Genomic DNA, 55,209 nt, shown 5'->3' on the forward strand with positions numbered 1-55,209 from the left:
CCCGCTCCTACAGGGGGCGCAATCCCCCCCATGCATCTGCATTAGATTTCCAAGGAGGCTCCATGACCCTCACAGGCAACCTGCTGATCGGCCAGAGGCCGGTAACCGGCAGCCGCGAAGCCATCCGTGCCATCGACCCAACCACCGGTCAGGCTCTGGAACCGACCTACCTCGGCGGCACAGGCGAACACGTGGCCCAGGCCTGCGCGCTGGCCTGGGCGGCATTCGATACCTACCGCGAAACTTCGCTCGAACAACGAGCAGAGTTCCTTGAAGCCATCGCCATACAGATCGAAGCCCTAGGCGATGCCCTGATCGACCGCGCCGTGGCCGAAACCGGACTGCCCATGGCGCGCATTCAGGGCGAGCGTGGTCGTACCTGCACCCAGCTACGCACCTTTGCCCGTGTGGTGCGGGCCGGCGAATGGCTGGACGTGCGGGTCGACAGCGCCCTGCCTGAGCGCCAGCCCCTCCCCCGCGCTGATTTGCGCCAGCGCCAGGTGGCCCTGGGGCCAGTCGCCGTGTTCGGCGCCAGCAATTTCCCGCTGGCCTTCTCGGTGGCCGGTGGTGACACCGCGTCGGCACTGGCCGCTGGCTGCCCCGTGGTGGTCAAGGCACACAGTGCCCACCCCGGCACCAGTGAGCTGGTCGGCCAGGCAGTGGCTCAAGCAGTGAAGCAGTGCGGCTTACCGGAGGGTGTGTTCTCGCTGCTTTATGGCTCCGGCCGCGAAGTGGGCATTGCCCTGGTCAGCGACCCACGTATCAAGGCCGTTGGTTTCACCGGCTCGCGCAGCGGTGGCATGGCGTTGTGCCAAGCCGCCCAGGCGCGCCCGGAGCCCATCCCGGTGTATGCCGAAATGAGTTCAATCAACCCGGTGTTCCTGTTCGACGCCGCCCTGCAAGCCCGTGCCGAAGCACTGGCACAAGGTTTCGTCGCCTCGCTGACTCAGGGCGCTGGCCAGTTCTGCACCAACCCCGGTCTGGTAATCGCCCAGCAGGGGCCGGCATTGCAGCGGTTCATCACTGCAGCCGCCGGGTACGTGCAGCAGGCCTCCGCCCAAACCATGCTCACCCCCGGCATTTTCAGTGCCTACCAGGCCGGTATCGCAGCCCTGGCAGACAACCCCTGTGCCCAGGCCATCGCCAGTGGCCAAACCGGTCAGGGCCCCAACCAGTGCCAGGCACAGTTGTTCGTAACCCAGGCCGAAGCGTTTCTCGCCGACCCGGCGTTGCAGGCTGAAGTGTTCGGTGCAGCGTCGCTGGTCGTTGCCTGCACCGACGATGAGCAGGTCCGCCAGGTAGCCGAACAGCTGGAAGGTCAGCTGACCGCCACCCTGCAACTGGACGAGGCCGACATCGACAGCGCTCGCGCCCTGCTCCCCACCCTTGAGCGCAAGGCCGGGCGTATTCTGGTCAATGGCTGGCCGACCGGCGTCGAGGTGTGCGATGCCATGGTCCACGGCGGGCCGTTCCCGGCCACTTCCGATGCACGCACCACCTCGGTGGGTACGGCGGCGATCCTGCGATTCCTGCGCCCGGTTTGCTATCAGGACGTCCCCGATGCGCTGCTGCCGCAGGCATTGAAACACGGCAACCCGCTGCAGCTGCGGCGCCTGCTTGATGGTAAACGGGAAGACTGAGCATGGTCGAAACCGCTGAAACCGATATCGCCGTGGTGGGCGCCGGCATTGTCGGCGTCGCCTGTGCCCTGCAACTGGCCCGCCAGGGCCATCGGGTAACGCTGGTCGACCGCCAGGCGCCCGGCCTCGGCGCGTCCTTCGGCAATGCCGGGCACCTGGCAACCGAGCAAGTGTTCCCGATTGCCGACCTGTCGATCCTCAAGCGCCTGCCGCGCATGCTGCTCGATCCGATGGGCCCGCTGCGCCTGGACTGGAAATACCTGCCCAAGGCCATGCCGTGGTTCACGCGGCTGCTGCTCAACCTGCGCCCGGCGCCGTTCCAGCGCAGCGTGGCTGGCATCCGCACATTGAACGAAGGCAGCCTGGGCGCCTGGCACCGGCTGTTGAGCTCGATCGGACGCAGCGAATTGTTTCAAGAGGATGGTTCGTTGCTGGTGTTCGAGAAGCCTGAGTCACGCCAGGCGCTGGAGGCGTTGCGCACACGCATGCAACAGCAGGCGGTGCCGGTGGACTTCTGGTCCGCCGAAACCGTGCGCGAAGCGGCGCCGCAGCTCAGTCCGTCACTGTTGGGCGGACTGTTCTTTCCACGCACCGGGCACTTCATCGACCCTTATCGGGTGGTGTGCGAATTGTTCGAAGCGGCCAAGGCCAGCGGGGTACGCTTTGTCCAGGCGCAGGTCGATGGCGGGCAGCTACACAGTGCCGGCGTGAGCCTTGCCAGCGACCAAGGCATGCTCAATGCCCGCCAGGTACTTGTCAGCTGTGGTGCGCACTCTGCGAAACTGACCGCCGCGCTGACAGGCAAGCGGGTGCCGCTGGATACAGAACGCGGCTACCACCTGATGTTGCCAGGTGAGCACCAACGCCTGCCGTTTGCCGTCACCTCGCTTGAGCGCAAGTTCATCATGACGCCCATGGCCGAAGGCTTGCGCCTGGCTGGCACTGTGGAGTTTGCCGGGCTTCAGGCACCGCCGAGCATGCAGCGGGCTTGGCAGTTGCACCGGTTGAGCAAGGGGTTGTTCCGTCACGACTTGAGCGTCGAAGGGGCAACGCCGTGGATGGGTTTCAGGCCTTCGTTGCCAGACTCATTGCCAGTAATCGACAGGGTGTGCAATGGGCGGGTGCTGTTGGCGTTTGGGCATCAGCACCTGGGGTTGACCCAGGCGGCGGTGACGGCGGAATGGGTGGGGCGGTTGGCTGAGCAGGCTGGTGGGCCTGAGATGAGTGCATACCGACTGGATCGGTTTTAGCCTTTACCGGCCTCTTCGCGGGCAAGCCCGCTCCCACAGAGAGGGTGCAGCATCTGACACCTGTGGTGTCTCTGTGGGGACGGGCTTGCCCGCGAATGGGCTGCAAAGCAGCCCCTCCAAGCCTCAGCGGTAACGCTCGAGCCAGTGCGCATACGGTGCCGGCAAGGTCCAGGACGCTTTTTCCACCCCCAGTTCCTTGGCCGCAAAGTAAGCCCAGTGCGGGTCGGCCAGGTGCGCGCGCCCTACCGAAACCAGATCCAGCTGGTTGGCCTGCAATGCGGCCTCCGCCAACTGCGGCGTACCAAAGCCCCACGCCGACGTCACGGGCAGCTTCGCTTCGCGGCGCACGCGCTCGGCAATCGGCCCCATGAACGCTGGCCCCCAGGGGATGTTGGTGTCGGGAATGGTGAAGCCGACACTCACGCTCAGCAGGTCGAGCCCACCGGCCTTGAAGCGGCGGGCCAGTTCGATCGACTCTTCCAGGGTCTGCTCATCGCGGCCATCGTACTCCAACACACCAAAGCGCGCGGTCAGCGGCAGATTCTCCGGCCACACTTCGCGCACGGCGGCCAGTGTTTCCAGCAGGAAGCGGCTGCGGTTGTCGAAGCTGCCGCCATAGGCATCGGTGCGCTTGTTGGAGTGCTCGGAGAAGAAGCTCTGGCCCAGGTAGCCATGGGCAAAGTGCAGTTCTATCCACTCGAAGCCGGCATCACGCGCACGGCGGGCGGCATCGACGAAGTCCTGCTTGACCCGGGCGATATCGTCCAGCGTCATTTCCCGTGGCACCTTCGGCAGGTGCGCGCCAAAGGCAATGGCAGACGGGGCAATGGTCTCCCAGCCACGTGCATCGTCGGCGGCAATGTGGTCGTCACCCTCCCACGGGCGGTTGGCGCTGGCCTTGCGCCCGGCGTGGGCGATCTGGATGCCCGGCACGGAACCGGCAGCCTTGATGGCCTGCACCACCGGTACGAACGCCTGAGCGTGGGCATCGCTCCAGATACCAGCACAACCGGGCGTGATACGCCCTTCCGGCGCCACAGCAGTGGCTTCGACCACCAGCAAGCCCGCACCACCACGGGCCAGCCCGGCCAGGTGCACATGGTGCCAGTCGTTGATCATGCCGTCTTCGGCCATGTATTGGCACATTGGCGGAATGGCAATGCGGTTACGCAGGGTGACGTCTTTGAGGGTGTAGGGTTCGAACAGTGCGGACATGGGAAACTCCGGGCTCATTTGATTACTGTTGTTCGATCATAATCGAACTATGGCAATTAATGAAACCCCCGTTATCATGTCAACCATGCGAGCCTATAAACATCCCAACCCCGAAGACCTTATCCTTGAACGCCTGCTCTATGCGCTCAGCGACCCCGTGCGCCTGGAAATCGTCCGTCACCTGGCCGGCGTGGCCGAGGCCAGCTGTGGCGAGCTGGACGGAGGCCGGCCGAAGTCGAGCATGTCCCACCACTTCCGTGTGTTGCGTGATGCAGGGCTGGTGCAAACCCGCAATGTGGGGACTACCCATATGAATTCGCTGCGTAGCGAGATGCTGGATAAGCGGTTCCCGGGGTTGCTGGAGTGCATACTGCGCCAGCAGTGATACCTGTGCAGGCCTCTTCGCGGGTGAACCCGCTCCTACCAGGGATGGCGATAAGCCCGAGGGTTGCGCTGTGCTTGGCAAAAAAAAGCCACGAGGTCTCCCCCGTGGCTAGTTTCACAACAATGGCCGATTACAGCGCCATGTCGTTCTCGGGCTTGCTCTCAACCGGGTCGCTCGCCGCGCCACCGAACTCAACGCTGGCGTCGATCACCGGCGGTTTCCCCAGCTGCAGCACTTCAGCGGTGTAGTTCCACTCTTTCTGGGTGGCCGCTGCCGAATCGTTCAGCTTGGTGCCGTAGCTGGGCACGATTTCCTTGATCTTGGCCTGCCACTCTGGGGTAGCGACCTTCTCCTTGAACACCGTTTCCAGCACGTGCAGCATGATCGGCGCAGCAGTCGAAGCACCCGGCGAGGCACCCAGCAGGCCCGCGATGGTGCGGTCTTCGGACGCCACCACTTCAGTGCCCAGCTTCAGCACGCCGCCCTTCTCGGCATCACGCTTGATGATCTGCACACGCTGACCGGCCTGCCACAGGCGCCATTCTTCTTTCTTGGCGTTCGGGAAGTAGGCGCGCAGGGCTTCGAAGCGATCATCGTCAGACAGCATCAGCTGGCCCGCGAGGTACTCGACCAGTGGGTACTGGTCGATACCGACTTTGGTCATCGGCCACACGTTGTGGGTGGTGGTGCTGCTCAGCAGGTCCAGGTACGAGCCATTCTTCAGGAACTTGGTCGAGAAGGTGGCGAACGGGCCAAACAGGATCACGCGCTTGCCATCCAGCACACGGGTGTCCAGGTGCGGGACCGACATGGGTGGCGCACCGGTCGAGGCGATACCATAGGCCTTGGCCATGTGCTGCATGGCCACGGTCGGGTTCTCGGTCACCAGGAACGAACCGCCCACCGGGAAGCCTGCGTATTCCTTGGCTTCCGGAATACCCGACTTCTGCAGCAGCTTCAGCGCGCCGCCGCCGGCACCGATGAACAGGAACTTGGCGTCGGTGGCCGACTCGGTGCCGTCCTTCAGGTTCTTGTATTCGACGTGCCAGGAGCCGTCCTTGTTGCGGGTGATGTCCTGCACTTCGCTGGACAGCTTCAGGTCGAAGCCTTTCTGGGTCTGCAGGTGGCCAACGAACTGGCGGGTGATCTCACCAAAGTTGACGTCGGTACCGATTGGCGTCCAGGTCACGGCCAGCTTCTGCTTCGGGTCGCGGCCTTCCATCATCAGCGGGACCCACTTGGCGATCTGCGCGTGGTCCTCGGAGTACTGCATCGGGCGGAACAGCGGGCTGGTCTGCAGTGCGTCGTAACGTTTCTTGAGGAACTTGATGTTGTCATCGCCCCACACGAAGCTCATGTGCGGGGTGGTGTTGATGAACGAGTGCGGGTTCTTCAGTACGCCCTGGCGTACCTGCCACGACCAGAACTGGCGGGAAATCTGGAAGGCTTCGTTGATTTCGATGGCCTTGGAGATGTTGACGTTGCCGTCTTTGTCTTCCGGGGTGTAGTTCAGCTCGGCCAACGCGGAGTGGCCGGTACCGGCGTTGTTCCAGCCGTTGGAGCTTTCTTCGGCCACGCCATCCAGGCGCTCGACCATTTCCATCGACCAGCTTGGCTCCAGCTCGTGCAGCCACACGGCCAGGGTCGAACTCATGATGCCGCCGCCGACCAGCAGCACGTCTACTTTCTTGGTTTCTGCAGCGTGCGCTTGCATGACGCTTGCAGCGACCGCCAGACCCAGCAAGGTCTTGCCAGCTTTCTTGAACATTGATCATTTCCAGTCAGGAGAACAGAGTGAGGGCCTGTGGCTGGCCCCGGTAAAGCGTGTTCTTCAGCGCAGGCTTGTTGTTGATCATTGTTCAGCAGCCAGAGAACCAGAAAACGACTCGGCCTTTGGTCGAATTGACCGACAAGGCTGAATCGTTTTTCCGATTGTATCTGAAATGCCAGCACAAACAAATTGCAGGCCGGGGCGTCAAGGCGACCGGTTGCCCCAGCGGCAGAATGTCACGCTAAAAACAAAAACCCCCGACCATGTACATGACCGGGGGCCTTGGATCACGCCGCACGCGTCGCGATCAGGGTACCGCCAAGATTACTGCTGCTGAGGCAGTTTATCGATCGGGCCGCAGCCACCGATGATCTTGGAGATGGAAACCGAAGGGTGGAACAGGTAGTCGTAGGTGCAGTTTTTCGGTTGGTTGTAAACTTGGCCAGTGCAACCCGACAGCAGGGCAACACCCGATACGACAGCAACGGCTACGGTGGCCTTGAACAGCTTTTTCATTACTCAGTCCTTTAAATGAATCATCTTCGACCATCGTCTGATGGCGGCCGAATGATACAGAACCCAGGCAATGGATCCAAGTCACAAAGTGCAATGACTCGTTGCAGGCGAGCAACAAAAAGCCCAGCTGCGTAGGGCCCTTTAGAGTGCGAAACGAAGGCCATGAATATGGCGCCTATCACCAGCCCCCTTCAAAGCGCCGCCCTATGAACAGCCCAATCCCGACACCCAGTGCAATAATTGACAGAGTTACCATTTTCAACCCTGACCCTCCATCTTCGCTGGCAAAGACGCCGAATGCCCCGCCCGCCAATACCAGCGCCAGCCATTTTTTGCCGGTGTACAGGAAAGTTCGTTCGAACTTCATTTCACGCATCCCTTCGTGACAACACCGAGAATTTTTCACGCACCGGGCTTGGATGCCAACCCGCTTTTCTAGCGGCCATTTTTGGCAGCCGACGATTTAGCGCTGTGACAACTTCGCAGTGTTCTATCAACGAATGCTCGGCGTCCTGCTCGTGCGGCGCAGAACCATGTCGAGACAGCCTTCTTGCAATTGCAGATGTAGGCACATTCACCGGCGGATCTGCGCACTTTTTACTTCCGAACCTTCATACCGACTCAAGGTCACCCAGCACACTTCCAGGCGGGCGCACTCCCCGTGCATGAGCGACCTTGAGTCACGATGAGGCTCAACTTGCTTACATATCAAATGCTGACGGCAGAACGATCATGTCCCGAATGGTCACGTTGCGCGGGCGGGTGAGCATATACATCACCGCATCCGCGATGTCGTCGGGCTCGATCAGGCTGCCGCTCTCCTTGGCCTTGCGCAGGTTTTCTTCCGGCCAATCGGCCAGCAGGGCGCTGCTGACCGGGCCAGGCGAAACCGCCCCCACGCGGATACCATGGTGCTTTACCTGCCGCCGCACAGTCTGCACAAAGCCATTGACCGCCCACTTGGAGGCCGAGTACACCGGTTCCCAGGGCACCGGGAAATGGCCCGCCACCGAACCGGTCACCACAATGTCACCCTGGCCGCGATCGATCATGTGCGGCAGCACATCATGCACGTTCCTGACCACGGCATTGATATTGAGATTCAGCATGCGGTCGATGGCTGCCACGTCGTTTTCAACGAACTCCCCGCCCACATAGCATCCAGCATTGGCGTGCAGGATATCGAGCTGGCCGGCAACTGCCAGGATGCCCGGCATCAGGGTCGCGCAGCTGTCAGGGACGAGCAGATCGATCACCAACGGGATGGCAGCCTCACCCAACTGCTCACAGGCCTTGGCAAGCAATTGCTCGTCACGGTCAACCATAACCACCCTGGCCCCTGCTGCCACCATCGCCGTGGCGGTTGCCAGGCCTATTCCGGATGCAGCACCGGTCACGGCCGCCACTTTACCCTGCAGGTGCATTCCCATCAGGCATCTCCCCGCGCCCGCTCAAGGGCGCTGTTGTCATTATTATGTAGACGTTTACATGCAGCATCACATGCGTGCCGCCATATCTGATGCCAGGGTACATAGATATGTCAACGTCTACATTTGCATCGAAATATGTAGGCAGGTCTGGCCTGCGGGGTCAGAGCAGCAACTGGCCTTCGATTATCTGATTCTGTGGTGACAGCGAAGGGTCATCTATCTGGTCCAGCAACATGTTGATTGCTCCAATCCCCAGTTTCACGCTGCTATGGCTGATGCAAGGGATAGGTTGGCCGTAGATTTCGGCATAGCGCACCTGGTCAATGCTGAACAGCGCAATGTCGTCGCGGCTCAGGCCCAATTCGCGCATTGCCTGCAGCGCGCCCAGGGTCATCAGCGCGTTCAGGCCGAAAATGACATCGGGCCACTTGCCGCTCTGCAGGTAGTTGCGCACCGCGTCCCGGGCCGGCGCCTGGACGAAGTCGCCGTGCACAACCTCCAGAACGGTCGGTTCTGGCCACTGTTCCAGTGCCCGACGGATCCCGGCAAGGCGCGACAAGGAGATGTTGGAGCGTTGCGGCCCGGCCACTACCAGCAGCCGGCGCAAGCCCTGTGCAAGCAGCGCCCGAGCGCCCTGGTAACCACTTTGCTCGTTGTCCAGGTACACGCCGGCGAATGGGGCGCCAGTCAGCTGACGGTCGATCTGCACCACCGGGATCGACGACATCAGCAGCTTGGGCAGGTAGCTTGGCTGGTAGGTATCATCATCGCTGATAGCCGACAGGATCAGCCCCGCCACCTGATAGCTGAGCAGCGTATCGATCGCCCGCGCCTCCAGCTCTTCGGAGCCATCGGTATCGAACAACATCAAGGTGTAGTCGCGCTTCTTCGCCTCGCGCGTGATCGCCTTGATGATTTCACCGTAAAACGGGTTCTCCAGGCTCGCCGTCACCAGGCCGACCAACCGGCTTTCACGGTTCTTGAGGTTGCGGGCAAAGGCATTCGGCACGTAGTTGAGCTCGCGAGCCACTTTCAGTATCTGCTCTAACGTCTCCTTCTTGACCTTCTCCGGTTGGTTGAGCGCACGCGAGACCGTGACGGTGGTCATGTTCACACGCTTGGCGATGTCGGTGATGGTGGCTTTGACTGGTCTGGTCATGAACGCTCGGAAGGTGGCGAAGGCGCGGGTACGTTGATGACCGGATTTTCGCCGATTCGGGGCCAACCGACAAATCGCAGCAGATTGTAGGAGAAAAGATGCTGTGTTAGCTTCATGAATGTAAACGTTAACATTGCACTGCCCAACACTTGATCAGCCTGTCATTGCACAAGATCCGGCTGATCTGCTTTTGCAATGCTGACGAGCACCAAAACCCAACAGACCAACAACAAGGGTGTACGTATGGATTACGTGATCGGTGTCGACATCGGCACGCAGAGTACCAAGGCACTGCTGATGTCAACGCAGGGGGAAGTGCAGGCACAGGCATCAGCCAGCTATCAGGTGGAGCAGCCCCGCCCGTTGTGGGCACAGCAATGGCCACACGTGTGGCTGGATGCGGTGTACGACACGGTGGCCGCCAGCGTCCGCCGAAGCCAGGTGCCGGCAGCCCGGGTCAAGGCCATTTGCATCAGCAGCCTCTACGGTGGCTCGGGCATCCCGGTAGACGCTGATATCGAGCCTCTGCACCCCTGCCTGATCTGGATGGACCGGCGGGCTATCGCCGAGGCCGAATGGGTGCGCAGGCACCTGGACGTCGAGCAACTGGCGCGCATCACCGGCAACGGCGTTGACAGCTATTACGGCTACACGAAGATGCTCTGGATCAAGCGCAACCTGCCAGAGGTCTGGAGCAGGACCCGCTACTTGCTGCCTCCCAACAGCTATGTGCAATACCATCTGACCGGAGAACTGGCGGTGGACCACAGTTCTGCAGGCAATATCGGCGGCATTTATGACCTGGCGGCACGCGACTGGTCGCCTGACATGATGGAAGCACTGGGCATCGACCCCGCGCTCATGCCACAACGCCTGGTGGCGCCCGGGCAAATCATCGGCCACCTGCTTCCGGCGGCAGCGCAGCGGTTGGGGCTGCTGCCTGGCACGGCGGTGGTCGCTGGCGGTGTCGATGCGGCGATGGCAACACTGGCAGCCGGGGTGGTTGCCCCGGGCAACCATGTGGCGATGCTGGGCACCAGCATGTGCTGGGGCTTTATCAAACAGCACAGCGATGCAAGCCCTGGCCTGATCAACATGCCTTATGTGCACGAAACCGCCACCACCACCTACAGCTTTGGCGGCGCAATTACTGCAGGCGCTGCAATCAGTTGGTTCCGTGAGCAGTTCTGTACCGAGGAAAAGCAGGCGGCGGCCCTGGCACCCGGCGTCGAGGTGCACCAGTTGATCGAACGGGAGGCTGCCAAGACTCCCGCAGGTGCAGAAGGCCTGCTGTTCTTGCCGTACCTCATGGGCGAGCGCACCCCCATCTGGGACGCCAGGGCTTCGGGTGCCTATGTCGGCCTGTCGCTGTTCCATCACAAGGCCCATCTGTACCGCGCGGTACTCGAAGGCCTGGCCTTTGCATTGCGCCACAACATGCAACAAGGCGGTGATGCAGGGTGCAACCTTGACCCGCAACTGATCGTGGTAGGCGGTGGCACGGCCTCGGACCTGTGGATGCAAATCATCGCCGATGTTACCGGGTATGACGTGTTCACCATCGAAGAGCAAGTGGAAGCACCTTTAGGCGGCGCCGTCCTCGCGGCCATGGCAATAGGCGCGGTCGAAAATGTCGAGGTCATCCGCCAGTGGCGCACCCTGCGCCTGCGGGCCCGACCAGACCCTGCGAACACAGCCTTGTATGACCAGATGTTTGCCCATTACTGCGCTTCCTATGACGCATTGAAACCGATCATGCATCGCCTGGCCGACCTGGCAAGGCAGCAGCCAGCAACTGCGCCTGCCACCCTGTCACGCACCGCCCAGCCACTTGCCGACTGAGATCAATCACAAGAGAGATGCCAACATGTCCACATGGCTTAGCCAGCTGAAGCAACACAGCACAGTGGTCGCCGACACCGGCGATGTCCAGGCGGTACGCCGTTTCGCGCCGCAGGATGCCACCACTAACCCTTCATTGGTGCTCAAGGCCATGAAGTCGGGCCAGTACGACACCTTGCTCGAAGACCTGTGCACCACTGCCGTCGCCTCCGGCTTGCCCACGCCGGAGGCGATCGAATATGTCTGCGACCGCCTGGTGGTAGCCTTGGGCTGCAGCTTGATGCAGTACGTCCCAGGCCGGGTATCGAGTGAGGTAGATGCAAGACTGTCGTTCGACACACAGGCAAGCATGATGAAAGCCCGGCGGTTGACCGCACTGTATGAGGCCGCCGGCGTCTCACGCGACCGCATCCTGATAAAGCTGGCGGCAACCTGGGAAGGTATCCGCGCGGCGGCTGAACTGGAGCGCGAGGGTATTCAGTGCAATCTGACGCTGATCTTCAGCCTGGCCCAGGCCCGCTCGTGTGCGGAAGCCGGGGTGTTCCTGATTTCGCCATTCGTGGGCCGGGTACTGGATTGGCATCGCCAGGCCCTGCCTGAAACAACGTTTGTGCCAGCACAGGAGCCGGGGGTCGGGTTGGTCATGGCCTGTCAGCACTTCATGCGCCGCCACGGTTACGCCACATCGGTGATGGCGGCGAGCTTTCGCAACGTGGGTGAAATCGTTGCGCTGGCAGGATGCGATCGGCTGACGATCAGCCCGGCACTGCTTGAGGAGCTGGCTGCCACCGAGGGTAGTCTACCGGTTGCCCTCGTCGAAAACGCAGAATGCGAGACGCCGCCAGCACCACTGAGCGAGGCTGATTTTCGCTGGCAAATGAATGAGGATGCGATGGCGACCGAAAAGCTGGCTGAAGGGATACGCGGCTTCACCCACGATCAGCGGGCGCTGGAGGCACTTGTTGGGCAACGTTTCGGGGGATGAGGACGGGTGCTCACCCAGTTGCCTGAGCCAACCTGACAGCGGGGCTATGCCCTCGGCAATGTATGGTCGCCGAGGGCTTTGCTCATCAGCCATCAACCGTCAATTGGTTTCCAGCTGATACGCCTTGCTCACGAACAACGCCGCAAACAGGCTCTTGCCTTCCTTGAAGGTGTACTGCTCTTCGAACTTGCCTTCCTCGACCAACTTCTGCCCGATGGCACATTCCGAGTCACTGTGGTTCTTGCCCTTGGAGCCAAAATCACTGCTCCACGATGACAGCCCAACCTCCTGGCAGAAAGCTGCGAACTTCGCCTTGGGGACTTGCTGCTGGTAATCGCTGAAAGCCTCTTTCAGCGGTTTGAAGCCGCTGTAGCTCACCGAGTAGTTCTCGACCTTTGCCTTGCGCGCAAAACCACTCACTGTTTCGGCCAATACCGACTGGCCGGTGTAAGGGCTGTATGCCCCGATCAGCATGGCACTGAGCGCACTCTTGAGCTGGGTTTCGACATCGTCCAGCTCCGGCAGCGACTGGAAGTCGGCCTTGCGCACGATCTCACCTACCTTGGAGCCATCGTTACGGTGGGTCACGACAAACGCCATCGAGCCTTCACCGTCACTGGAGCGCTTGATGGTGAAGTCCAGGTCAACCGTGGTGCCAAAATCGCCCGTACTGCTGACCAGAAACGCGCCAGTCACCGGCTGGCGGACCGCCATGTTGGCCCCCCAGGCGAACCCCGACTCAGTGGCCCGGCCATTGGCGGTCAGCTCTGCACGCGGCTGGATCTCGTCGCTGACATCAGCCACCAGAACCACTTCGGCGCCCTTGCTGGCAACGAAGGGGTTGGCCATCTGCATGCCGAGCAGCTGGATGTGAATGGTACCGTCCTTGCTGTCACCGTCGTGAGACAGCTTCAACGCATCGGCTTTCAGGTATATGCCAGCAACATTGCGGCTGACGTTGAGCTGGTACTTGGCCCAACCCGCCAGGCCTTCTTCCGTCGAACTGCCGCGGACCGACTCCATCAAGCCCGACAGGCCGCGCATGAACTGTTGGGCGCCGTTGGTCTGCGCCGCAGTTACACGAATCTCAGGCTCGGCGACGGTCAGGTTGCCCGAGAACGCCGAGTAGGAAATGTCACCCTCAGAGAGTACATCCTCAAGGAAGTAACGCTCCTTGAAGTCGTCGTAGTAGGCCAGCGCAGCCTTCTTGCCCGAGCTGGAGACCATTGCATAACCACCGCCGAGCACCAGCACCGCCGCGGCCACACCGCCAATCAGCAGCTGCTTCTTGTTCATCTGTTTGATCATGGTGTTTGCCTCACTGGACCATCGCGGAAGCGTTGTTCCAGTCGTTCACGTACTTTTGGGAGACCTCGGGGGTCCAGCTGAAATCGATACCGGCGTTGGGGAATTCCTTGGCCAGTACGGCACCGAACGACACGCGGTCGGCACAGTGGTCCTGCTTGCAAGCCTCGGGCTCACCCACGCTGTAGGCCCGGTAGGTAGGCACGGCACGGCCATCGTCCAGCGGGTAGTACGGCGTGGCGTTGGCCACCTGGGTCACGTACCAGCCTTCGCTGTATTCCTCGTCAGCGACCAGACGGCCCTTGCTCGGGAAGTCGATGGTGTAGAAGTCGCCCTGCGTGCCGGTAACGTGCACCATCATCGGCACCACGCTGGCCGAGGTCGCAGGGTTTTGCTGCTCCAATGGCGAAGCGAAGCGCACCTTGATGCCGGCCATTTGTGCCAGCGCCTCGGTTTCACGCCCCTTGAAGTCGCTCATGCCATCCTGCAACTGCTGGTAACGCTCCAGTACGCGAGTATGCACACGGGCCAGTTCCTGTTGGCGCTGACGCTCTTCACGCACCCGCCGCTGCTCACGCTGAACCGCCCAGTTCGTACCCTCGCGCACATCGAAGAACAGGCCCTGACGGTTGATGCCGATGCGGTTGCGGGTAATTTTCTGCGCGTCATTGCCCCAGATGTTGTTCGAGATCGCCGACAGGTCCTTGACGATGAACAGGGTGGCCACATCCGTGGTGGTCGGCGAGGTGGTCTTGATCAGGTCGAAGATTTCCAGCGCAGCTTCCTTGTACTTGGCCGCGTCCAGGGCAAACGACTCGTCCGGGGTGACCACCACGTAGTACGGGTCGCTGCCGAATGGGCGCAGTACGCCGTAGCTGGAACGGCTGAAGGTCAGGTACACCTTCATCTGCCGGCCGGGGATTTCGCCCACCAGGAACGCGGCTTGGTCAGCTTGCGCGGTGAGGTAGGAAACAGCCTTGTTCTTCACCGCAGGCTCGAGGTTCTTGATGAAGATCAGGCCGCTCGGGTGCGCGTAGACGCGGTTCCAGTTATCACCCCGGTAGGTGCCCACGGCCTTCCAGCTGATTTTTTCGAAGCTGCCTTCGCCAAAGCCGGAGGCCGGGCACGGCATGGCCGGGGTGGTGCCGAACGACAAGGTGTCGCCATCGCCGATGATCGACTTGCTGAGCACCCATTTGCAGCCGGCGCCGTCCGTTACCTGCATCAGGTTGCGGTTTTCCAAGACCACCGAGCGGCCGAAGTCCGAGGTGGGGGCTGCTGCTACTGCTGTGGCAGGTGCCGGAACAGGCGGCACAACAGGGGCTGGTGCCGGGGCTTCGGCGGCCGGCGCAGGGGCCGGTTCTGCAGCTACGGCTGGGGCAGGCGCGGGTGCCGGGGTAGCTTCTGCTTTCGCGGGTGCGGCTTCAACTACCGCCGGGGCTGGCTCAGCAGCAGGGGCTGAAGCCGCTGCAGCAGCAACCGGTGCTTCTGGCTGCACAGGTGCCGGCACTGGCGCAGGTGCTGCAACCGGCGCAGGGGCAACTGCAGCAGGCGCGGCCGCCAGGGTGACCAGCCCCAGGTTGCTGGCATTGCCCGAGCCGCTGGCGTACAGGTTGCCCTTGGCATCGACCGCCTTCCAGCTCACCTTGGCGGTCGAGCAGTCCTTGGCGAACACGAACGGCAGCTTGGTCAGCAGGCCCGACAGCAGTTCCTGGTTATCCCAGGCCGGGCGGGTAATGGTCAGGTCGACCTGGGGCTTGCACCAGGTGGTGGCATCCCCAGGCACTTCGACCTTGATGTTGTCTTTCTTGGAAAAGGCCAGCTCGTGGGCGAACGCCTGCGGTACCAGACCACAAGCGCCGATCACTGCCAGCGCGAGCGCGTGCTTTTTCATGGAGTTCCTCAGATCAGTTCCCAGGTGCCATTGGCTTGTTTGCAGAAGGTGTTCTGCTCTTGCTCAGTCTTGCCGCTTTGCGATTTCAGGCTGACGGTGACCGGGCGGCAGGCCGCTTCGGCGGCAACTGTCTGGGTCGGCAGCGACTGCACCGAGTCCAGGTCGAAGCCTTGGGTTTCCTTGCTGGCAGCAACGTCCAGCTCGTCCAGGTTGACGGCTGGCGTTACGCGCTTGGCGACCGCTTGCGCCTTGGGCTCGACGTAGTTCTTGTGCACGTAGCCCACAGTCACGCCCTTGCGCCCGACCAGGATCCAGTCACCGGTGGAGCCCACGGCAGTGAATTCGGTGTGGTTCTTCAGGCTGCCGACCTTCTCGCCAGTCTGATTGGGCGCGGCGCGCACATTGAGGTTGTCGCTGGTGGTCACATACGGCTCGTTGATCAGCTTCATCGACGGCACCGCCTGGATCTTCGGCGCGCGCTTGACCTCGACCTGCTTGGTCTTGGTGTATTCCTTGCCCGGCACGATCTGCGCGGTGGCGCCCGAATGGTCGGACTTCCAGGTCACCGGCTGGGCGCTGGCGGTGGTCTGCTGCTGGCTCAGCACCTCCTGGGTGCGCAGCGCCAGAGCCTGCTGGTCCTTCTCGTCCAGCATGTGGCCGATACGGTTGCCCATGTAGGCACCGATGCCACCTGCGATCAGGGCTGCGGCGATCTTGCCGTTACCACTGCCCATGGTCGAGCCGATGGCCACACCGGCCAGGCCACCGATCACGGTGCCCGCTTGCTCTTTGCTGATCCCGAGCTGTGCACAGGCCGTGGTAGAGGCGATGGCGACCGCCAGAAGGGACGCGACGAATTTCTTACGCAAGTGGAGCACTCCATTTTCGGTGGGGCGCACAGCCGCGTACCGCAGCCAATGGTTGGCGGCAGCATTCGAGTTTGTGCGGGGTTTTCAGAAAGTGTGCAGCACTGGCCGCAGACGACAATTCAGCCGTCCAGCGAGGGGCGCAGAGGGAGACCAGTACGGCGCAAAGCATCCAACGAATCCATGTCAGGAAGAGTTCATCGCCCAGCGCGCGTAATCATTACGGCGTGTTACCTGGGCGTGAGTGGCGTATCAGAGGGCCGCATTGTAGCCCAAGGTGCCATTGGCAGTTCAAGACAAAATGTTGCAGGAAGCCTGTCTGATTGATTAGTAGAAATCCGTCCTACAACTTGTACTCAGAATTATCCCCTTCCTTGTAGGGCGTTTCCCAAACATACTGCCAACCCGCTCAAACGGTTGCGACGGATTCGGTCGCGCTCTAGTCTCGGCTCGTCGTTGTGAAATCAGCGACCGGCTTTGACAGGCCGACTACTCAAGTCTCCGTTGCAGCGCTTAATGGCAGCTGTGCATGGGGCACATTCGTGTGCGCCGGGTCCTTGGGTACCGGTCTGTCAACCCATGTATAGCTGCCTCCATTCGTTTGACAGCGTTGCCAGGCGGCTCCACTACCCAAGGAGCTTACATGCGCAAGACAGTCCCCGATCCACCCTACTCCCCCCATTCCACCCAGATCCTGCAAGACACCCTGGTCCAGTCTTCAGAGTATGTGCTCTGCGCCCTGTCCGTGGCCCGCCAATCCGTGCAACTCAAACCTACCGCCCACAGCTCGATCGTGATGCAGGCCGTGATCCATGAAATGGAAGCGGTACAGGGGCTGGTCGAGTCGGCGTTGATGCAGTTGCAGATGCGGCCGCATTTACCCACAGAGCCTTACACCTTGCATTAGCAGGTCAGGCCTCTTCGCGGGCACGCCCGCTCCCACAGGGTCATCACAGCCGTCACGCACTGCACAGTACCTGTGGGAGCGGGCGAGCCCGCGAAGAGGCCAGCCCAGGCAACCCAGAATCCAGGGAAACAAAACAATGCCCACCGACAACACACCAGAACCCACCACAGTCGGCAAGACCTGCTTCTACCAAGGCGAAAACAACACCCACCCGCTGTTCCGCATCGAACCCGGCATCCCCTGCCAGGACGCCCGCGAACAGGCTTCCGAACTGATGGGTTACGTGCGCGACCTGATCATCACCGGCCTGATGGACGGCGACCAGAAACTGATCTGGGCCTCGCATTACCTGAGCGCAATGGCCAAGGCGCTGTTGGATGATGCTGAGTTGGGGATGATGAAAAAGTAAGTACGAGGAAGCCCTGGAAACGCAAAATATCCCGGGGCTTTACCGATTGCATCATGTCGCAAGCGCACCTAAGCGAGCCCCCACGCTGACAGCTGGAGTGCGACATTCTCTACCGCCATGTAGTCCATTTCCCAAACGCTCAGCAAACCCGCGCTATCCGTTGCCAGCGCTCCGCTCGCGCCCTAGCCTCATCACGTCGCGGCCAAACCAAGCGCCGACGATGGAGGCGAACATCGCTGCAGGCGTATACACCCGTTGCGTAATGAGCAACCCACTCCGTTTATAGAGCCGCAGGCCCACTCGGCCGCTCACTCATCGACAAGGAGTAGCCAGTAGGCTACATTCAATGCATGCCGAATCAGATAGACACAACGTCTGAATTTGACGATTGGCTAGATGGCCTAAAAGATCCAATTGGCAGAGGTGCTGTTTCCTTGAGGATTGCCCGAGCAGAAAACGATTGCTTCGGTGATATCGAATCCGTTGGCGAGGGTATCAGTGAGATGCGCGTATTTGTAGGCCCCGGATATCGAATCTACTTCGTTCGAACGGGCGCAATCCGCTACCTGATGCTCTACCGTAGCGATAAAACAGATCAACGCAGAGCCATCAAACGAGCAAAGGAAATTTTTGATGCTTTAAGAGGTAAAAAATGATGAGCAAAAAAATTTCGCCGCAAGACATGCCAATCCTTGATCTGGATTTGAGCAAAACAAAACGCTTCGAGGCCTCCCGGTTTCTCGACAGCCCGGAAACCATCGCGGCATTTCTGGCAGAGGCAATGAAGGCTAATGACGCTCAAACCCTGATGCATGCATTGGGTGAAGTGGCAAAAGCCAAGGGCGTGAATCAGTTTGCGCAAGACGCAGGGGTCAATCGAGAGTCTCTTTATAAAACGCTGAAGGGCGGAGAAAAGACCCGTTTCGCTACTATTCAAAAACTGATGGTTGCCTTAGGTGTAGAGCTCACGGTCAGGCCGCTCGAGAAGCTTCCGGGCTCTTGATTTAACCGCTCGGGCAATTAGCATGCTGGCTGTAAATCTTTGCCTTCCATAACGAAAAAGCCCCCGGAAGCTTTCGCTTCCAGGGGCTTGATCTTGTATGGCGGAGAGATAGGGATTTGAACCCTAGGTACTGTTGCCAGTACAACGGATTTCGAATCCGTCCCGTTCGACCACTCCGGCATCTCTCCAATGCCGCGCATCATACCAGCGTTCTTTTAAAACGCAAATCTTTTTTTCAAAAAAACCGCGTGGTATCAGGCGCTTGCGTGAACGCGCCGCTTACAGCGGCACGCCCAGGCGCTTGGCAACTTCTTCGTAGGCTTCGATCACGTCGCCCAGGCCCTGGCGGAAGCGGTCCTTGTCCATCTTCTTGCGGGTTTCTTTGTCCCACAGGCGGCAGCCGTCCGGGCTGAACTCGTCGCCCAGCACGATCTGGCCGTGGAATACGCCGAACTCCAGCTTGAAGTCGACCAGCAGCAGGCCGGCGTCATCGAACAGCTTGCTCAGCACTTCGTTGACCTTCAACGACAGCTTCTTCATTTCCACCAGTTGCTCGGCGGTGCCCCAGCCGAACGCGACAACGTGAGATTCGTTGATGAAGGGGTCGCCCTTCTCGTCGTTCTTCAGGAACAGCTCGAAGGTGGACGGCTCCAGCTTGATGCCCTCCTCCACGCCCAGGCGCTTGACCAGGCTGCCGGCAGCGTAGTTGCGCACCACGCACTCGACCGGAATCATGTCCAGCTTCTTCACCAGGCACTCGTTGTCGCCCAGCAGCTTGTCGAACTGGGTCGGCACGCCGGCTTCTTCCAGTTTCTGCATGATGAAGGCGTTGAACTTGTTGTTCACCATGCCTTTGCGGTCGAGTTGTTCGATACGCTTGCCGTCGAACGCCGACGTGTCGTTACGGAACAGCAGGATCAAGCGGTCGGCGTCGTCGGTCTTGTAAACCGATTTGGCCTTGCCGCGGTAAAGTTCTTCGCGTTTTTCCATGATTGGGCTCCGCTTGCTTGAGGTGTTGGGCTAGGCGATTTCGCGCCAGTCGAGCCCGTGTTCCTGATTCGCCACCTGGAGCCAGTCCGGGTCGCACCCAAGGGTGTCGACGAAGCACTGGCGGGCCAAGTGTGGCAGGTTGTTCTTGCTGCTGAGGTGGGCCAGCACCAGGTGTTGCAGGTTGTTCCAGCCCAACTCTTGCACCAGGCGCGCGGCCTGGTGGTTGTTCAAATGCCCTTGCATGCCACCCACCCGCCGCTTCAAGAAGGCCGGATAGTGACCGCGCGCCAGCAGGTCGCGGCAGTGGTTGGCCTCGATCAGCAGTGCATCCAGGCCCTGGTAACGCTCCAACAGCAGCGCGTCGTACGAGCCCAGGTCAGTAAGCATGCCAAAACGCCGCTGACCATCGCTCACCACGTACTGCAATGGCTCGTAAGCATCGTGCTCGACCCGCGCTGCGGTCACTTCCAGGCTGCCGATGCGCAGGCTTTGGCCACAAGCGAGAAAACCGGCCACCTCGACCGGCTTGCGCATGCCGCGCAAGGTCCCTTGGCTGAGGTAGACCGGTACATTGTAGCGCCGTGACAGCAAGCCGACCCCATGCACGTGGTCGGCATGTTCGTGGGTGACCAATACCGCACTGAGCTGGGCCGCCGACACACCGAGCAGCGCCAGGCGCCGCTCGGTTTCGCGCAGGGAAAAACCGCAATCGACCAGGATGAACGTGTCACCACTGGCGATCAGCGTGCCGTTCCCTTGGCTGCCGCTTCCGAGTACCGCGAAGCGCACTTAGCCCAGGTGGTCCTGAATGGCGCTCAGCACGCGGCGGGCGACATCGGCCGGAGCCACGGTGTTGATGTTCTTCTCGACCGTGACCTGCACGGTCTCACCCACCTTGCTCAGGCGAACCTGGTAACGCTCGGCACGGGCTTCACGCTCTTCCTTGGTCGGCTCGCTGCCGAACAGGCGGCTGAAGAAGCCAGGCTGGTTCTGCTTGTCGTCAGGCTTCTCGGACAGATTGATGTAGTACAGGCCCAGGCTGCGGTTGATGTCTTCAACACGCCATTCGCCACCCTGCTCCAGGGCACGGCCTACGCCAGACCAGGCGCGGTCCAGGTCGGAGCCCAGATACAGTACCGGGTTGCCGCTGCCGTCTTCGCTCAGGCTGACGCGGCTGGGTGCGTCGAAATCGCGCGCGGCCAGCAGCGACACCGAACCACCCTTCTCGGCGCTGCGGTTCATGCTGGCAAGCATTTCATCGACCAGCAGGGCATCGGTGCCGGTATTGCTGGAGGTGGACGGGAACGCAGGATCGGCAGTGCTGCCCGCCGGGCGCTCGACGCTGACCACATACACTTCGGAGGTGTTGCGCTGCACGCCAGGCTCCATGCGCACACGCACACGCACCTCGCTGTCACCGCTGCTGGCAGTGCTGGCCAGACGCTGGCCAAGCGATGCCGACAGCTCATCGAAACGCTGCCAGGTGGTATTGAACTCACCTGTCTGCGGACGCTCTTCAGCAATGCGGAAGCCGTTGTCCTCGAAGAACTGCCGGGCTACCGGCCACACTTCGGCTGGCGAATGCTGGGCCAGTACCCAACGGCTGCTGCCACTGCGCTGCAGGCTGTAGTCGGTGAGCTGGGCGGCACCGCCGGTCAGCGGTTGCGGGCGCGGCACTTCGAACTCACCCGCGACGTTATCGTCAGCGACGTTACGCGGAATCGGCAGCAGCGGGTCAAGGCGCTTGACGTTGCTGGCGTCCGGCGGCAGTTGCATCGGCGCGGTCGGGTGGGCCTGCAGGTAGTCACTGCCGCGGTCGCGGAAATAGCCATCCTCGCCCCACAGCCAGCCACACCCGCTGGTGCTGGAGATAATCAGGGCAAGGGCGGAAAGACCAGCCAGTCGCTTCATGCGGTGTACTTCCTCTTAAACCAGTACGCCGGACTGGCGCAAGGCAGTACGGACTTTTTCGTGGCAGCCTTCGCTCAGCCAGGTCAGGGGCAGGCGAATACCTTTTTGCATCAGGCCCATTTCGACGAGCGCCCATTTCACCGGGATCGGGTTGGACTCGCAGAACAGGTCTTTGTGCAGCGGCATGAGTTTTTCGTTGATTGCGCGGGCCTTCTCGGCATTGCCCTCAAGGGCGGCCTCGCACAGGTCGGCCATTTCGCGCGGAGCGACGTTGGCAGTGACGGAGATGTTGCCCTTGCCCCCCATCAGGATCAGCTCGACGGCAGTCGGATCGTCGCCGGACATGACGATGAAGTCCTTGCTGACGCCATCGAGGATGGCCTTGGCGCGGGCCAGGTCGCCCGTGGCTTCCTTGATGCCGATGATGTTCGGCACGGTCGACAGGCGGATCACGGTCTCGGCCTGCATGTCGCAGGACGTGCGGCCGGGAACGTTGTAGAGGATCTGCGGGATGTCGACGGCTTCGGCAATGTGCTTGAAGTGCTGGTACAGGCCTTCTTGCGTCGGCTTGTTGTAGTACGGCACTACCAGCAGGCAGGCGTCGGCGCCAGCGTTCTTGGCGTTCTGGGTCAGGTGCACGGCTTCGGCGGTGGAGTTGGCACCGGTGCCGGCGATGACCGGAATCGGCTTCTTGCTGTGCTTGACGCGCTCGACCACATGCTTGATGACCAGGATGTGTTCTTCGACATCCAGCGTGGCGGACTCACCGGTGGTGCCGACAGCGACGATCGCATGGGTGCCGTTTTCCAGGTGGAAGTCTACAAGTTTGTCGAGGCTAGCCCAATCAAGACGCCCTTGTGCATCCATGGGTGTGACCAATGCCACCATACTGCCCGCAATCATGTAACTGCTCCTGCCGGAAAAAGAGAGCGGTAATGGTACTGGGGGCATCGACCTTGCACAAGCGAAGCAGGCGGGTGGAGCATTCCCCTCGGCGGCTTATTTCGCTACCCTTGGCCCTTTGATCGGTGCAGCGCGGCCCGCCGGGCCGTCGACCTTGCTCCCCGCCAGCGTCCAAGACCTCGCATGCGAGCCCCGGGCCCTGCCGACAGGAGGCTTTTGCCCGTCCTGTGCCGACCGCTCATCGCTTTAGGAATGCTGCATGTCCACCCCCACCGTCCGCGAACAATTCCTTGTCATCAGTGCCCTGGGCCCGAACCCCATGGAGCTGGCCAACGTCCTCAGCCGCGCTGCCTTCGAAAACCGCTGCGCGGTGGTCACCTCGCGCCTGAGCCGCCACGGCGAGACCAGCGCTCTGGTGCTGCAGGTTGGCGGCAGCTGGGACGCCCTGGCACGTCTCGAATCCACCCTGCCAGGCCTGGGCAAGAAGCACGGCCTGACCCTCGACGTGGTCCGCAGCGCCGACCAGGAAGTGCGCCCGCAGGCCCTTCCGTATGTGGCCTACGTCAGCGCTGCCTACCGCCCCGACATCATCAACGAGCTGTGCCAGTTCTTCCTCGACCACCGCGTCGAGCTGGAAGCCATGACCTGCGACACCTACCTGGCGCCGCAAACCGGTAGCAGCATGCTCAACGCCCAGTTCACCGTGATTCTGCCGGCCGGCACGCAGATCAGCTGGCTACGCGACCAGTTCCTGGACTTTGCCGATGCCCTGAACCTCGACGCACTGATCGAGCCATGGCGTCCACAGAACCCAATGTAAGGAAACCGATCATGGCTGTAGCACTCGACCAACCTGTTGCCGACTTCCAGGCCCAGGCCACCAGCGGGCAAACCGTCAGCCTTGCCGAACTCAAGGGCCAGCAGGTGGTGGTGTACTTCTACCCCAAGGACAGCACACCAGGCTGCACCACCGAGGGCCAGGGCTTCCGCGACCAGCACGATGCCTTCACCGCAGCCAACACCGTGGTATTCGGTGTATCGCGCGATGGCATCAAGTCCCACGAGAACTTCAAGGCCAAGCAAGGCTTCCCGTTCGAACTGATCAGCGACAAGGACGAGGCCCTGTGCCAGCTGTTCGATGTGATCAAGCTGAAGAAGCTGTATGGCAAGGAGTACATGGGCGTTGACCGCAGCACCTTCCTGATCGACAAGGACGGTGTGCTGCGCCAGGAATGGCGCGGGGTGAAGGTGCCCGGGCATGTGGATGCAGTTCTGGCTGCTGCTCAGACCTTGAACAAGGCTTGAAATTGAATGGGGCTGCCTTGCAGCCCTTCGCGGGCACGCACGCTCCCACAGGAATTGTGCAGGGCCCAGTGGGAGCGGGCATGCCCGCGAAGGGCCGCAGAGCGGCCCCAATTACATTCAAAGCATCGGTGAAACGCTAGGCTCCTGCTTGGGCCACGCATCCAGCACGGCCTTGATCAGCGTCGCCAGCGGGATGGCGAAGAAAATCCCCCAGAACCCCCATAGCCCGCCAAACAGCAGCACCGCGCAAATAATCGCCACCGGGTGCAGGCTCACCGCTTCGGAGAACAGCAGCGGCACCAGCACATTGCCATCCAGCGCCTGGATGATCGCGTACACCGTCATCAGGTAGATGAACTGGTCGCCCCAGCCCCACTGGAACAGCGCAATCAAGGTGACCGGCACAGTCACGACCACCGCGCCCACGTAGGGCACCACCACCGACAGCCCCACCAGCAAGGCCAGTAGCGCTGCGTAATTGAGCCCCAGGCTGATGAAGGCAATGTAAGTGGCAATGCCGCAGATCAAGATCTCGATGCCCTTGCCGCGGATGTAGTTGGCGATCTGCCGGTTCATCTCGCTGCCCACCCGGCTCAGCAAGGTGCGCTGGCGCGGCAGGTAGCCGCTGACCCAGCGGCCAATGAGTTCGCGATCCTTCAGGAAGAAGAACACCAGAATCGGCACCAGCACCAGATAGATCATGGCATTGACCAGCAGTGGCAGGCTGGACAGCGAGAAGGTCAGCGCCCATTGACCAAACTTGCCAATTTCACCTCGCACCGACTCGATGGCGTGCAGCACCTGCTCGTCCGACACCAGGTGCGGATACCGCTCCGGCAGCAGCAACAACAACGACTGCCACTTGCCGAGCATCCCCGGCAGCTCGTTGAACAGCGTAATCAGCTGGTGCCACAGCAACGGCACCAGCACCAGCATGAACACCGCCAGCGCGCCCATGAACAGGGCGAACACCAGCATCACTGCCAGCCGTGTCGGTACCCGCACGCGCTCCAGGGCGTTGACCAGCCCCTGCATCAGAAAAGCCAGCACCATGCCCGCCAGCACCGGCGCGAGCATGCCGCCCAGGGTGAGCACTGCGGTAAATGCCAGGAACAACAGGACCGCCAGCACCACCGCTTCCTCATCGGAGAAGTAGCGCTGCACCCAGTCGCGAAAGACTTTGAACATTGACGATCCTTGGAAAAGACTCAGGCCTTGCGCAGCCAGTAAGTGTAGGTACCGGCCTCGGCCGTTTCATGCAGCAGGGTATGACCGGCCAGCTGGGCGAAAGTGCGGAAGTCGCGCTGGGAGCCTGCGTCAGTGGCGATGACCTTGAGCACCGCACCACTGGCCAGGCGATTGAGCTCCATCTTGGCCTTGAGCAGTGGCAAAGGGCAATTCAGCCCGCTGGCGTCCAGTTCGGCGTCGCAGGTCAGGGTGTTACTCATCGCAGGGTCTCCAAAGGCGTCGCCAGGCTGCTTCCTGGCATGGCTGGCTAGGATAGCGCCACTGGTCGTCAACGTGTGAGCCCGCTACAGTAGGTATCTTTGATCCGACGCGAGCTTCATGCATGAATCTACTGCGCCCTACCCTGCTGACGCTGGCCTGCCTGATGGCCCTTCCCGGCCATGCTGACGACCTGCCATCACTGGGTGATGCCAGTTCTGCGATCGTCTCGCCGCAACAGGAGCACCAACTGGGCCGCGCCTGGCTCAGCCTGCTGCGCGGCCAGGTCAATCAGCTCAATGACCCACAGCTCAAGGACTATGTCGAAACCAGCGTTTACAAGCTGGCCGAAACCAGCCAACTGCAGGACCGGCGCCTGGAGTTCATCCTGATCGACAGCCGCGAGCTCAACGCCTTCGCCGCCCCGGGTGGCATTGTCGGGGTCAACGGTGGGCTGTTCCTCAACGCCCAGACCGAGGGCGAATATGCCTCGGTGCTGGCCCACGAACTGGCGCACTTGTCGCAACGCCACTTCGCGCGGGGTGTCGAGGCTCAGCAGCGCATGCAGCTGCCGATGATGGCGGCGCTGCTGGCCGGCATCGTGCTGGCCGCAGGTGGCGCCGGCGATGCGGGCATCGGCATGATTGCCGGCACCCAGGCAGCGGCCATTCAGGAGCAACGGCGCTTCTCGCGCCAGAACGAACAGGAAGCCGACCGCATCGGTATCCAGAACCTGGAAAAGGCCGGCTACGATCCACGCAACATGCCGACCATGTTCGAGCGCCTGGCACGCCAGTACCGGTATGACGCCAAACCGCCGGAATTCCTGCTGACCCACCCGGTGACCGAATCACGTATTGCCGACACCCGTAACCGCGCCGACCAGGCGCCCAAGGGTGGCATTGAAGACAGCATGCGCTACCAACTGATCCGCGCCCGGGTGGCACTGATCTACGAGGGCACACCGGGGCTTGCCGCCAAACGCTTCCGTGCCCAACTGGACGAAGACCCAAAGCTGGACGCTGCACGTTATGGCCTGGCCTTGGCGCAGATCAAGGGTGGGCGATTGAACGAGGCGCGTGAAATGCTCAAGCCGCTGCTGGCCAAGGCGCCCAACGACATCACCTACAACCTGGCACAGATCGACCTGGACATTACCAACAACCGCCTGGCCGACGCCCAGCAGCGCGCTGAGCGGATGCAGGGGCTGTACCCGGGAAACTACCCGCTGAAACAGGTGCGTGCCGACCTGCTGGTGAAACAGAACAAGCCGGCCGAGGCCGAGAAGGTGTTGAACGAGCTGGTCAAGAGCCGCCCGGATGACCCGGATGTGTGGTACGACATGGCCGAGGTGCGTGGCTTGTCGGGCAATACCATTGGCTTGCACCGGGCGCGGGCCGAGTACTTCACGCTGGTCGGCGACTTTGACCAGGCAATCCAGCAGCTGGATTACGCCAAGCGTCGGGCAGGCGGTAACTTCCCGCTGGCCTCACAGATTGACCAGCGCCAGCGCGAGATCATGGAGCAGCGGCGCATGGTTCAGGAAATGATGGGGCGCTGAAGGCGATTCGCGGGCAAGCCCGCTCCCACAGGTACTCCACCGCCTTGGTAAACGGTGCAATATCTGTGGGAGCGGGCGAGCCCGCGAAGAGTATGACGCGGTCTGGCGTCAGGCATTACCAGACAGCTTCAGCCGCGCCGCCTGGGTAAAGTCCAGCATGCGATTAAGCGGCTTGATCGCCTTGGGCACCAGCGCCGGGTCAACGAAAATCTCGTTGGTGCCGTTACGCAGGCAATCCAGCACCCGCTCCAGGGTGTTCATCGCCATCCACGGGCAGTGCGCGCAACTGCGGCATGCCGCGCCGTTGCCGGCGGTGGGGGCTTCGACGAATTCCTTGTCCGGGCACAGCTGCTGCATCTTGTAGAAGATGCCGCGGTCGGTGGCGACGATGAAGGTTTTGTTCGGCAGGGTCTGGGCAGCCTTGATCAGCTGGCTGGTGGAGCCCACCGCGTCGGCCAACTCGATCACCGCTTCCGGCGACTCGGGGTGCACCAGGATCGCAGCATCCGGGTACAGCGCCTTCATGTCGGCCAATTGGCGCGACTTGAACTCCTCGTGAACGATGCAGGCACCGTCCCACAGCAGCATGTCGGCACCGGTTTGCTTCTGGATGTAACGGCCCAGGTGCTGGTCCGGGCCCCAGATGATGGTTTCGCCGTTGTCCATCAGGCTTTCGACAATTTCCAGCGCGCAGCTCGAGGTCACTACCCAGTCGGCGCGTGCCTTCACCGCTGCGGACGTGTTGGCGTAGACCACCACGGTGCGCTCAGGGTGCTGGTCGCAGAAGGCCGAGAACTCTTCTACCGGGCAGCCCAGGTCGAGCGAGCAGGTGGCCTCCAGGGTCGGCATTAGCACGCGCTTTTCCGGGGTGAGGATTTTTGCCGTCTCGCCCATGAAGCGCACACCGGCCACGATGACCGTTTCGGCCGGGTGGTTCTTGCCGAAACGGGCCATTTCCAAAGAGTCGGATACACAGCCGCCGGTTTCTTCAGCCAGTGCCTGGATGACCGGGTCGCAGTAATAGTGGGCAACCAGCACCGCATTCTGGGCTTTGAGCTCGGCAGCGATGGCCGCACGGTATTCGGCCTCCTGCTCGGCTGTCAGCGGGTTGGGCTGCTTGGCGTCGAGGTGGGCCTGAACCAAAAGGCGTTCGGAAATCTGGGTCATGATCGCTGGACCTGCAGGCGCGCTTGCGCGTCAAATCGAGTGTATCACCCGGCCCTGGCAGATCGGCTAAGGGTGCCGGACGGCACACTGACCGCCACGGCCCTCTGCGGGCGCGGATTATTATCGGAGGCCGAAGGCTACAGACAATCCAGCGATTACTAAAGTGGTTTTTGTGTTGCCTGTACTGGCCTCTTCGCGGGTAAACCCGCACCTACACTGTGAAATCCTTGTAGGAGCGGGTTCACCCGCGAAGAGGCCGCAACAGGAGAAACCATCACCCCTGCGGCGACAGGGCCGCCAGATGCGCCGCCATGAACATGGCAAATTCTTCCACGGTCATTTTTCGGCCATTGAAATCGACCATGCCCTCGGCATAGTGCAGGCTGCTGACCACATCATCGCCCTGCAAGGTGGCCATGCCGCTCTGCAGCGCCATCATGCCGACCATCTCCCCCGCCTGGCTCGACTGCATGGCAATGGCTTGGGCATCGGTCTGGCCATCCAGCAAGGCTTGCAAGGTCGCCAGGTCACCGATCATCGGCTTGGACAGCGACAGCTTGCCTTTCACCTCAGTGATGATCTGCTTGCTCAGCTGGTCCGGCGGCAGGTCGAAGCTGGTCGGCGCGGCAAGGTCCATCGACAGGTTGAAGCGGCTCTCGCCATTGGCGGTCTTGAACGACAGGTTTTCCACCGCCAGCTTGGGCTTGGCGGCCAGCAATTTCTGCAAGTCACCCTGGAAGCGGGCCTTTTCGGCATCGTCCATCTGGATCTGCGGCACCGGCTGGCCAGCAGCACTGGCGGCCTCGAACTCCGGCAAGTGCGACTGGTACCACTTCGACAATGCCTGCAGCGCCGGGGCGTTGACAGACGTCACGCTCACCGCCATCTGCGCCTTGCCTACCGCGCGGCCATCCCAGCTGATGTCGCCGACTTTGTACTCCGCGCGGCCACCCACGGTGTCCGCGCCCTCGAGGGTTTGCAAGGCCTTCTGCTCCAGCCCCTTGATCAGCAGCACCTGCTGTCTGGGCCCAAGTGTGACCTTGGTTTCAGCCAACGCCAGATCGACGTTACCCACATAGATGGCATCGTGCGCGGTGGCTGCGAGGTTACCGCCAAACTTCAGCCCTTTGAGCTCGAACGTGGCCGGCGGCTGGTCGTCTTGCACCCTTTTAATCACGAGACTGTCGGCCTGGCCGTGGAACGTCGAGGCCTTGCCCTCCTTGTCCCCGCTGACTTCGAACTGCATGCCCGAGAAGTCCAGGCTGTTGCCATCCGCTTCATCCAACTTGAGCGGCGCCAGCTGAACCTGGCTGACCACACTGCCGCTGTAACCCAGGCTGGTCTGCGCACTGATCGGGGCCTTTTCACCCGCAGCGGCGAACCATGGCGCGACGGCCTCATCCTTCTGCAGCGTGCTGTTGCTGACCGCCATTACCGGCATCAGCTTCAGCGCCCTGACCCTGGACCAGGGAAACGGGCCGTGCTCGATCTGGTCGGTCACGCCCACGTCAAAATTAATCACTTCGCCCTCACCCACGTTGATGTCGCGAGCCTTGAGCCGGTACTGGGCAGTACTGCTGAAGAGATGCTGCTCCAGCGACACACGCTCGATGCTCATGCTACCACCGGTACTGACCAGGGCCTTTCTGAGTTCGGCGTTGCTGCGTGCAAGGGCGTTGTCCAGCTCTGCAGGCAGCTGCTTGCCGGTGTACCAGGCGCCTGCGGTAGTTGCGACGGCAATGGCGATAGCCAGGCCGGAAAGGATGCCAACTGATTTCTTCATGAATAGAACCGATTGCTGTCCGTAAGGGCTTCGAAGGCGGCCAGAGGCCACGCAGAAAACGAAGAGTACCACCCCCGATTGGACCGAGCGCTGGCCCAGGTCGAGAAATGCCATTTTTCGGACACGTCTGACACCGAGGCAAGCAAGCAAAGGATTCGTTAATTTTTACGAACACGCCAGTTGATCATAATCGCAAATAAACGCGCAAAAACCGAACAAAACCCGTATTTAATCGATAAATATTTCAATTTAGCAACATCTTGTCATGTTTAACTTGACACCCACCTACCCATCGTTTTTTATTTTCACCACTCTGCGCGCCTCGCGCCTCCCGCCGCTCCAACATAAAAGGTGAACAATATGGAGCCCATCCGCTCGCCCTTGCCGCATGCGCAATACACCGTGCCCGTCGTTTACGCCCAGCAGCAGGAGCCATGCCAGCATGCAGCCTGACCAGAGCGCTTCCGGCAACGGCCAACTCCGCAAAACCCTGCGCCTCTGGCACGTGATCATCATCGGCCTGGCCTACCTGACCCCGATGACCGTGTTCGACACCTTCGGCATCGTCAGCGGGATTACCGCCGGCCACGTACCCAGCGCCTACATTCTGGCGCTGGCCGGCATCCTGTTCACCGCCGTAAGCTATGGCACCCTGGTAAAGCGCTTTCCGCAGTCGGGTTCGGCTTACACCTATACCCAACGCGCAATCAACCCGCATGTGGGCTTCCTGGTCGGCTGGTCTTCGCTACTGGACTACCTGCTGCTGCCAATGGTCAACGCACTGCTGGCCAAGCTTTACCTTTCAGCCATGTTCCCGGAAGTGCCGGAGTGGATGTGGGTGGCCGGCTTCGTCACCCTGATCAGCCTGATCAATATGCGCAGCGTGAACCTGGTGGCGCACTTCAACCTGCTGTTCGTGGGTGTGCAGGTGGCGATCATCGCCGTGTTCATCTACCTGTGCGTGCGCGGCCTGGACCATGGTGAAGGGCTGGGTACCACCTGGAGCCTGATACCGTTCGCCGACAGCCAGACCCAGTTCAGCGCCCTGGCCGCCGGTGCGACCATCCTGTGCTTCTCGTTCCTGGGCTTTGACGCGGTCACCTGCCTGTCCGAGGAAACTCGCGATCCGGCCAAGACCATCCCCCGGGCGATCTTCCTCACCGCATTGATCGGTGGCGTGGTGTTCATCACTGTGTCGTATTTCATCCAGGCCTACTTCCCGACCATGGCCCGTTTCCACGACCAGGAAGCGGCCCTGCCCGAAATTGCCCTGTACGTTGGCGGCAAGCTATTCCAGTCAATCTTCATCGCCTGCACCGTAATCAACACCATCGCCTCGGGCCTGGCCTCGCAAACCAGCGTGTCGCGCCTGCTGTATGTAATGGGCCGTGACAACGTGATCCCGGCCAGGGTCTTCGCCCGCCTGCATTCGCGCTACAAGACACCCGTGCTGAACATTGCCGTGGTCGGCGTCATTTCGCTGTCGGCGATCTTCTTCGACCTGGTGACTGCCACCTCGATCATCAACTTCGGCGCCCTGGTCGCGTTCAGCTTCGTCAACCTGTCGGTGATCAACCACTGCTACCTGCGTGAAGGCAATCGCAAAGGCCTGTCCAACCAGTTGAAGTACCTGGTACTGCCTACCATCGGCTTCTGCATCATCGTCTCGCTATGGCTGGACCTGAACGCACATTCGCTGATGTTTGGCGGCATCTGGGCTGCGCTCGGGCTGGTCTACCTGGGCTGGCTGACCAAAGCCTTCCGCTCGGCACCACCCAACTATGTCGCCGAATGAACCCTGCTGCCCACAACGCCCGCGCCTGACCGCGGGCGTTGTATTTGACCGATAAGGAAAGCCCTCATGCCGCTGCGTCGCCTCTCCATCCAATGGAAGATCACCCTGCTCGCCGGGCTGTGCCTGCTGGCCATTGTCGCCTTGCTGGTAGCCACCTCGCTGACCCAGGCGCATCGCAGCGCTGCCCTGGTCAACCAGGCCAACACTGCCATGCTTGAAAACAGCGCCCGCCAGCGCCTGCAGGCCCAAGCCGAAACCCAGGCCTTGCGTATCCAGCGCTACTTCATGGACGCCTACCAGTACGGCAATGGGTTTGCCCGCCTGGTGCAAGTGCTGAAGGCCCGTGGTGGTAGCGACCTGCGCGCCGAACTGACCCGCCAGGCGCGTGCCAGCCTGGCCGGCAATCCGGATGTGATCGGTCTGTACCTGGTGTTCCAGCCCAATGCCCTGGACCAGCAGGACAGCCAGTACCTCGGCCAGGACGCCGTGGGCAGCAATGAGAGCGGGCGTTTCTCGCTGTACTGGTCACAACCCAGCCCCGGCACCCTGGAACTTGAAGCCATGCCGGAAACGATGCTCGGTGACAACAGCATTGGCAGCAACGGCGCGGCGAAGAACCGCTGGCTGACCTGCCCGCAGGACACCGCCAGAACCTGCATGCTCGAGCCGTACCTCGACGAGGTCAACGGACGCCAGGTGCTGATGACCAGCATCGCCCTACCATTGCTGGAACACGGCAAGGTCATCGGCGTGGTCGGCATTGACATCGGCCTGGCCAACCTGCAGCAACTGAGTGTGGACGGCCGCCGCGATCTGTTCGACGGCCAGGGCCAGGTGAGCATCGCCACCGCCGCCGGCCTGCTGGCCGGCAACAGTCGCGACGACAGCGCACTCGGCAAGCCCATGGACAAGGCGGTAGCCGACGGGCTGCTGCGCGTGGCCCACCCCTTCATGCCCATCCCTGACACAGCCCCGTGGCAGGTATTGCTGGAGTTGCCGGAAAGCGTGCTGCAGGCCCCTGCCGTAGCCCTCAACCAGCGCCTTGATGCCCATAACCAGAACGCCAACCGCATCAGCCTGCTGATAGGCCTTGGCACGGCAATCGCCGGCTTGCTGCTGGTATGGCTGACCGCGCGCGGCGTTAGCCGGCCAATCCTGGCCGTGGCTGCACGCCTGGAAGACATTGCCAGTGGCGAGGGCGACCTTACTCGCCGCCTGGACTACGCCCGCCAGGATGAACTGGGCCAGCTCACCAGCTGGTTCAACCGCTTCCTCGACAAGTTGCAACCGACTATTGCCCAGGTCAAAGGGTCGCTGCAGGAGGCACGCGACACCGCCGACCAATCGGCCGCCATTGCCAGCCAGACCAGCAACGGCATGCAGCAACAGCACCGCGAAATCGAACAGGTGGCCACAGCGGCCAACGAAATGAGCGCTACAGCCCTGGATGTCGCCCACAACGCCTCGCAGGCGGCCCAGGCCGCACGTGCTGCGGATCAGGCCAGCCAGGAAGGCTTGCAACTGGTGGACAGCACGCGCCAGGGCATCGACCGCCTGGCCGCAGGCATGAACACTGCCATGGACGAGGCGCGCGCACTGGAAGACCGCAGCGGGCAAATCGGCTCGGTGCTTGAAGTGATCCGCACCATTGCCGAGCAAACCAACCTGCTGGCACTGAATGCCGCCATCGAAGCGGCCCGCGCAGGCGAAGCCGGGCGTGGCTTCGCCGTGGTTGCCGATGAGGTCCGCGGCCTGGCCCAGCGCACGCAGGTCTCGGTGGAGGAAATTCGCCAGGTCATCGAAGGCCTTCAACAGGGTACACAGGACGTGGTCGGGGCCATGCATGCAGGCCAACGCCAGGCCCAGGACAGCGCCGCACGCATGGAGCAGGCATTGCCAGCACTGCAGCGCATTGGCGAGGCGGTGGCGGTTATCAGTGACATGAACCTGCAGATTGCCTCGGCAGCGGAAGAGCAGAGCGCGGTGGCCGAGGAAGTGAACCGTAACGTGGCCGGCATTCGAGACGTGACAGAATCACTGGCCGGGCAGGCCGATGAATCAGCACGCATCAGCCAAGCCCTGAACCGGCTGGCCAACCAGCAGCAAGCGCTAATGGAGCAGTTTCGCGTCTAGCCTGTGAGGGCCTCTTCGCGGGTAAACCCGCTCCTACACGGGATTTGCACTGCTCTTGTAGGCGGCGCCAGCCCCTGTAGGAGCGGGCTTGCCCGCGAAGAGGCCGGTACAGACACCACAGCATCATCGTTTTTACTGAGCACTATTCATGCAAACCGCAACCCGATCCACTTTCTTCGACATCACCAGCGAACAAGGGCTTTTACGCACCTCGATCGCCGCCACCCTGTTCATTGCCACCATCGGCATCGCCTTCGGCCTGGCCTCCGGCTCGTTTTCCATCGTCTTCGACGGCGTCTACTCGTTGGTGGATGCCAGCATGAGCGGGCTGTCGCTGGTGGTGGTCAAGCTGATCACTTCGCACACCACCAGCGTGCAGATGTCGCGCAAGCTGCGCGAACGCTTCACCATGGGTTTCTGGCACCTGGAGCCCATGGTACTGGCGCTCAACGGCATCCTGCTCGGCGGCGTGGCCATCTACGCGCTGATCAACGCCGTCAGCAGCCTGCTGCAAGGCGGGCGCCACCTGGAGTTCGGCATTGCCATGGTCTACGCAATGCTGACGGTGATCACCTGCGTGACCATCGCCGTCGTCGAGGCCCGCGCCAACCGCAAACTGAAGTCAGACTTCGTACGCATGGACGTCAAGGGCTGGGTGATGTCGGCCAGCATCACTGCCGCACTACTGATCGCCTTCTGCTTTGGCTATGCCGTGCAGGGCACTTCGCTTGAATGGGTATCACCGTACATCGACCCGGCGGTGCTGGCGCTGGTGTGCCTGGTGATCGTGCCGTTGCCGATGTCGGTGGTGCGTCAGGCGCTGTCTGAAATCTTCCTGGTCACCCCCGGCGACCTCAAACTGCACGTGGATGAAGTGGCCAAGGCCTTCGTCGCCCGCCACGGCCTGCAGTCTTACCGCGCCTATGTCGCCAAGGTCGGGCGCTCGAGGGAGATTGAGCTGTATTTCATCGTGCCCAAAACCATGGCGGCGAAGACCATCGATGAATGGGATGCCTGGCGCAACGAGATTGGCGACGCGGTAGGCGGCGAAGGGCCGGACCGTTGGCTGACGGTGGTATTTACCGGGGATCCTGAGTGGGCCGAGTAAATCGAGGCGCTTTGCGCCCCAGCATTCCAAAAACGAAAAAGCCCGCGACCATTTCTGATTGCGGGCTTTGACGTACTGAGTATGGTGGGTCGTGTAGGATTCGAACCTACGACCAATTGGTTAAAAGCCAACTGCTCTACCAACTGAGCTAACGACCCGTTGGATGGCGCGTATAATACTGATTTCTAACGGGAAATCAATACCCCATCAAACTTTGTTCAAAAATACCGCGTCGGGTCTTCGATACCGGCAGCCTTGAAGCCATCGGCGCGCAGGCGGCAGCTGTCGCATTTGCCACAGGCGCGGCCGTCATCGTCGGCCTGGTAGCAGGAAACGGTCAGGCTGTAGTCCACACCACGGGCCATACCAGCCTGCACGATCTGAGCCTTGCTCATGTTCTGCAACGGCGCCTGGATGCGGAAGCCCTGCCCTTCTACGCCAGCCTTGGTCGCCAGGTTGGCCATGCGCTCGAAGGCCTCGACGAACTCGGGCCGGCAATCCGGGTAGCCGGAGTAATCCACGGCATTGACGCCAATGAAGATGTCGCGCGCTTCCAGCACTTCTGCCCAACCCAGGGCCAGCGAAAGGAACACAGTATTGCGCGCCGGCACGTAAGTGACCGGAATGCCTTCACCCGGCGCTTCCGGCACGTCGATGCTGCTGTCGGTCAATGCCGAACCGCCGATGCCGTCGAGGTTCAGCCCAATCACCTTGTGCTCGACCACGCCCAGGTCGCGGGCCACGCGGGCAGCGGCGTTCAGCTCGGCACGATGACGCTGGCCGTAGTCAAAGCTCATGGTGTAGCAGCTGTAGCCTTCGGCTTTGGCCATGGCAACCACGGTGGCTGAGTCCAGGCCGCCGGACAACAGGATTACTGCGCGTTTTTCAGTCATGTGTACGTGCTCCTCAATCAACGTCCGGGCTCGTCGTTCCACAGCAGCTTGTGCAGCTGCAGCTGGAAGCGTACGGGCAAGTTGTCAGCAACGATCCAGTCTGCCAGGTCACTGGCGTTCACCTGATGATGGCTGGGTGAGAACAACACCTCACCGGCACGCTCAGCCAGGTTGTACTGGATCAGCTTGGATACCGCCCAGTCATAATCCTCGCGGGAACAGATGACGAACTTGACCTGGTCGTTACGTGTCAGCTGCTCGATGTTCTCGTAGCGGTTACGGTGCGACTCTTCGGAGCCTGGGGTTTTCAGGTCGACCACACGGCTGACGCGGGTGTCGGTGCCGGCAATATCCAGCGCGCCGCTGGTTTCCAGCGACACCTCGTAACCGGCGTCACACAGCCGCTGCAGCAACGGCAAGGCGTTGGGCTGGGCCAGTGGTTCGCCACCGGTGACACAGACGTAGCGCGGCTTGAAGCCGGCCACTTGCTCAAGGATCGAATCAAGGGTGCGTACGGTACCACCACTGAAGGCATAGGCACTGTCGCAGTACTGGCAACGCAGGGGGCAACCGGTGAGGCGCACAAATACCGTGGGCAGCCCGGCCGTTCGCGTCTCACCCTGCAAAGAGTAAAAGACTTCGGTGATGCGTAATGTGTCTTGCATGCTCGCCACGGGCGTGACAGCTAAACAGGCTGTCCGCCTCCGTCAGGCACTGTCGCGGACTCGACATAGCGTTATCCGCAGCAGCGTGTTTACGAAAAAAGGGCAGTGATTCTAACGAAAAAACCCGCGACTGGCGCGGGTTTCTTTCTAGCGGTACAGCGGCAACGCCTAGAGCCTTTGCAGGTCACGCTGGGCCAGTTGAGCGGCAGAGGTGCCGGGGTACTGGGTGATGACCTGCTGCAGGATGCCCTTTACCTTGTCGGTGTGGCCCATACGGCGCTCGACATCAGCCAGTTTGTACAGCGAATCTGGCACCTTGCTGTGCTTTGGGTACTTCTGGCTGACCTGGGCAAAGGCCTGGCTGGCGCCTTGCAGGTCGCCCTTGGCCAGGTTCACCTCACCCAACCAGTATTGGGCATTACCGGCATACTGGCTGTTGGGGTACTTGCGCAGGAAGGCATTGAACGCCTGACTGGCCTTGTCGAAGTCTTTCTGTTTGATCAGGTCGAACGCAGCATCATAGTAGAGCTTTTCTTTCGCCGGATCGCTGGGCTGGCTACTGCCGGCCGGTTGTTGCGCAGCAGCACCTGCTGCGGCATCGGGGGCGGCATTGGACGCACCACCACCGGAGGAATTGTCAGGGGTTGCGGCAGGCGCAGCGCCACTGTTGATGCGACGGTCCAGGTCCTGGTAACGCTCCAGGCTTTCCTGCTTCATGCGCGACACATCGTTTTGCAGCTCTTCGATGATGCCTTGCTGGCGGGAAATCTGATCCTGCATCTGTTGCAGCTGCATGAACAGCTGACCCTGTGCAGAGGCAGGGGCCGAAGCCCCTGACCCGGCATAGGCGCCGCTCGTGCCATAACCCGCAGGCGGATAGCTGCCTGCGTTGTCATCTACTACAGGGACCTCAGCCCAGGCCGCAAGCGGCAGGCTGAGTGCGAGGACGGTTACTACACGGCGGCACATACGCATAAGAACTTACTTACGCAGTTCTACGCGACGGTTTTGAGCCCAGGACTGCTCGTCGTTGCCGGTAGCAACTGGACGCTCTTCGCCGTAGGAAACCAGTTCCAGCTGAGCAGGGGAAACGCCCTGCAGAACCAGGTAGCGCTGAACGGCTTTCGCACGACGCTCACCCAGAGCCATGTTGTACTCGCGGGTGCCGCGCTCGTCGGTGTTACCTTCCAGAACAACACGGTTGCCGTTGGCTTTCAGGTCCTTGGCGTGAACGTCCAGAGCGCGCATGGCTTCTGGCTTCAGGTCCGAGCTGTCGTATTCGAAGTAGAAGGTGGTGATTGCGCGCAGGGCGGCTTCTTCGCTCAGGGAGCCGTCAACAGCGCCAGTGTTGGCACCGTAGCCAGCGTTAGGATCTACAGCAGCGCCTTCGCCTGCGTTGTCACCGCCCTTCGAGGAGCAACCTACAGCTACGGCCATGGCCAGGGCCAGCGCAGCAAATTTACCAAACTTCAGCATTTCCATCGTGAAACTCCTAATGAAACCCCAGTGTGTTAAGCAAAACGTATACGCCGCAATCAGTTCAGGTAAGGGGACCAGGACGGTTCTCTGACTTCGCCTTGAGCGGTAGGAAGTGGGAGCCTCACGCGGCCATTAAGCGACACGAGCATCAAGACTCCCCGGCCCTGCTGGCGGGTGGCGTAGATTAGCATGGTGCCGTTTGGCGCAACAGTGGGAGACTCATCAAGACTTGTTTCAGACAGAATCTTTACACTTCCGCGCTGCAAGTCCTGTGCCGCCACTTTGAAGTTGGTAAAACCTTGTTGGCGATGAATCATTACCAGGGTCTTTTCGTCCGCCGAAAGTTTCGGGTTGGCGTTGTAGTTACCCACGAACGTTACGCGCTCGGCACCACCACCACTGACCGACTGTTTATAAATCTGCGGTTTGCCGCCACGGTCGGAAGTGAAGTAAAGGGTGTTGCCATCTTTGCCCCAGAACGGCTCGGTATTGATACCCGGGCCTGCAGTAACACGGCTGATCTGGCGCGAAGCCATATTCATCACGTAGATGTCCGGGTTGCCGTCCTTGGACAGCACGAACGCCAGGCGCGAACCGTCCGGCGACCAGGCTGGCGCGCCGTTCAGGCCCTCGAAGTTGGTGACCTGCTCGCGACGGCCAGTATCGATGTTCTGCACGAAGATACGTGGGCGCTTCTGCTCGAACGAAACGTAGGCGATACGCTTTCCATCCGGCGCAAAGCGCGGCGACAGGATCGGCTCACGCGATTGCAGCAGGGTCACCGCACGCGCTCCGTCATAGTCCGAACGCTGGAGGGTGTAGCGGGTGTTGTTGGTGGAGAAACGCTCGGCCGTCACGTACAGCATGCGCGTAGAGAACGCGCCCTTGATGCCGGTGAGCTTCTCGAACGACTGGTCCGCAATGTAGTGCGCCATGTCGCGCAACTGGTCGGTGCTGCCCGCTACGCTGCCGGTCAGCACTTGCTGCTCGGTGGCGACGTTGAACAGCGCGTACTGCACCTGCAGGCGACCGCCGGACGGCACGATGCTGCCGACCATTACGTACTGGGCTCCCAGCGCTTTCCAGTCACGGAAGATCACTTCGCTGGCCTGCGACGGCTGGCTGATCATGTTCTGCCGCGGAATTGGCGAGTAGTAGCCAGAGTTGCGCAGGTCGTTGCCGATGATGTCGGCGATGTCTTCCGGCAGCACGCTGCCGCCCTGCAGACCGAACGGCACTACCGCGATGGGCGTAGCCCGGTCGCTGCCGCTGGTGACCAGGATGTTCTTTTCCTCTGCCACCGCCATGCCTGCCACGCAGCACAGCATGACCAGCAGTCCTCTCAGACGTTTAATCACAACGCTAGATCCTCAGGTGTAAATGTCATCTTGAACGAACGATAACGGTTGAAATCGCTCGGCTTCATACCCTGCATCTCGGTCAGACGACCAATGTTCTTGACCGCAGCCACTGCCGAACTGTCGTACGGGCCGTCACCACTGGAACGGGCCACGCTGACACTGGTAATGGTACCGTCCGGCAACATGCTGACCTGCAGGGTCACCGTCATGCCCTTGCGCGCGGAAGGCGGACGCGCCCAGCCCTCGGCCGCGCGCATACGAATCAGGTCGTCGAAGTCGCCAGCCACCTGATCGCCCTGCTCGTCGGCCAGTGCCTGCTGCCGCTCGGTGGTGTCAGACAACAGCTCGGCCAAGGCCTGGGCTTTCTTGTCTTCTGCCGCCTTGCGGGCCGCTTCCTGTGCCTTTTTCTTCTGGGCGTCTGCAGCGGCCTTCTTCTTGGCCTCTTCAGCTGCCTTCTTCTTCGCATCCTCGGCCGCCGCTTTCTTCTTGGCGTCCTCGGCTGCTTTCTTCTTGGCCTCTTCGGCTGCCTTCTTCCTGGCGTCCTCGGCGGCTTGTTTCTTCGCCTCTTCAGCGGCCTTTTTCTTGGCCTCTTCTTCGGCTTTTTTCTTGGCGATGTCGGCCTGCTGCTTCTCGGCGGCTTTCTTCGCCTCATCGGCCTTCTTGGCTTCGGCGGCTTTCTTCGCCTCGGCAGCCTTGGCAGCTTCAGCGGCCTCGGCTTTTTTCGCTTCAGCCGCCTCGCGAGCCTCTTCGGCCTTTTGAGCAGCGTCGGCCTTCTTTTGTTCCGCGGCCTTCACGGCCTCTTGCTCGACCTTCTTCTGTTCCAATTGCTCGACTTCGGTCTGGCGTGAAGCGGTTTTCTTCGCCTCCCCGGCAATTTTCTGATTGGTCTGGGTGGTCGCCTGGCTCTTGGACTTGAGCTGATACAGGGTAGCCTGAACAATCGGCTTGGATGGCGGCAGCTCAGGCGTCATGGCAAAACTGACGAACAGCAGGGCGAACACCAGCACATGCAGGCCGATGGCCCAGACACTGGGCCAGAAGTAGCTTTCCGAGGCGGATGGCTCTCGCTGTTGCATCAGGGCGCCTCGGTAATCAGGCCAACGTTACCGACACCGGCCTTCTGCAACCCGCCCATGGCACCCATGACCGCGCCATAGTCGACAGCCTTGTCGCCACGAATGAACACCTGGGTCTGCTTGCCCTGGTCACGGCCGGCAGCAATGATCTTGGTGACGGCGTCGGTCATGGCCGGCAAGGTCATGGCCTTGTCCATCTGCTTGTCGGTATCGACTTCACTGCCGAGGTTCCAGTAATAGGTTTTATCGGCCTTGATGGAGATGGTGAGGATCTGGACGTTGTTGTCCTGCGGCAAGGCTTCGCTGGAAACCTTGGGCAGGTCGACCTTCACGCCCTGGTTGAGCATGGGCGCCGTCACCATGAAGATGACCAGCAGCACCAGCATCACGTCGATGTAGGGCACCACGTTCATCTCGGCGACGGGCTTGCGTTTGTGGCGAACTCGGGCCATGGGCTTCTACCTGATTACTCTTCGCTGGTGTGCACTTTGCGGTGCAGGATCGCCTGGAACTCGTCGGCGAAGGTGTAGTAACGGCCGATCAGCACTTCACTGCGCGCGGCGAAACGGTTGTAGGCAATGACAGCCGGGATTGCCGCGAACAGGCCGATGGCGGTAGCGATCAGCGCTTCGGCGATGCCCGGAGCAACGGTGGCCAGGGTGGCCTGCTGGGCGCTGGCCAGGCCACGGAAGGAGTTCATGATGCCCCACACAGTGCCGAACAGGCCGATGTACGGGCTGGTCGAACCAACGGTGGCCAGAAACGGCAAGCTTTGCTCGAGTTTTTCTTCCTCCCGCGAGATGGCCACACGCATGGCACGGCCAACACCTTCCATGACGGCATCCGGGTCAACACCCGGCTGCTGGCGCAGGCGCGAGAACTCTTTGAAACCGGCACGGAACACCTGCTCCACGCCGGAGTCCGGGTCTGGGTTGCTGCCTGCCTGGCGGTACAGCTTGGACAGGTCGATGCCCGACCAGAAGCGCTCTTCGAAGGCATCCAGCGCACGACGACCGGCGCGCAGCATGGTGCTGCGCTGGAAGATCATGATCCATGAGGTGACCGAGGCGGCCACCAGGGTCAGCATTACCAGCTGTACCACCACGCTGGCATTGCTGACCAGACTCCACATGGAGGTATGGTCGACGACGTTAGCTTCCACGCTTATTCTCCTGCATTCGATTGATTACCCGAGCCGTCCGCCGCAAAGGCGTCGCGCAGCTGGGGGGGTATGGCTCGGGGTTTGAAAGTGTCGGCGCGCACGGCGGCCACCAGGAACTGCCCTTCGCAAAGCAGCATTTCATCCTTTTCCCGCCACACCTGCTGTACGAAACGCAGGCTGGCGCGATTGAGTTCAAGTACTTGCGCGGTCACCCGCAATTCGTCATCAAGCCGCGCCGGCGCGTGATAGCGCGCTTCGCTGGAGTGGACCACGAACAGCAGGTTGTCTTCAGCCAGCTGCGACTGGGAAAAGCCCAGGTGCCGCAGGCGTTCGGTGCGCGCGCGCTCCATGAATTTCAGGTAGTTGACGTAATACACCACGCCGCCCGCATCGGTATCTTCGTAATAGACGCGACACCGATGTGCGAACGGTTCGAGCTGATTTTGCGCGCGCATACTCTAGTGCTTACTCCTCAGCTTGCCAATCCGCTATGGCAACTGTTTTTCTTCATTAATGTCTTATTGCCAGCGCACCAAAGGCATGCCAGCGGTAGGACCACAAAAAGTCGCTTTTGATCTGTCATTCATCGCCTGGCTCGGAAAAATCGCCCCCCTCCCCCAAGCGCCCGGGGATATTCAGCCCAAAGTGCAGGTAGGCATGCCGGGTGACCACGCGGCCGCGCGGTGTGCGCATGATGTAGCCCTGCTGGATGAGGTACGGCTCAAGCACATCCTCGATGGTATGACGCTCTTCACTGATGGCCGCAGCCAGGTTGTCCACACCCACCGGGCCGCCATCGAACTTCTCGATCATGGTCAGCAGCAGGCGACGGTCCGAATGGTCGAAGCCACGCTCGTCGACGTCCAGCAGGTTCAGCGCCATGTCAGCCACGGCCTTGGTGATCTGGCCCTTGCCGCGCACCTCGGCGTAGTCACGCACGCGGCGCAGCAGCCGGTTGGCGATGCGCGGCGTGCCACGGGCACGGCGGGCAATCTCGTAGGCGCCCTGGTCCTCGATGGCCAGGCCAAGGATGTTGGCCGAGCGGCTGACGATGGTACTCAGATCCTTGTCGTTGTAGAACTCCAGGCGCTGGACGATACCGAAGCGGTCACGCAGCGGGTTGGTCAGCATGCCGGCACGGGTAGTAGCCCCCACCAGGGTGAAAGGTGGCAGATCAAGCTTGATGGAACGGGCGGCCGGGCCTTCGCCGATCATGATGTCGAGCTGGAAGTCCTCCATGGCCGGGTACAGCACTTCTTCGACAACAGGCGACAGCCGGTGGATTTCATCGATGAACAGCACGTCGTGCGGCTCGAGGTTGGTCAGCATGGCTGCCAGGTCGCCGGGGCGCTCGAGAATCGGCCCCGAAGTGCTCTTCACCGACACCCCCATTTCATGGGCGATGATGTTGGCCAAGGTGGTCTTGCCCAGGCCGGGCGGGCCGAAGATCAGCGTGTGGTCAAGCGACTCGCCGCGGCCACGGGCGGCCTGGATGAACAGCGCCATTTGCTCGCGCACCACTGGCTGGCCGATGTACTCGTCCAGGCTCAGCGGGCGAATCGCACGGTCCTGGACTTCTTCGCGGTCGCGGCCACTGGCGGCAATCAGGCGGTCGGCTTCGATCACTTGGTAATCATCCCTTTCAGGCTGCGGCGGATCAGCTCTTCACTGCTCAGGCCGGCCTTGTCCTTGATCGCGGCGATGGCCTTGCTGGCTTCCTGCGGCTTGTAGCCCAGCGAGACCAGAGCACTGACTGCATCGGCCTCGGCACTGGACTCGCTGGCGACCGGTAAAGGCCCATCGGAGACCAGGGTGAACATGGCCGGCGAGGTTTCCCAGGCTTTGAAACGGTCCTTGAGCTCGACCAGCAAGCGCTCGGCGGTTTTCTTGCCGACGCCTGGCACGCGCACCAGGGCTGAGGTGTCCTGGGCCTGCACGCAGCGCACCAGCTCATCCACTTCCAGCCCGGACATCAGCGCCAGGGCCAGCTTCGGCCCTACGCCGTTCAGGCGGATCAGCTCGCGGAACAACTCGCGCTCGCGTTTTTCGGCAAAGCCGTAGAGCAAGTGGGCATCTTCGCGCACGACCAGATGGGTATGCACCGTGACGGGTTCCCCCACTTTGGGCAGACGGTACAGCGTGGTCATGGGGACTTCCAGTTCGTAACCCACGCCGTTGACGTCGATAATCAGGTGAGGCGGTTGTTTTTCCGCCAGGGTGCCGCGCAAACGTCCAATCACGTTCCGATCCTTCCTCTCGGGGAGCCGGTCAAAGACCGCTCAACCCTATCAGCAAATGCAGCAGGTGAACGTATCACCCGAACAAAATGTGTATCAGCGCATGAAGCGCTTACAGACGCAAGCGCCCGCCGCGTCGCCGCGCGGTGGTCAAGCCATGCGGCACCAGACTGGAGCGGGTGTGTGCGTGGCACAGCGCGATGGCCAAGGCATCGGAAGCGTCAATCTGCGGCTTTTGCGTCAATTTCAGCAGGTGCATGACCATCATCATCACCTGCTCCTTGTTGGCACCACCTGTGCCGGCCACGGCCTGCTTGACCTGGGTGGCGCTGTACTCGGCGATTTCCAGGCCAGCCTCGGCGGCGGCGACGATAGCCGCGCCCCGCGCCTGGCCAAGCTTGAGCGCCGAATCGGCGTTGCGGGCCATGAACACCCGTTCGATGCCCATGGTCACCGGGCCGTGCTGGGCAATGATTTCACTGACACCACGAAAAACAATCTGCAGCCGCTCGTGCAGCTCACCGCTGCCGGTGCGGATGCAGCCCGACGCCACGTACTCGCAACCACGGGCGGTCTGGCGTACCACGCCATAGCCGGTGATGCGCGAGCCAGGGTCGATACCTAGAATCAGAGTCATAAAGCCCGTCGAAAAAATGATGCATCTCTACAAACTGCGCCGGCCCTTTCGCGGGTAAACCCGCTCCTACAGGTACTGCACCACATTTGAAATGGGCTTAATACCTGTAGGAGCGGGTTTACCCGCGAAAGGGCCGGCACAGGCGCTATCAAACGCTCAGCGTTGGCACAAAATGCCAAATCACCTTAGCCGAGGTTTTCCATGATCTCGTCGGAAATCTGGGCATTGGAATAGACGTTCTGCACGTCGTCCAGGTCTTCGAGCATGTCGATCAACTTGAGCACCTTTTCGGCACCGTCCTGGTCGAGCTCGGCGCTGGTGGTCGGCTGCATGACGATTTCCGCGTCAGCGGCCTTGAAGCCAGCCTCTTCCAGGGCGTTACGCACGGCATAGAAGCTGTTGAACGAAGTGAATACGTCGAACGAGCCATCGTCGTTGGCCACCACGTCGTCGGCATCGGCCTCCATAGCCGCTTCCATCAACGCGTCCTCTTCCACGCCCGGGGCAAAGCTGATCTGGCCTTTGCGCTCGAACAGGTAAGCCACCGAGCCGTCAGTACCCAGGTTGCCGCCACACTTGGTGAAGGCATGACGCACGGCGGCAGCGGTACGGTTGCGGTTGTCGGTCATGGCTTCGACCATGATCGCCACGCCACCCGGGCCGTAACCCTCGTAGCTGAGCTCTTCGACGTTGTCGCTTTCGTTGGTGCCGGCACCACGGGCCACGGCGCGATCGATGATGTCGCGGCTCATGTTGGCGCCCAGGGCCTTGTCCAACGCCAGGCGCAGGCGCGGGTTGGATGCCGGATCAGGGCCACCCTGCTTGGCAGCGACCGTCAGTTCACGGATCCACTTGGTGAAGACCTTGCCTCTTTTGGCATCCTGGCGCTCTTTGCGGTGCTTGATGTTCGCCCACTTGGAATGACCAGCCATAACGACTCCGAATCCTTTGAATCACAAACAGCCCCGCCCCATGACGGGGCGGGACGGGAAAATACCTGCGTCGAAACGCAAAGGCGCATCCATGTGGATGCGCCCGGGGACTGCTTACTCGACCTTGGTCTGTTCGCGCAGTCGGATGTGCAGTTCGCGCAGGGCCTTGGCGTCGACCAGGCCGGGGGCCTGGGTCATGACGCATGCGGCGCTCTGGGTTTTCGGGAACGCGATCACTTCACGGATCGACTGGGCGCCGGTCATCAGCATGACCAGACGGTCCAGACCGAACGCCAGGCCACCGTGAGGCGGCGCCCCGAACTTCAGAGCGTCGAGCAGGAAGCCAAACTTCTCTTCCTGCTCTTCTGCCCCGATACCCAACAGGCGGAATACCGCCTGTTGCATCTCTTTACGGTGGATACGGATCGAACCGCCACCCAGCTCGGTACCATTCAGAACCATGTCGTAGGCACGGGACAGGGCGGTGGCCGGGCTGGCCTCGAGCTCTTCCGGGGTGCACTTCGGCGCGGTGAACGGGTGGTGCAGAGCAGTGAAGCTGCCGTCTTCGTTCTCTTCGAACATCGGGAAGTCGACGACCCACATCGGCGCCCACTCGCAGGTCAGCAGCTCGAAGTCGTGACCCAGGCGAATACGCAGCGCGCCCAGGGCTTCGCTGACCACCTTGAACTTGTCGGCACCGAAGAACACGATGTCACCGTCTACGGCGCCAACGCGATCGAGGATGTTGTTGAGGTTGGCCTCAGGGATGTTCTTGACGATCGGCGACTGCAGGCCTTCGACGCCCTTGGCGCGCTCGTTGACCTTGATGTAGGCCAGACCCTTGGCACCGTAGATACCGACGAACTTGGTGTACTCGTCGATTTTGCTGCGCGGCATGCTGGCGCCGCCTGGCAGACGCAGGGCAGTAACGCGGCACTTCGGATCGTTGGCCGGGCCGGCGAACACTTTGAAGTCGACATCCTTCAACTGGTCGGCAACGTCGACCAGTTCCAGCGGAATACGCAGGTCTGGCTTGTCGGAGCCGTAGCGGCGCATGGCCTCTTCGAAGGTCATGTGCGGGAACTCACCGAATTCCAGGTCGAGCACTTCCTTGAACAGCTTGCGGATCATGCTTTCGGTCAGGCCCATGATCTCGCTTTCATCGAGGAAACTGGTCTCGATGTCGATCTGGGTGAATTCCGGCTGGCGATCGGCACGCAGGTCTTCGTCACGGAAGCACTTGGCGATCTGGTAGTAGCGGTCGAAGCCGGCGACCATCAGCAACTGCTTGAACAGCTGGGGCGACTGCGGCAGGGCGAAGAAGCTACCGGCATGGGTACGGCTTGGCACCAGGTAGTCGCGCGCGCCTTCCGGAGTGGCACGGGTGAGGATCGGCGTTTCGACATCGAGGAAGCCGTTGTCGTCCATGAAGCGACGGATGCTGCTGGTGATGCGCGAACGCAGGCGCAGCTTTTCAGCCATTTCCGGGCGACGCAGGTCGATGAAGCGGTAGCGCAGGCGGGTTTCCTCGCCGACGTCGGAGTACTCGTTCAGCGGGAACGGCGGGGTTTCCGCCTCGTTGAGCACAGTCAGCTGGTAGCCGAGGATCTCGATGGCACCGGAGGCCATGTTGGCATTCACCGCACCTTCAGGGCGCTTGCGGACCTTGCCGGTGATCTGTACGACATATTCGCTGCGCACGCGGTCTGCGGCGGCGAAGGTTTCGGCGCGATCCGGGTCGAACACGACCTGGGCCATGCCTTCGCGGTCACGGATGTCGAGGAAGATCACCCCGCCGTGGTCGCGGCGACGATGGACCCAGCCGCAAAGGGTGACTTCCTGGCCGTCCAGGCTCTCGTTCAGTTGGCCGCAATAATGGCTGCGCATCATGATGGTGGTTTCGCTTCTCGTGATTCGTGTATTCGGTGGAGGCCTTGGCCGCCCGGAGGGCTAATACTGCAAGACCCGGTCACAGCATTCAACTCAGTCGGCCTTGTCGCCGCCTGCCAGATTCTTTTTCGCCCCGGTCTTGAAGTCGGTTTCGTACCAACCGTTACCGCTCAGGCGAAAGCCTGGCACCGACAGCAGCTTTTTCAGTGCCGGTGCCTGACAGGCCGGACAATCGATCAGCGGCGCGGCGCTGATCTTCTGCAGCACTTCCATGCGGTGCTCGCAGGACGCACATTGATAGTCATAAAGGGGCATGGGTGTCTCTCGTCAACCATAACGCTGGCTGCCGGGGCAGCAAAAAGCGGGATTATATATGGTTAGCAAGCACTGCGCAGCCCGCCAGGCGATCAGCGCGCACTTGGCGAGTCCTGCAGCCACGCCACGCAGATTACCCGGATCAGCCCGCTGAAGTTGCGCACACCGCCCTGGCGCAGGTGCACTTCACGGTCCACGTAGGACAACACGGCACTGACCGAACAACGGTTGGCGGCGGCGATGCGTTCCAGGATATCCCAGTAGACAGCCTCCAGGCGCAGACAGGTAGAAAAGCCGTTGAGCCGCACGGAACGTGACACCGGCTGCGTCTGCAACATGTCGAAGTCCGCCTTGAACGGGTCAATGCACTGTTTTCCTGGCCAACTGCCCTGGCCAACCATACGCTTGCTCGCTTGCATCATGCGCCACACCTCCTCGTCACAGGTACCAGGTGGCCTATGAAGCGCTGACGGGCGAGCTTAAAGCAGCGGCAAAGTCTTCCTGCACAACATGAGAAACCCGGCCGGACATACCGACCGGGGCTGTTTGCTCGATAAGCCTCAGTTGCCGTCGAGCAGTACCCGCAGCATCCAGGCAGTTTTCTCGTGCACCTGCATACGCTGCGTCAGCAGATCTGCGGTCGGCTCGTCACTGACCTTGTCCACCACAGGGAAAATGCTGCGCGCAGTGCGCACCACGGCCTCCTGCCCCTGAACCAACTGGCGGATCATCTCGTCTGCCGGGGGGACACCTTCCTCCTCCTTGATCGACGAGTGCCGTGCATAGAATGCATACGAACCCGGTGCCGGGAAGCCCAGGGCACGGATGCGCTCGGCGATCGAATCGACTGCCAGCGCCAGTTCGTTGTACTGCTCTTCGAACATCAGGTGCAGGGTTCGGAACGACGGGCCGGTGACGTTCCAGTGAAAGTTATGGGTTTTCAGATACAGCACGTAGGTATCCGACAACAGGCGGGACAACCCATCGACGATGGACTTGCGATCTTCTTCACTGATACCGATATCGATTGCCATGAAGCTCCCCTTTCCATAAGGCTTGAGACTCAAGCGGACTCCGACCACTGTAGCAACACTTGGCGCATGCAGCATGTGACATGGCGCAACACATCGCCCGCTGGGCGGCCTGCGGTTTGAGTAGGCTGCGGCTTTACTGTTAAATAGGCACTGTGCCACCCGTGCGGACTGTCATTGCCGGGTGCATAGGCTGGCCTGCAACGTGTTCGCGCCCTATACCTCATGCGCACCGTGCTGCCAGCTCTTCCTGTGATCGGCCTTATCAACAGTGAGCCAACCCCATGTTCAAGATCGTCCATCTGGTGACGGGCGTGGCAGCTTTGCTGCTATCGCTCATACCCAGCCTGAAAACCGATGCGATACCCTTCCTGCAACAACCCGAAGCGGTCTACCTGGCCCTGCTCGGCCTGCTCAACCTGGTGCTGGCGCCGGTGGTGCCACTGTATCATCGCGGCGCGCGGCAACAACTGCAGCACCTGGCCTGCGCCCTGCTGGTGGTCGCCGTCGTGCTACAGACCCTGACACTCCTGGCCCGCCCGGAAATGGGCAACCTGGCAGCCCTGGTCTGTGCGGCGCTGGCCGTGGCCATGCATCTGGCCGTGGGCTTTGCTCGCAGCCCGCGCAAGGCGCGCAGCAGTCAACACGCGACACAGGACGCCGGCAACCGTGATACCGGCACCGTCAAATGGTTCAACACATCGAAAGGCTTTGGTTTCATTTCCCGCGACTCGGGTGATGACATCTTCGTGCACTTTCGGGCCATCCGCGGTGAGGGCCACCGCATCCTGGTCGAAGGCCAGCGCGTGGAGTTTTCGGTGATGCACCGCGACAAGGGCCTGCAGGCCGAAGACGTGGTTGCGGTAACCCGCCGCTGACCAACGGCTGACCGGCTGACGTTATCAACGGCAAGCCAGGCTCCACAAGGTCCGCGCTGCTCCTGAGGGCAGCATCATACCTGTGGTGGCTGGTTTGCCGGCGATAGCAGCCTGGAAGCACTCAATAATGGGGAGGCGGCGCCTCTTCCCCTTCACTGCCATACTGACCAACCATCTCTTCATGACGCTTGATCAGCTCGGCCATCTGCAATTGCAGACGCTCGATCACCCGCGCTTGCTCCACCACCACGTCATTCAGCGCCTGGATAGCGTCATCCTGAAACGCCTGACGGGTTTCCAGTTCGACCATACGCATTTCCAGTGTCATCTCAGGCCTCTTGGTAACCAGCAAGTTGCAGCCTGCGCAGGCGCTGGCGAACAGCTTGCAGTTGATCATCGGTGTAGCTTACAGGTGCACACTTGCCCCATACCGGAGCCGGCCACGCAGCGTCGTCGCGCTGGCGCACGATCACATGCATGTGCAACTGGCTGACCACGTTGCCCAAGGTAGCCACGTTCATCTTGTCGGCTGCGTAGCTGGCCTTCAGCGCTTCTGCCAACAGGGTGGTTTCCTGCCACAACTGCTGTTGCTCTGCCGCATCCAGCTCGAAAAGCTCACTGATACCAGCGCGCTTGGGCACCAGAATGAACCATGGGTAATTGGCATCCTTGCTCAGCAGCAGCTGGCAAAGCGGAAACTCCCCCAGCACCAGCGAATCCTGCTGCAAACGCGAATCGAGGACGAACACGGCAAATCTCCTTCAGGTAATACCATCCCGCGTCAGGCGGAAAACAGGCCAGCAAGGATACCTTGCACACTCCCGGTAACACAGCGCTACTTTTCGCACCAAAATGAGGCCGCCTGCCCGCCCTCCCCACACCCGCCACCCCACAAACGACGCCGGATGAACAAGTTACGGTAACACCTTGACTCTAAAGGCAGCTTTTTAAATTCTAATGATTCTTGATCGCAAAAGTCACACGAACAGCCTTCGTCCCGCATTTACGGGACTTTCCGACCCTCGGTAGCAGGTTTTGTGAAAATTTCATGAACTGTTGCGAATTTTGAGCACGCTTGTTGCATTCCCTTCACGCCAAGTCGGCACGACATCTGCAGTAGCAGGTGTACGCGACAAATAACAACAGCGACATGGGTTACCAGGGAGTTTCCTCAACCGGAATCGGCAGTTACAGATTCGTTACGGTGACAGGAACAGCGCTGAGGTTATACGGCCCCTGAACCGGGGCGTGATTTGCGACATGGAAATACTTAAAAGCGACACGGTGAAAAAGTTCCGCAAAGAGTGCTTATAGCCATATCGCCAACAACAGTCTGCGTGCTATACATTTTCGCCGACATAACAAGAAAGAGCTGCCCCATATAACTAAAAGACTTGGACGCAGCGGTACTCTTCCTAAAAACCAAAGGAGCAAATCACGATGCGCGTGATGAAGTGGAGCATGATCGCCCTGGCCGTTGCGGCAGGGACCTCGCAGTTGGCAATGGCCTCGGCACAGGACGAGTCCAAAGGTTTCATCGAAGACAGCAAGCTGAACGTCAAGACCCGCATGCTGTATTTCAGCCGTGACTTCCGTAACAACGCGCCTGGCTCCCAGAGCCGCGTTGAAGAAACCGGCCTTGGCTTCCTCGGCACCTTCGAATCGGGCTTCACCCAAGGCACCGTAGGCTTCGGTATCGACGCCATCGGCATGCTGGGCCTCAAGCTGGACAGCGGTAAAGGCCGCGCCGGCACCGGCCTGTTCCCGACAGGTGCCGACGGCCGTTCGCAAGACGACTACTCCGAAGGCGGCGGCGCAGTGAAAATGCGCATTTCCAACACCGTGCTCAAGTTCGGCGACCAGTTCACCGCCCTGCCAGTACTGGCTACCGACGACAGCCGACTGCTGCCGGAAGTGGCTGAAGGCGGCCTGATCACCAGCAACGAAATCGATGGCCTGACCCTGCATGCCGGTCACTTCACCGCGCTCAACGCCCAGGCTCAGACCTATCACGACAGCCTGAACCTGACTGAAGCCAACGTCTTTGGTGGCACCTACGCCATTACCGACAGCCTCAGCACCAGCGTCTACTACTCGCGTGTCGAAGATCACTTCCGCAAGTGGTACGGCAACATCAACTGGGCGCTGCCGATCAGCGACAAGCAAGGCCTGGTGTTCGACTTCAACATCTATGACACCAAGTCGATTGGCAACAACCTGACCGGCGCCTACGTCAGCAAGTCCGACGGCACCAATGAGCTGGACAACATCGCAGCCAGCCTGTCGGGCGCCTACAACATTGGCGCCCACACCTTCACCCTGGCCTACCAGAAAGTCAGCGGCGACGGTGATTACGCGTACGGCGTGGACGGTGGCGGTACCGTCTTCCTGGCCAACTCCGTTGCCCGTTCCGACTTCAACGCCGAAGACGAAAAATCCTGGCAAGCGCGCTACGACCTGAACTTCGCCGAGTTCGGTGTACCTGGCCTGACCTTCATGACCCGTTACGTTCGCGGTTCCGGTGCCACCACCCGCACCACCGACAGCGGCAAGGAATGGGAACGCGACATCGACGTCAAGTACGTGATGCAGAGCGGCCCGGCCAAGGACCTGAGCTTCCGCGTGCGTCAGGCCACCTACCGCTCCAGCGACGGTGTGTACTACGGCTCCTCGTCGATCGACGAACTGCGCCTGATCGTGGAGTACCCGCTGAGCATCCTGTAAGCCTGGCTTGCAGTGCCCCGCACCTGAAAAAGCCCGGCAATCACGCCGGGCTTTTTCTTGGCTGACAAGTGTCACGCCCTGGGGCATCCTGTACGCCTTCGTTTCCCCCCCGTACAATGCGGGGCTATTTCAACGTCTTAGGCAATCGACACGGCTAACCATGCGCACCAGTCAATATTTGCTCGCCACCCAGAAAGAAACCCCTGCCGACGCAGTGGTCATCAGCCATCAGCTCATGCTGCGTGCCGGCATGATCCGCAAACTGGCCTCCGGCCTGTACACCTGGCTGCCGATGGGCTTGCGGGTAATGCGCAAGGTCGAAGCCGTGGTGCGTGAGGAAATGAACGCCGCCGGCGCCCTGGAAGTGCTGATGCCGAGCATCCAGCCCGCCGAACTGTGGCAGGAATCCGGTCGCTGGGAGCAATACGGCCCTGAGCTGCTGCGCGTGAAAGACCGCCACCAGCGCGATTTCTGCGTCGGCCCAACCCACGAAGAAGTGATCACCGACCTGGCCCGTAACGAGCTGTCCAGCTATAAACAGCTGCCGCTCAACATGTACCAGATCCAGACCAAGTTCCGTGACGAGATCCGCCCGCGCTTCGGCCTGATGCGTGGCCGCGAGTTCATCATGAAGGACGCCTACTCGTTCCATGCCGACCAGGCTTCCCTGCAGGAAACCTACGATCGCATGCACCAGGCGTACAGCAATGTGTTCACCCGCCTGGGCCTGGACTTCCGCCCTGTGCAGGCCGACACCGGCTCGATCGGTGGCAGCTACTCGCACGAGTTCCACGTACTGGCCGAGTCCGGCGAAGATGACGTGATCTTCAGCGATAGTTCCGACTATGCCGCCAACATCGAGAAAGCCGAGGCCATCCCGCGTGAAACCGTGCGTCCAGCACCTACCGAGGAGCTGCGCCTGGTCGATACCCCGAACGCCAAGACCATCGCCCAGCTGGTGGAGAACCACGGCCTGCCGATCGAAAAGACCGTCAAGACCCTGATCGTGCGCGGCGCCGAAGAGGGCAAGCTGATTGCCCTGATCGTCCGTGGCGACCACGAACTGAACGAAATCAAGGCCACCAAGCTGGAACAGGTTGCCGACCCGCTGGTCATGGCCACCGAAGCCGAGCTGCGCGATGCCATTGGCGCCGGTGCCGGCTCGCTCGGCCCGCTCAACCTGCCACTGGAAATCATCATCGACCGCTCGGTTGCCCTGATGAGCGACTTCGGCATTGGCGCCAACATCGACGACAAGCACTACTTCGGCGTCAACTGGGAGCGCGATCTGCCGGTTCCACAAGTCGCCGACCTGCGTAACGTGGTCGAGGGCGACCCAAGCCCGGACGGCCAAGGCACTCTGGTTATCAAACGCGGCATCGAAGTGGGCCACATCTTCCAGCTGGGCACCAAGTACAGCGAGGCACTGAAGTGCCAGGTGCTGGGCGAGAACGGCAAGCCGGTCGTACTGTCGATGGGTTGCTATGGCATTGGCGTGTCCCGCGTGGTTGCTGCTGCCATCGAGCAGAGCTATGACGACAAAGGCATCATCTGGAACGACGCCCTGGCTCCGTTCCAGATTGCCCTGGTACCGCTGCGCTACGAAACCGACGTGGTCCGCGACGCAACCGACAAGCTGTATGCCGAACTGACTGCCGCCGGCTATGAAGTGCTGCTGGACGACCGCGACAAGAAGACCAGCCCAGGCATCAAGTTTGCCGACATGGAGCTGATCGGCATCCCACACCGCATCGTCGTCAGCGATCGCGGCCTGGCCGAAGGCAACCTGGAGTACAAGCACCGCACCGAGCAGGACGCCCAGACGTTGCCGCTCAATGAAGTGCTGACCTTCCTGCAGGCCCGCGTTCGCCGCTGACAACCAATGCACGAGTGATCATGTTCAAGCGAAGTACCTTTACCCTGGGGAGTGCCGCACTGTGCGGCACCCTGCTCGTCAGCGGCTGCGCCAACCAGATGTCCCAGCGCAGCGACCATGAGGAGCGCGTCGAGCGCAAACTGCTCGAGCACACCCTGCAGATCGATGTCGGCGAGCCGAAGGTGATGGAGCTTCCGCAGCGACGTGTGCGCGTGCACGAGCAAAAGCGCTTCGAAGTCACCGAATTCGAAGTGACCCGTCGCTATGACCGCTACACGCCTTACCAGCCCTGGCGGGAGATCTACGAGATCCCGCTGGGTGCAGTGGCCGTGGTGGCGGGCGTCGGCGCCAATGTGGTCAACGTCTTCGCCCTGGGCAACCTGCCGCAAAGCATCACGCACGACTGGCTCAGTTATGGCGTGGATGGGCTCAACCCGTTCATGAACGTGCCATCCAACGGTCGCGCCCAGCAGAACCTGGCCGGGATCAGCGAAGTGCAAAAAGGCAAGCGCGAGGAATTCACCAGCCTGCCCTGGAGCGAGCGCCTGGTGGAGGTCAAGGCCGGCAAGATGACCCACGAGCTGACCACCGACCGTAACGGCGTGCTGCGCCTGAACCTGCTCGACAGCCCGTTCTCCGAGCAGAACCTCAACCACGTCGGTACCTTGCACCTGCAGGTACATGACGAGGACAATGCGGTACGAGGCGATGCCAGCCTGCTGGTCAGCGCCACCCTGCGCAACAAGCTGCTTGAGGCCCATGAACTGATCTTCGATGACCTCGAAGATGATGAAGTCGGCCAGTGGGTGCACCGGGTCAAGCGCTTGTCCGAGCTGGGCCTTGAAGAGGAAGCCAGTGAAATGGAACAGAGCCTGATCGAGCTGACACGCAACGATCCGGAACTGCAGCAGGAGTTCTTGCAGTCGCTGACCAAGGCCACTGGCCGGTTGGTGGCCGATCCGGGCGTGCATTAACAGAAGGGGCTGCGTTGCAGCCCCTTTCATTTATTAGGCGGGAACAGCTCTAGCTGTTCATGCCCTCCCCGCAAGTCACGCAACCGCACCCCTACCCCTAACAAGCGTACCGGCTTGCCACCACGGGCGAACGCCTGCCCCAGCAACTGCCGATAACTCTCCAGGTCCCGGCCCGCGCCCGCCTGCTCCATGGTGGTCTGGCTGAAGTCATGGAACTTGACCTTGACGAATGGTTTGTCTGGCCGGTAGCTGCTGTCCATGCGGGCGATGCGTTCGTTCAGACTGTCCAGCAGCTCTGGCAGCCGCGCCAGGCAAGTGGCCAGGTCTGGCAGGTCGGCGTCGTAGGTGTTTTCCACACTCACCGACTGGCGTCGGCTGTCGTTATGCACCGCACGCTCAT

General features: G+C 61.2%; 56 protein-coding genes, 2 tRNA genes and 1 pseudogene (1 of these 59 running past the window's edge). 20 read left to right on the plus strand and 39 right to left on the minus strand.

Annotated features, from left to right (window positions below; translation table 11 throughout):
• Positions 1-62: 62 nt before the first annotated feature.
• Complete coding sequence (locus ACF8RA_RS21630) at positions 63-1,640, plus strand: aldehyde dehydrogenase (NADP(+)) (protein ID WP_392519568.1); 1,578 nt, start codon at positions 63-65, stop codon at positions 1,638-1,640.
• A gap of 2 nt (positions 1,641-1,642) precedes the next feature.
• A complete protein-coding gene (locus ACF8RA_RS21635; RefSeq protein WP_392488131.1) occupies positions 1,643-2,890 on the plus strand; it encodes an NAD(P)/FAD-dependent oxidoreductase in 1,248 nt (415 codons plus the stop codon).
• Between the two features lie 123 nt (positions 2,891-3,013).
• On the opposite strand, the gene xenA is transcribed toward ACF8RA_RS21635, so the two are convergent.
• Entirely contained in the window at positions 3,014-4,105 is a 1,092-nt protein-coding gene (xenA, locus tag ACF8RA_RS21640) for a xenobiotic reductase XenA (protein WP_010952388.1), read from the minus strand.
• A 49-nt stretch (positions 4,106-4,154) separates the two neighbouring features.
• Here xenA and ACF8RA_RS21645 point away from each other — a divergent pair, with 49 nt between their 5' ends.
• Positions 4,155-4,490, plus strand: coding sequence for a helix-turn-helix transcriptional regulator (locus ACF8RA_RS21645; protein WP_021783354.1), 336 nt, complete (start codon positions 4,155-4,157; stop codon positions 4,488-4,490).
• Positions 4,491-4,620: 130 nt separating this feature from the next.
• On the opposite strand, the gene mqo is transcribed toward ACF8RA_RS21645, so the two are convergent.
• The 5 genes from mqo to ACF8RA_RS21670 form a co-directional block, all read right to left on the minus strand.
• A complete protein-coding gene (gene mqo, locus ACF8RA_RS21650) occupies positions 4,621-6,258 on the minus strand; it encodes a malate dehydrogenase (quinone) (RefSeq protein ID WP_176685079.1) in 1,638 nt (545 codons plus the stop codon).
• A gap of 327 nt (positions 6,259-6,585) precedes the next feature.
• A complete protein-coding gene (locus tag ACF8RA_RS21655; RefSeq protein ID WP_003254720.1) occupies positions 6,586-6,777 on the minus strand; it encodes a YhfL family protein in 192 nt (63 codons plus the stop codon).
• A 178-nt stretch (positions 6,778-6,955) separates the two neighbouring features.
• Positions 6,956-7,144, minus strand: a complete 189-nt coding sequence (locus ACF8RA_RS21660; protein WP_392488132.1) for a hypothetical protein — start codon at positions 7,142-7,144, stop codon at positions 6,956-6,958.
• Positions 7,145-7,478: 334 nt separating this feature from the next.
• On the minus strand, positions 7,479-8,207 hold the full coding sequence (locus ACF8RA_RS21665) for an SDR family oxidoreductase (RefSeq protein WP_392488133.1): 729 nt from the start codon (positions 8,205-8,207) through the stop codon (positions 7,479-7,481).
• A 160-nt stretch (positions 8,208-8,367) separates the two neighbouring features.
• A complete protein-coding gene (locus ACF8RA_RS21670) occupies positions 8,368-9,366 on the minus strand; it encodes a LacI family DNA-binding transcriptional regulator (protein WP_176685082.1) in 999 nt (332 codons plus the stop codon).
• Between the two features lie 243 nt (positions 9,367-9,609).
• On the opposite strand from ACF8RA_RS21670, the gene ACF8RA_RS21675 reads away from it, so the two are divergent.
• A complete protein-coding gene (locus tag ACF8RA_RS21675; protein WP_392488135.1) occupies positions 9,610-11,208 on the plus strand; it encodes an FGGY-family carbohydrate kinase in 1,599 nt (532 codons plus the stop codon).
• A gap of 25 nt (positions 11,209-11,233) precedes the next feature.
• Complete coding sequence (gene tal, locus ACF8RA_RS21680) at positions 11,234-12,193, plus strand: transaldolase (protein WP_392488136.1); 960 nt, start codon at positions 11,234-11,236, stop codon at positions 12,191-12,193.
• 99 nt (positions 12,194-12,292) lie between these two features.
• Here the strand turns inward: tal and ACF8RA_RS21685 are convergent, their stop codons facing one another.
• From ACF8RA_RS21685 to ACF8RA_RS21695, 3 genes are read right to left on the minus strand one after another with little or no spacing between them, the layout of a single operon-like run.
• Positions 12,293-13,501: a hypothetical protein gene (locus ACF8RA_RS21685; RefSeq protein WP_392460375.1), complete on the minus strand. Its 1,209-nt coding sequence runs from the start codon at positions 13,499-13,501 to the stop codon at positions 12,293-12,295.
• Positions 13,502-13,511: 10 nt separating this feature from the next.
• Complete coding sequence (locus ACF8RA_RS21690; protein WP_392519569.1) at positions 13,512-15,392, minus strand: hypothetical protein; 1,881 nt, start codon at positions 15,390-15,392, stop codon at positions 13,512-13,514.
• Positions 15,393-15,400: 8 nt separating this feature from the next.
• Entirely contained in the window at positions 15,401-16,261 is an 861-nt protein-coding gene (locus ACF8RA_RS21695) for an SH3 domain-containing protein (RefSeq protein WP_176685087.1), read from the minus strand.
• 640 nt (positions 16,262-16,901) lie between these two features.
• Between ACF8RA_RS21695 and ACF8RA_RS21700 the strand changes: the two genes are divergently transcribed.
• The 4 genes from ACF8RA_RS21700 to ACF8RA_RS21715 all read left to right on the plus strand — a co-directional run bounded on the left by ACF8RA_RS21700 (position 16,902) and on the right by ACF8RA_RS21715 (position 18,577).
• Positions 16,902-17,165 (plus strand): hypothetical protein, encoded by a 264-nt coding sequence (locus ACF8RA_RS21700; RefSeq protein ID WP_108190684.1) that lies wholly within the window; start codon positions 16,902-16,904, stop codon positions 17,163-17,165.
• 136 nt (positions 17,166-17,301) lie between these two features.
• Positions 17,302-17,574: a DUF3077 domain-containing protein gene (locus tag ACF8RA_RS21705; RefSeq protein WP_021783348.1), complete on the plus strand. Its 273-nt coding sequence runs from the start codon at positions 17,302-17,304 to the stop codon at positions 17,572-17,574.
• A gap of 350 nt (positions 17,575-17,924) precedes the next feature.
• The gene (locus tag ACF8RA_RS21710; RefSeq protein ID WP_392519570.1) at positions 17,925-18,230 is read left to right on the plus strand and encodes a type II toxin-antitoxin system RelE/ParE family toxin; all 306 of its coding nucleotides are present in this window, start codon (positions 17,925-17,927) and stop codon (positions 18,228-18,230) included.
• Positions 18,227-18,577, plus strand: coding sequence for an addiction module antidote protein (locus ACF8RA_RS21715; protein WP_176685088.1), 351 nt, complete (start codon positions 18,227-18,229; stop codon positions 18,575-18,577). The genes ACF8RA_RS21710 and ACF8RA_RS21715 overlap by 4 nt, the downstream gene beginning before the upstream one ends.
• 98 nt (positions 18,578-18,675) lie before the next feature.
• On the opposite strand, the gene ACF8RA_RS21720 is transcribed toward ACF8RA_RS21715, so the two are convergent.
• The 5 genes from ACF8RA_RS21720 to dapA all read right to left on the minus strand — a co-directional run bounded on the left by ACF8RA_RS21720 (position 18,676) and on the right by dapA (position 22,381).
• Positions 18,676-18,765 (minus strand) — tRNA-Ser (locus tag ACF8RA_RS21720).
• 91 nt (positions 18,766-18,856) lie between these two features.
• Positions 18,857-19,567: a phosphoribosylaminoimidazolesuccinocarboxamide synthase gene (gene purC, locus ACF8RA_RS21725; protein WP_003254733.1), complete on the minus strand. Its 711-nt coding sequence runs from the start codon at positions 19,565-19,567 to the stop codon at positions 18,857-18,859.
• Between the two features lie 30 nt (positions 19,568-19,597).
• Positions 19,598-20,356, minus strand: a complete 759-nt coding sequence (locus ACF8RA_RS21730) for an MBL fold metallo-hydrolase (RefSeq protein WP_176685089.1) — start codon at positions 20,354-20,356, stop codon at positions 19,598-19,600.
• A complete protein-coding gene (bamC, locus tag ACF8RA_RS21735) occupies positions 20,357-21,478 on the minus strand; it encodes an outer membrane protein assembly factor BamC (RefSeq protein ID WP_209967578.1) in 1,122 nt (373 codons plus the stop codon).
• A 15-nt stretch (positions 21,479-21,493) separates the two neighbouring features.
• Positions 21,494-22,381 (minus strand): 4-hydroxy-tetrahydrodipicolinate synthase, encoded by an 888-nt coding sequence (dapA, locus tag ACF8RA_RS21740; protein ID WP_176685091.1) that lies wholly within the window; start codon positions 22,379-22,381, stop codon positions 21,494-21,496.
• Between the two features lie 259 nt (positions 22,382-22,640).
• On the opposite strand from dapA, the gene ACF8RA_RS21745 reads away from it, so the two are divergent.
• A complete protein-coding gene (locus ACF8RA_RS21745; RefSeq protein ID WP_003254741.1) occupies positions 22,641-23,201 on the plus strand; it encodes a glycine cleavage system protein R in 561 nt (186 codons plus the stop codon).
• Between the two features lie 11 nt (positions 23,202-23,212).
• Complete coding sequence (locus ACF8RA_RS21750; RefSeq protein ID WP_176685092.1) at positions 23,213-23,686, plus strand: peroxiredoxin; 474 nt, start codon at positions 23,213-23,215, stop codon at positions 23,684-23,686.
• Positions 23,687-23,803: 117 nt separating this feature from the next.
• On the opposite strand, the gene ACF8RA_RS21755 is transcribed toward ACF8RA_RS21750, so the two are convergent.
• Together ACF8RA_RS21755 and ACF8RA_RS21760 are read right to left on the minus strand one after the other, a co-directional pair.
• The gene (locus ACF8RA_RS21755) at positions 23,804-24,874 is read right to left on the minus strand and encodes an AI-2E family transporter (protein WP_021783345.1); all 1,071 of its coding nucleotides are present in this window, start codon (positions 24,872-24,874) and stop codon (positions 23,804-23,806) included.
• Between the two features lie 20 nt (positions 24,875-24,894).
• On the minus strand, positions 24,895-25,134 hold the full coding sequence (locus ACF8RA_RS21760) for a sulfurtransferase TusA family protein (protein ID WP_021783344.1): 240 nt from the start codon (positions 25,132-25,134) through the stop codon (positions 24,895-24,897).
• A gap of 122 nt (positions 25,135-25,256) precedes the next feature.
• On the opposite strand from ACF8RA_RS21760, the gene ACF8RA_RS21765 reads away from it, so the two are divergent.
• On the plus strand, positions 25,257-26,693 hold the full coding sequence (locus ACF8RA_RS21765) for a M48 family metalloprotease (protein ID WP_209967580.1): 1,437 nt from the start codon (positions 25,257-25,259) through the stop codon (positions 26,691-26,693).
• Positions 26,694-26,801: 108 nt separating this feature from the next.
• On the opposite strand, the gene nadA is transcribed toward ACF8RA_RS21765, so the two are convergent.
• Both nadA and ACF8RA_RS21775 read right to left on the minus strand, forming a co-directional pair.
• Positions 26,802-27,860: a quinolinate synthase NadA gene (gene nadA / locus ACF8RA_RS21770; RefSeq protein WP_003254747.1), complete on the minus strand. Its 1,059-nt coding sequence runs from the start codon at positions 27,858-27,860 to the stop codon at positions 26,802-26,804.
• Positions 27,861-28,134: 274 nt separating this feature from the next.
• Positions 28,135-29,643, minus strand: coding sequence for a YdgA family protein (locus ACF8RA_RS21775; RefSeq protein ID WP_392488174.1), 1,509 nt, complete (start codon positions 29,641-29,643; stop codon positions 28,135-28,137).
• A 442-nt stretch (positions 29,644-30,085) separates the two neighbouring features.
• Here ACF8RA_RS21775 and ACF8RA_RS21780 point away from each other — a divergent pair, with 442 nt between their 5' ends.
• From ACF8RA_RS21780 to ACF8RA_RS21795, 4 genes and pseudogenes are all read left to right on the plus strand, one after another.
• Positions 30,086-31,438: an APC family permease gene (locus ACF8RA_RS21780; RefSeq protein ID WP_209967584.1), complete on the plus strand. Its 1,353-nt coding sequence runs from the start codon at positions 30,086-30,088 to the stop codon at positions 31,436-31,438.
• A 285-nt stretch (positions 31,439-31,723) separates the two neighbouring features.
• Positions 31,724-32,713, plus strand: a pseudogene (locus ACF8RA_RS21785) (HAMP domain-containing protein); the annotation flags it as partial.
• A gap of 102 nt (positions 32,714-32,815) precedes the next feature.
• Complete coding sequence (locus ACF8RA_RS21790; RefSeq protein ID WP_370688784.1) at positions 32,816-33,571, plus strand: methyl-accepting chemotaxis protein; 756 nt, start codon at positions 32,816-32,818, stop codon at positions 33,569-33,571.
• Between the two features lie 148 nt (positions 33,572-33,719).
• On the plus strand, positions 33,720-34,679 hold the full coding sequence (locus ACF8RA_RS21795; protein ID WP_392488175.1) for a cation diffusion facilitator family transporter: 960 nt from the start codon (positions 33,720-33,722) through the stop codon (positions 34,677-34,679).
• 82 nt (positions 34,680-34,761) lie between these two features.
• Here ACF8RA_RS21795 and ACF8RA_RS21800 read toward each other — a convergent pair.
• The 18 genes from ACF8RA_RS21800 to ACF8RA_RS21885 all read right to left on the minus strand — a co-directional run bounded on the left by ACF8RA_RS21800 (position 34,762) and on the right by ACF8RA_RS21885 (position 48,360).
• Positions 34,762-34,837, minus strand: a tRNA-Lys gene (locus tag ACF8RA_RS21800).
• A 60-nt stretch (positions 34,838-34,897) separates the two neighbouring features.
• Entirely contained in the window at positions 34,898-35,590 is a 693-nt protein-coding gene (gene queC / locus ACF8RA_RS21805) for a 7-cyano-7-deazaguanine synthase QueC (RefSeq protein ID WP_076403786.1), read from the minus strand.
• Positions 35,590-36,237 carry a 7-carboxy-7-deazaguanine synthase QueE gene (gene queE, locus ACF8RA_RS21810; RefSeq protein WP_003254753.1) on the minus strand — a complete coding sequence of 216 codons (648 nt, stop codon included), beginning with the start codon at positions 36,235-36,237 and terminating at the stop codon, positions 35,590-35,592. Before queE ends, queC begins: the two co-directional genes overlap by 1 nt.
• 168 nt (positions 36,238-36,405) lie before the next feature.
• The gene (ybgF, locus tag ACF8RA_RS21815) at positions 36,406-37,212 is read right to left on the minus strand and encodes a tol-pal system protein YbgF (protein WP_176685098.1); all 807 of its coding nucleotides are present in this window, start codon (positions 37,210-37,212) and stop codon (positions 36,406-36,408) included.
• A gap of 6 nt (positions 37,213-37,218) precedes the next feature.
• Positions 37,219-37,719, minus strand: a complete 501-nt coding sequence (gene pal, locus ACF8RA_RS21820) for a peptidoglycan-associated lipoprotein Pal (protein ID WP_003254755.1) — start codon at positions 37,717-37,719, stop codon at positions 37,219-37,221.
• A 53-nt stretch (positions 37,720-37,772) separates the two neighbouring features.
• Positions 37,773-39,044 (minus strand): Tol-Pal system beta propeller repeat protein TolB, encoded by a 1,272-nt coding sequence (gene tolB, locus ACF8RA_RS21825; RefSeq protein ID WP_021783335.1) that lies wholly within the window; start codon positions 39,042-39,044, stop codon positions 37,773-37,775.
• Between the two features lie 26 nt (positions 39,045-39,070).
• On the minus strand, positions 39,071-40,153 hold the full coding sequence (tolA, locus tag ACF8RA_RS21830; protein WP_176685099.1) for a cell envelope integrity protein TolA: 1,083 nt from the start codon (positions 40,151-40,153) through the stop codon (positions 39,071-39,073).
• Entirely contained in the window at positions 40,153-40,605 is a 453-nt protein-coding gene (tolR, locus tag ACF8RA_RS21835; protein WP_003254760.1) for a protein TolR, read from the minus strand. The genes tolA and tolR overlap by 1 nt, the downstream gene beginning before the upstream one ends.
• A 14-nt stretch (positions 40,606-40,619) precedes the next feature.
• Positions 40,620-41,315, minus strand: a complete 696-nt coding sequence (gene tolQ / locus ACF8RA_RS21840; protein WP_010952367.1) for a protein TolQ — start codon at positions 41,313-41,315, stop codon at positions 40,620-40,622.
• Positions 41,316-41,317: 2 nt separating this feature from the next.
• Positions 41,318-41,770, minus strand: a complete 453-nt coding sequence (gene ybgC, locus ACF8RA_RS21845) for a tol-pal system-associated acyl-CoA thioesterase (RefSeq protein ID WP_392519571.1) — start codon at positions 41,768-41,770, stop codon at positions 41,318-41,320.
• A 124-nt stretch (positions 41,771-41,894) separates the two neighbouring features.
• Entirely contained in the window at positions 41,895-42,941 is a 1,047-nt protein-coding gene (gene ruvB, locus ACF8RA_RS21850; RefSeq protein WP_003254766.1) for a Holliday junction branch migration DNA helicase RuvB, read from the minus strand.
• Complete coding sequence (ruvA, locus tag ACF8RA_RS21855) at positions 42,938-43,555, minus strand: Holliday junction branch migration protein RuvA (protein ID WP_051099711.1); 618 nt, start codon at positions 43,553-43,555, stop codon at positions 42,938-42,940. The genes ruvB and ruvA overlap by 4 nt, the downstream gene beginning before the upstream one ends.
• 109 nt (positions 43,556-43,664) lie before the next feature.
• Entirely contained in the window at positions 43,665-44,189 is a 525-nt protein-coding gene (gene ruvC / locus ACF8RA_RS21860) for a crossover junction endodeoxyribonuclease RuvC (RefSeq protein ID WP_010952366.1), read from the minus strand.
• 185 nt (positions 44,190-44,374) lie between these two features.
• A complete protein-coding gene (locus ACF8RA_RS21865; RefSeq protein WP_003254770.1) occupies positions 44,375-45,121 on the minus strand; it encodes a YebC/PmpR family DNA-binding transcriptional regulator in 747 nt (248 codons plus the stop codon).
• Positions 45,122-45,235: 114 nt separating this feature from the next.
• The gene (aspS, locus tag ACF8RA_RS21870; protein ID WP_176685100.1) at positions 45,236-47,011 is read right to left on the minus strand and encodes an aspartate--tRNA ligase; all 1,776 of its coding nucleotides are present in this window, start codon (positions 47,009-47,011) and stop codon (positions 45,236-45,238) included.
• A gap of 93 nt (positions 47,012-47,104) precedes the next feature.
• A complete protein-coding gene (locus ACF8RA_RS21875; RefSeq protein ID WP_010952365.1) occupies positions 47,105-47,326 on the minus strand; it encodes an FmdB family zinc ribbon protein in 222 nt (73 codons plus the stop codon).
• A gap of 92 nt (positions 47,327-47,418) precedes the next feature.
• Positions 47,419-47,748 carry a ribbon-helix-helix domain-containing protein gene (locus ACF8RA_RS21880; protein ID WP_176685101.1) on the minus strand — a complete coding sequence of 110 codons (330 nt, stop codon included), beginning with the start codon at positions 47,746-47,748 and terminating at the stop codon, positions 47,419-47,421.
• A gap of 138 nt (positions 47,749-47,886) precedes the next feature.
• Positions 47,887-48,360, minus strand: coding sequence for a Dps family protein (locus ACF8RA_RS21885; protein ID WP_084854477.1), 474 nt, complete (start codon positions 48,358-48,360; stop codon positions 47,887-47,889).
• 281 nt (positions 48,361-48,641) lie between these two features.
• Here ACF8RA_RS21885 and ACF8RA_RS21890 point away from each other — a divergent pair, with 281 nt between their 5' ends.
• A complete protein-coding gene (locus ACF8RA_RS21890) occupies positions 48,642-49,235 on the plus strand; it encodes a cold shock domain-containing protein membrane protein (protein WP_392461644.1) in 594 nt (197 codons plus the stop codon).
• A gap of 121 nt (positions 49,236-49,356) precedes the next feature.
• Here the strand turns inward: ACF8RA_RS21890 and ACF8RA_RS21895 are convergent, their stop codons facing one another.
• Positions 49,357-49,563 carry a SlyX family protein gene (locus ACF8RA_RS21895; protein ID WP_012051473.1) on the minus strand — a complete coding sequence of 69 codons (207 nt, stop codon included), beginning with the start codon at positions 49,561-49,563 and terminating at the stop codon, positions 49,357-49,359.
• Between the two features lies 1 nt (position 49,564).
• On the minus strand, positions 49,565-49,984 hold the full coding sequence (locus ACF8RA_RS21900; protein WP_392488176.1) for an HIT family protein: 420 nt from the start codon (positions 49,982-49,984) through the stop codon (positions 49,565-49,567).
• Between the two features lie 691 nt (positions 49,985-50,675).
• Here ACF8RA_RS21900 and ACF8RA_RS21905 point away from each other — a divergent pair.
• The 3 genes from ACF8RA_RS21905 to ACF8RA_RS21915 all read left to right on the plus strand — a co-directional run bounded on the left by ACF8RA_RS21905 (position 50,676) and on the right by ACF8RA_RS21915 (position 54,809).
• The gene (locus ACF8RA_RS21905) at positions 50,676-51,959 is read left to right on the plus strand and encodes an OprD family porin (protein WP_176685104.1); all 1,284 of its coding nucleotides are present in this window, start codon (positions 50,676-50,678) and stop codon (positions 51,957-51,959) included.
• 160 nt (positions 51,960-52,119) lie between these two features.
• Entirely contained in the window at positions 52,120-53,835 is a 1,716-nt protein-coding gene (locus tag ACF8RA_RS21910; protein ID WP_176685105.1) for a proline--tRNA ligase, read from the plus strand.
• 20 nt (positions 53,836-53,855) lie between these two features.
• Positions 53,856-54,809 (plus strand): hypothetical protein, encoded by a 954-nt coding sequence (locus ACF8RA_RS21915; protein WP_176685106.1) that lies wholly within the window; start codon positions 53,856-53,858, stop codon positions 54,807-54,809.
• Between the two features lie 26 nt (positions 54,810-54,835).
• On the opposite strand, the gene dinB is transcribed toward ACF8RA_RS21915, so the two are convergent.
• On the minus strand, positions 54,836-55,209 hold the 3' end of the coding sequence (dinB, locus tag ACF8RA_RS21920; RefSeq protein WP_176685131.1) for a DNA polymerase IV. The gene runs 688 nt beyond the window's last position; the window shows 374 of its 1,062 coding nt (coding positions 689-1,062); its start codon lies beyond the right edge, outside the window; it ends in the stop codon at positions 54,836-54,838.

It is taken from the genome of Pseudomonas sp. FYR_5 (assembly GCF_043106315.1).
Lineage (GTDB): Bacteria > Pseudomonadota > Gammaproteobacteria > Pseudomonadales > Pseudomonadaceae > Aquipseudomonas > Aquipseudomonas putida_Y.

Excerpts from the sequence above, each read along its gene's own strand:
- ACF8RA_RS21865 (WP_003254770.1), bottom strand. The coding sequence starts at position 45,121 with ATGGCTGGTCATTCCAAGTGGGCGAACATCAAGCACCGCAAAGAGCGC.
- xenA (WP_010952388.1), bottom strand. The coding sequence starts at position 4,105 with ATGTCCGCACTGTTCGAACCCTACACCCTCAAAGACGTCACCCTGCGT.
- ACF8RA_RS21655 (WP_003254720.1), bottom strand. The coding sequence starts at position 6,777 with ATGAAAAAGCTGTTCAAGGCCACCGTAGCCGTTGCTGTCGTATCGGGT.
- ACF8RA_RS21660 (WP_392488132.1), bottom strand. The coding sequence starts at position 7,144 with ATGAAGTTCGAACGAACTTTCCTGTACACCGGCAAAAAATGGCTGGCG.
- purC (WP_003254733.1), bottom strand. The coding sequence starts at position 19,567 with ATGGAAAAACGCGAAGAACTTTACCGCGGCAAGGCCAAATCGGTTTAC.
- ACF8RA_RS21905 (WP_176685104.1), top strand. The coding sequence starts at position 50,676 with ATGCGCGTGATGAAGTGGAGCATGATCGCCCTGGCCGTTGCGGCAGGG.
- ACF8RA_RS21630 (WP_392519568.1), top strand. The coding sequence starts at position 63 with ATGACCCTCACAGGCAACCTGCTGATCGGCCAGAGGCCGGTAACCGGC.
- ACF8RA_RS21765 (WP_209967580.1), top strand. The coding sequence starts at position 25,257 with ATGAATCTACTGCGCCCTACCCTGCTGACGCTGGCCTGCCTGATGGCC.
- aspS (WP_176685100.1), bottom strand. The coding sequence starts at position 47,011 with ATGATGCGCAGCCATTATTGCGGCCAACTGAACGAGAGCCTGGACGGC.
- ACF8RA_RS21700 (WP_108190684.1), top strand. The coding sequence starts at position 16,902 with ATGCGCAAGACAGTCCCCGATCCACCCTACTCCCCCCATTCCACCCAG.
- tolB (WP_021783335.1), bottom strand. The coding sequence starts at position 39,044 with ATGCTGTGCTGCGTGGCAGGCATGGCGGTGGCAGAGGAAAAGAACATC.
- ruvC (WP_010952366.1), bottom strand. The coding sequence starts at position 44,189 with ATGACTCTGATTCTAGGTATCGACCCTGGCTCGCGCATCACCGGCTAT.
- ACF8RA_RS21645 (WP_021783354.1), top strand. The coding sequence starts at position 4,155 with ATGGCAATTAATGAAACCCCCGTTATCATGTCAACCATGCGAGCCTAT.
- ACF8RA_RS21670 (WP_176685082.1), bottom strand. The coding sequence starts at position 9,366 with ATGACCAGACCAGTCAAAGCCACCATCACCGACATCGCCAAGCGTGTG.
- tolA (WP_176685099.1), bottom strand. The coding sequence starts at position 40,153 with ATGCAACAGCGAGAGCCATCCGCCTCGGAAAGCTACTTCTGGCCCAGT.
- ACF8RA_RS21635 (WP_392488131.1), top strand. The coding sequence starts at position 1,643 with ATGGTCGAAACCGCTGAAACCGATATCGCCGTGGTGGGCGCCGGCATT.
- ACF8RA_RS21790 (WP_370688784.1), top strand. The coding sequence starts at position 32,816 with ATGCAGCAACAGCACCGCGAAATCGAACAGGTGGCCACAGCGGCCAAC.
- bamC (WP_209967578.1), bottom strand. The coding sequence starts at position 21,478 with ATGAAGCGACTGGCTGGTCTTTCCGCCCTTGCCCTGATTATCTCCAGC.
- ACF8RA_RS21760 (WP_021783344.1), bottom strand. The coding sequence starts at position 25,134 with ATGAGTAACACCCTGACCTGCGACGCCGAACTGGACGCCAGCGGGCTG.
- queE (WP_003254753.1), bottom strand. The coding sequence starts at position 36,237 with ATGCAAGACACATTACGCATCACCGAAGTCTTTTACTCTTTGCAGGGT.
- ACF8RA_RS21705 (WP_021783348.1), top strand. The coding sequence starts at position 17,302 with ATGCCCACCGACAACACACCAGAACCCACCACAGTCGGCAAGACCTGC.
- ACF8RA_RS21915 (WP_176685106.1), top strand. The coding sequence starts at position 53,856 with ATGTTCAAGCGAAGTACCTTTACCCTGGGGAGTGCCGCACTGTGCGGC.
- ACF8RA_RS21715 (WP_176685088.1), top strand. The coding sequence starts at position 18,227 with ATGATGAGCAAAAAAATTTCGCCGCAAGACATGCCAATCCTTGATCTG.
- ACF8RA_RS21910 (WP_176685105.1), top strand. The coding sequence starts at position 52,120 with ATGCGCACCAGTCAATATTTGCTCGCCACCCAGAAAGAAACCCCTGCC.
- mqo (WP_176685079.1), bottom strand. The coding sequence starts at position 6,258 with ATGTTCAAGAAAGCTGGCAAGACCTTGCTGGGTCTGGCGGTCGCTGCA.
- ACF8RA_RS21885 (WP_084854477.1), bottom strand. The coding sequence starts at position 48,360 with ATGGCAATCGATATCGGTATCAGTGAAGAAGATCGCAAGTCCATCGTC.
- ACF8RA_RS21795 (WP_392488175.1), top strand. The coding sequence starts at position 33,720 with ATGCAAACCGCAACCCGATCCACTTTCTTCGACATCACCAGCGAACAA.
- ACF8RA_RS21780 (WP_209967584.1), top strand. The coding sequence starts at position 30,086 with ATGCAGCCTGACCAGAGCGCTTCCGGCAACGGCCAACTCCGCAAAACC.
- ACF8RA_RS21675 (WP_392488135.1), top strand. The coding sequence starts at position 9,610 with ATGGATTACGTGATCGGTGTCGACATCGGCACGCAGAGTACCAAGGCA.
- dapA (WP_176685091.1), bottom strand. The coding sequence starts at position 22,381 with ATGATTGCGGGCAGTATGGTGGCATTGGTCACACCCATGGATGCACAA.
- nadA (WP_003254747.1), bottom strand. The coding sequence starts at position 27,860 with ATGACCCAGATTTCCGAACGCCTTTTGGTTCAGGCCCACCTCGACGCC.
- ACF8RA_RS21745 (WP_003254741.1), top strand. The coding sequence starts at position 22,641 with ATGTCCACCCCCACCGTCCGCGAACAATTCCTTGTCATCAGTGCCCTG.
- tolR (WP_003254760.1), bottom strand. The coding sequence starts at position 40,605 with ATGGCCCGAGTTCGCCACAAACGCAAGCCCGTCGCCGAGATGAACGTG.
- ACF8RA_RS21895 (WP_012051473.1), bottom strand. The coding sequence starts at position 49,563 with ATGACACTGGAAATGCGTATGGTCGAACTGGAAACCCGTCAGGCGTTT.
- ACF8RA_RS21665 (WP_392488133.1), bottom strand. The coding sequence starts at position 8,207 with ATGGGAATGCACCTGCAGGGTAAAGTGGCGGCCGTGACCGGTGCTGCA.
- pal (WP_003254755.1), bottom strand. The coding sequence starts at position 37,719 with ATGGAAATGCTGAAGTTTGGTAAATTTGCTGCGCTGGCCCTGGCCATG.
- ACF8RA_RS21875 (WP_010952365.1), bottom strand. The coding sequence starts at position 47,326 with ATGCCCCTTTATGACTATCAATGTGCGTCCTGCGAGCACCGCATGGAA.
- tal (WP_392488136.1), top strand. The coding sequence starts at position 11,234 with ATGTCCACATGGCTTAGCCAGCTGAAGCAACACAGCACAGTGGTCGCC.
- ybgC (WP_392519571.1), bottom strand. The coding sequence starts at position 41,770 with ATGCGCGCGCAAAATCAGCTCGAACCGTTCGCACATCGGTGTCGCGTC.
- ACF8RA_RS21755 (WP_021783345.1), bottom strand. The coding sequence starts at position 24,874 with ATGTTCAAAGTCTTTCGCGACTGGGTGCAGCGCTACTTCTCCGATGAG.
- ACF8RA_RS21890 (WP_392461644.1), top strand. The coding sequence starts at position 48,642 with ATGTTCAAGATCGTCCATCTGGTGACGGGCGTGGCAGCTTTGCTGCTA.
- ACF8RA_RS21750 (WP_176685092.1), top strand. The coding sequence starts at position 23,213 with ATGGCTGTAGCACTCGACCAACCTGTTGCCGACTTCCAGGCCCAGGCC.
- ACF8RA_RS21775 (WP_392488174.1), bottom strand. The coding sequence starts at position 29,643 with ATGAAGAAATCAGTTGGCATCCTTTCCGGCCTGGCTATCGCCATTGCC.
- ACF8RA_RS21685 (WP_392460375.1), bottom strand. The coding sequence starts at position 13,501 with ATGATCAAACAGATGAACAAGAAGCAGCTGCTGATTGGCGGTGTGGCC.
- ybgF (WP_176685098.1), bottom strand. The coding sequence starts at position 37,212 with ATGCGTATGTGCCGCCGTGTAGTAACCGTCCTCGCACTCAGCCTGCCG.
- ACF8RA_RS21690 (WP_392519569.1), bottom strand. The coding sequence starts at position 15,392 with ATGAAAAAGCACGCGCTCGCGCTGGCAGTGATCGGCGCTTGTGGTCTG.
- ACF8RA_RS21880 (WP_176685101.1), bottom strand. The coding sequence starts at position 47,748 with ATGATGCAAGCGAGCAAGCGTATGGTTGGCCAGGGCAGTTGGCCAGGA.
- ACF8RA_RS21710 (WP_392519570.1), top strand. The coding sequence starts at position 17,925 with ATGCCGAATCAGATAGACACAACGTCTGAATTTGACGATTGGCTAGAT.